The organism is Pseudoalteromonas sp. EB27, from assembly GCF_001974875.1.
In the GTDB taxonomy this organism is placed as follows: Bacteria; Pseudomonadota; Gammaproteobacteria; order Enterobacterales; family Alteromonadaceae; genus Pseudoalteromonas.
The window spans coordinates 173,015-214,210 of record NZ_MTQD01000009.1 but is presented as its reverse complement, the minus strand read 5'-3'; the positions used below and the strand labels follow the sequence as shown (position 1 = coordinate 214,210).

Sequence of the window (41,196 nt, the reverse complement as noted above, 5' to 3'; positions counted from 1 at the left end):
CGCCAGCGTTCAATCTGAGCCATGATCAAACTCTTCAATTAAAAAGTTTTATGTCTTTCGACAGCTCAATGAATTCTGAATTTATTTTAATATCTTTCGATATTGAATTGACTGTGCCGAATAATTACCGAAATAACTATTCTGTTGGTCACTCAGTTTTCAATTGAGACTCTAATTTGTTTGCCTCGCTACCTAAGTAGGTTGGCTGTTAGAACTCAATCTGTACGAGTGCCCACACAGATGATTGCTTTATATTGTTAAAGAACGTTTTGAGTCGCTTTAGCGTCTCAAGGGATGCGAATAATACACCCTTTATTTTTCGAGTCAACACTTTGTTTTAAATTTTCTTTTGGAAGATTTAAAACCGAAGTTTTATTTAACTCTCTGAGGTAGTTCGTGCCTCGCTATGCGTTGGCGTTTCCCGTCTCAGTGGGGTCGCATTATAGGGAGATTCGAGCGGGGGTCAATGTTTTATTTCAGCTTTTTGACAATTAAATGAATTTAGTATGAAAGCTATACAAATAAAGGGCTGCGACGCTTTTTCTGCCTATTAAATAATCTATGTATGAGCGGCAAAACTATATGCATACATAAAATTATACTATTTAGCTCTGTTAGGTTAAGCCAACTAAAGTTAGTCAGTTGGCTTTCGATAAAATATTGCGTATGTCATTAATTAAAAGCTGTAATTAAAGCCTGCGTAATAGCGCCTACCCGAATAGCTCGAGTTAAGTAATCGTGCATCTGTATCATCACCTAAACGCGTTACCGATTCCGACTTAGTTAAATTAATAACAGCAGCTGTTAAGCTTAGCCCTTCATACAAATTAACCGATGCATTAACGTCAACTTGCTCGTACGGATCTTGATATACATTTAACCCACTATTAAGGCCTAATACTGTCTCCCCTCGTTTGTTATATGAAGCGCGTATATTAAAAGCGTCACCTTCATAATAAACAGAGGTATTGTACTGATACTTTGCACTACCTATTAATGCCGACTGACCAAACTCTTCACCATTTACTGTTACATCTGCTTTGTTGGTTTTGTTATAGGTGTAGTTTGCAAAAAAACCAAAACCATTATCAAACGCATGCTGAATAAATATCTCCGCGCCTTTAGATACTGCATCGGTACCATTTCCCACCGTACTATACGGAGCTATATTAATGGTTCCTGCATCTACTATATTATTTTTACCGGCAAAGCTTTGCTCTGCATCTATTACCAGTGGCACAACAAAATTGTCTACTTTTTTATGGAAAAGCGCCAATCCAACCGCAGAACCCTCGCTGTAATAATACTCAATAGATAAATCAGCTTGTACTGATTCAAATGGTTTCAAATTTTTATTACCGCCACTGCCGCTAAAGCCTGGCTGTTCATTAAATGCAGCTCTATCATCTGCCCATTCATCCGATACAAATGTAATACGCTGCTGCGCACCTAAATCGCTGTAATCAGGACGAGACATTACTTTTGCTATTGCTCCACGAATAACTAAATTGTCGGTTGCATCCCACGCTATATTAAAGCTTGGTAATATTTGAGTGTCTTTGTTTTTTTGAGTGACTAATTGATAGTCTTCTACAAAGCGTGCGTCACCCGTTACTAGCTCGCCTGTTTCGTCATTTGTGTGATCTAATTGGTAGGTATATAAGTCAGTAGATGAAGTAAGTGTTTTTGTTTGCACAACACGCACGCCCAAATTACCTCTTACTTCACTAAACTCAAAATCGCCTTGAATATAAAAAGCAGATATTTTTTCTTCTATATCGTAAACAAAGTTATCTTCAATACGTGTATAAGGTACATAATTAGCAGTGACCATATCGCGATATTTGTTCCAATCGATACTTGGCATTTGGTTTATATCAAACCCGCCTACTATATTGCTCTCACTTGTAAATACATTTTGAGCTAACGGCATACCGCCATTCCACTGGTAACTATCAAAACGCGTAATACCTTGCTCGCTTGCTTCGCCTGCAGCTATGTTGAAATTGGGATCTAAAAAGAAAGTATTACCAGTTTCACGATGAAGACTTGAGTTACGGTATTTAACACCGGTTCTAATTGTTTTTAAAAAGCCCCAATCAACATAAAAATCCACATCAGCTTGGTAATAATCTTCCTCAAGCTCACTGCGTACAAAACTTGAGTTTGAAGAGCCCGCATCACGACCGCCTCCAATTCCATTTTGTAAGTTAGTTAATGTCTTAGGGTCAATATTAAGTGACACATTGTTTTGGTTGAGTGACCAGCCTGCCGTTTGAGCTGCATTTTGAATAGTGGCTGCGTTTTCGCCCGCGTTTGAGCTTTTATATGCGGCTTCCCAGCTTTCTTCCGGCCCCCCTTCTGATTTTGTATTACCGACAACAAAACGCGCTTTAAAATTATCGCCTTCATAGGTTAAATTAAAATCAAAAGTATCTGAGGTAGATTCTTCACGTACGTAGCTACCACGCATCCACGGAAACTGCATATCACTTTCAGTTCCGCTTGCCATTGCATCGTATTGCATACCAGTAACAGTAGTTCCCGATTCATCAAGATTTACATCAGTTAAAAAATCAGAATTTAAAGACCACTCAGGTATATCAATCACAGATTCTGTTCTGTCTTGACCGAGTGTAAAGCCAAAGTAATTAAATCCAAGCTCTAAACGATTTGTTGGTCGCCATTGCGTACTAAATTGAATTCCTTCGCGCTCACGTTGTTCGTTAAGAACTGAACCTCGCACAACTTGCGGAAACCAAACACCATCGTAACTATTACCGCCTGCATCATTAATAACATCCCAACCATTATTGTTATCAACTGCGTTACCGTTTATATCTGTAGGTTGCCCAGTGCCAGTATAGCGCCACACATTGGCATCAGTACCGCCCGAAAGCGTTCTGTTTGTTCGCTTCTGATATGTATAACCAACTAATATACCAAAATTTTCGTCGTCATTTTTCCATGAATATAAACCCGTAAACTGCGGTTCGTACTCTTTTGTAACATCAGCGTAAGTACTCTCTACATTAAATACACCTGAGTTTGCATCCATACTCAGAGGTTTTCGGCTATGCATTAATACAGTACCACCAACCCCACCTTCATCTAAGCGTGCTTCTGGCGATTTATAAACCTCTACGCTTTCAATCATTGAAGACGGTAACAAAGCATAATCAAACGAACGCGAAGGCTCCCCCGGGGAAGACGCAATAAAATTACCATTAAGCTGTGTAAAGGTAAGTTCTGACGATAAACCACGAATACTAACTGATGAACCTTCCCCGCCGTCACGCTCAATTACCACCCCGGGTACACGCTGAAGCGAGTCTGCAACGTTTTTATCAGGGAATTTTCCAATATCTTCAGCGGTAATTGCATCAACAACAGAGCCAGACATACGTTTTACATCTAAGTTTTCGGCCATACTTGAACGGATACCACGTACTTCTATTACTTCCATATCTTTTGCGTGCTGCGAGTTTTCTTGCGCTGCAAAAGCACACGTAGAACTCAAAGCAGAAAATATTGATATATAAAGTGATGACTTACAAAACGTTGAAAAAGGAAAAGGGTATATACTTGCTACTATCATGTGAGGAGCTGTTCCATTTAAATCTGCTTATATAAAACTAAAGCGAGAAGTTAATCCTTTTACGTAAATTATTTACGAAATGGCAAAAATTTTTCCAAATTCTACACAGCCAAACTTAACCGTTTGTTAATAAAAAATATTAAATTAAATCAACCTCTCATATAACTGTATTAATACCTATTAAATGAAAGTTAAAATCCAGCCCACACATTAAAGCAGCTCTCAATTAAAAAACTAAGAGCGGCTTTGTGGTATTTAATAGCTTAATGAAATAACTACAGCGCACAAATCATCATTAAGTGTATACAAAAACGAAGGGGGTAATTTGATGTGGTAGTCGGCAGTTTATACTTTAAAAAGAAAAACTGCCGGATGATATTTGAAAAGTAACAATGCTAAATAGCGTTGGATTTATTAAGCGAAGCAATAACCTCTGAAAGTTCTAAGAGTGTAGGCTTTCCTCCTAGATAATTGGTATCTATATGGTAACTATTGCCCACCCAAAAAGGTGCTTTAGTTGAGTTATGTCCATGTATTGTAAAGTCGACTCCATGACTTTTAACTACCTTATTTTGTTTAACTACTTCACGATCCCACAATAGAGATTGCACAATCACCGACTTATCATCAGGGTAGTTTTCCCAATCCCACGATTGTGCAAATGTATGAGACAACCCAATTTTATAGCCGCGATATTCAAGTACTATTGAAAGCGGTTTAGTTAGTAACTCATCGCACATAACACTGAGCTTTTCTCTCGATACCGACTTGTGCCAATTGCCACCATTGTCAGTCCATAATTTAAAAGCCGCTTTATCATTACTTAATAATGATTCCAACATTAAATGCTCATGATTACCTAATATCATACATGCCCTAATGGCTTGTAAGTATGTAAATAAGTCATATGTTTTATCCCCGCGATCAACAAAATCGCCTAGGCAAAACAAAGTATCTCTTTCAGGGTTAAAATTTACGTTATTAAGTGCGTTTTTTAAGGCAGGTAAATCACCATCAAGATCGCCAATTACAAATACTCGGCACTCATCATTAATAAATATTGTTCGTTTTGAAGATACAGCCTGAATAGCGTTAATACCTATATCCAAAATAGACTCCTATAGAATGCAATCTAAAACTTAGATTTATACTTGAGTTTATAAAGCCTTAAGGTAACACAATATAGTTGATAATTAATGAAGGTAATGAGATTTGATTGAAACTAAAAATGCATGACTGCGGGCTTTAGCTACAAGCTAAATAAGTAATTTAGGTAGTGCTTTTAACCTATAGTAAAAGCGGCTTAGCAAAATACCTGAACAAGTTATAAGTTAGTCAACAGCACAAACTTATCAGCCAGCTCATCTAAACTTTCACGCTTATTAGGATCGGGCTTTATGCAGTCAATTGGACATACACTTACGCATGTAGGTTTATCGTAATGCCCCACACACTCAGTACATTTTTGGGGATCAATTTGGTATATCTTCGCGCCCATATAAATAGCCTCATTAGGGCATTCTGGGTCACACATATCGCAGTTAATGCACTTACTATTTATGAGTAAAGCCACTTTTTAGCCTTTCTAATTAAAGTTCATATAAAACAAAAAATGAAAAAATAGAGCATTTACTGTTTTATTTTAAATAATATTATTAGCAGCTTTAAATTATGCATTTATTGACTTTTTCTTTGTTGATCTTTATCAATAAAACTTCTGGCTTCTCTAATGAAATTTTAAAGCGTCGCTGTTAATATTGCCTACATCCTAAACAATAAAGTAGTTCTGATGGCAGCTAGTTATTCTCTCGATGATTTACGTTACTTTTGCACCATAGTAAAACTAGGTAGCTTTAAAAAAGCATCAGCAAATCTTGATATGTCACTATCAACCTTAAGCCGCAGAATACGTCTATTAGAGCAAGCTCTTCAATTAACGCTACTCAATCGAGATGCCCATCGAGTAACGCTAACGCATACTGGCGAGTTATATTACGACCGCTATCGCAAGTTATTTGACGAAGCAGAGTGTATCGAGCAAGCACTTTGTGATGAAAAAGACCAACCTAAAGGGAAAATTAGGATCTGTGCCCCCATTTACATGGGTAAACATTTTTTAAGTGATATTTTTTGTGATTTTTTACTGCAGTATCCCGATATTCAACTAGATTTACGCTTTTCAAATAACCTTATTGATATTGAAAAAGAAGCGATTGATATAGCATTTAGAGTAAGAAACCCTGCCATTGATAATTGGGTTATTAGAGAGCTTAAACTTACTCATAATGTGCTTTGTGCTCACCCTGACCATGATTATCAATCCATCACTCATCCTAAACAATTAGAGCAGCACCCAAAAATTACGTGCGTTGGGTTGGTTCCGTGGCAATTAAACAATCAGCAAACGAGCGAAGAGTACAGTTTTAATCCAAACACACATGTTCGATTGGAAGTTGATGAAATTCAAATGATGAAACAAGCCGTTGAGTCTGGTGTGGGTATTAGCTACATCCCTGATTATATAGCATTACCACTTATTGAAGCCGGAAAGCTTAAACGTATTCTTCCTGATTGGCAAAGTAAAGGCCAGCCATTTTCTATGCTTTATCGCGACAGAAAACAAATTCCTTATCGAGTGCGATTACTGATAGAGCATACACTGCAACACTTTACTAATGTGTAGCAGTGTAAGTTTTTATCATTGCAATAAGTTAGCTAGTTCGACTGTTAGAAGCTAAGCCTTAGTACAATTACACCTAAAAATGCAGTTGTTAATCCTATAACTTCTTGGCGTGTAAAAGACTCTTTTAGAACGATGCGTGAGTACAACAAAATAATTAAAATATTCATACCTGAAATTGCCGACACCAACCCTGTGTTGCCAATGGTAAAAGCCGATATTATTGCCACCATGCCCGCTACATTCGTTAAACCAATGAGTAACCCGCACGAAAATGTTTTACCTGCAGACCAATATGCTTTGGAGCTGCCTTGCTCTGCTAGCATTTTTTTACGTTTTACTAACCAACTAACAGCAAACAGAAAGCTGCCAAAACCAAACATAGACGTTAGCGTTGCAAATGTATCTGCCTCAAGGAGTGTTGATTGCTTACCCATTAAATCATTAAATGCAAAGGACAGTGCAGCCAGTAATCCCCATTGCGCACCTTGTAGATTACTCAATGAGATATCGCTGGAGTAGCGAATAATATAAAGACCGCCAAAAATGATAAAAAAGCCGATTAATTGAATAACGGTTAAGGTTTCTTGCCATAATAAAAAGGCAAACAAAAGGACAAATAAAGGCGTTAGCCCCGATAGAATACTAATTAAAGACGCCTTTCCGACTGAAAATCCTTTATGCAAAAATCCATTAGCCGCAAAAGATCCAAAGCCTAAAGCAAGCCCAACCGTAATATCTGCCCAGCCGTACCATGTATGTTCAAATATTACAGTACCTAACGCGCTGATTATGAACCCTACAAAAAAAACACCGAATAATAATAGATTACGGTTAATCTTTTTTTGCGACGTCCATTGGTACATTATTCCTCGAGCACCAAAAAAAACAGTTGCGAGTAATGCAAAAATTATCCACATACTAAAATGATTCCTTTAAAAACAACAATAGAGTAACTGTGCTGAGCGCTTTAACAACACGTGTTAAATTTGTCAGGTTAGTATATTTACTTTTTAAATTTTATAAATAAGCATTACTGGCAATATAGGTTTCATGAATGGCATTTACATAAATGCAGGTAGGCAATTTTCGTAAAGCGCGTCATAGGCATAACTGCTCAGCTCCACTCTATAAATTATATAAGGTAATAAAATAGCTTTGAGCAGTTACTGAAGAGGCTAACTAGGTTGTTTAAATGGATTACGCGTATCTTGGTGCTCATCAAGGTTACGCATTAAAATGGCGTGATCTAAGTTAATCCCCTCATCTAGTGCGATTTTTACAATGTGACCAGAACCTTTAGCATCGCTAATAATTTCACCCTTTTTGTTTTCCATATATTCAAGCTTAAAAGTAATGTTACCTTGTGGTGTCATAAGCTCTAAGGAGTGGCCTGTACAAAATTTATTTTTAACGTCAATTTCAACTAAGCCATTTTCGTCGCGCCCAAGTACTTCTCCCACAAATTGCTGTTTAGTTGATACAGAATGACCGTACTCATAGTTTTGATAATCTTGATGGGCATGGCGTTTTAAAAAGCCTTCGGTATAGCCCCGATGTGCTAGATTTTCGAGTGTTTTAAATAAGTTAGTATCAAATGGTTTACCCGAAGCCGCGTCGTCTATTGCTTTACGATAAACTTGTGCTGTGCGCGCTACATAATAAAATGACTTAGTACGCCCTTCTATTTTTAAACTATGTACACCCATTTTTGTTAACTGCTCTACGTATTGCACAGCGCGTAAATCTTTTGAGTTCATAATATACGTGCCGTGTTCATCCTCAAATGCAGGCATATACTCTCCAGGGCGACCTTGTTCCTCTAACATAAATACATCGTTACTCGGCGCACCTTCGCCCAGTGTAGGAATAACCTGTTTGGGATCAATTTTATGTACCATTTCGCCGGTTTCGTTCTCAACACCTGGTTTTACATCGTAATCCCAACGACATGCATTAGTACACGTCCCTTGATTTGGATCGCGCTTATTTATATAACCAGAGAGTAAACAACGCCCCGAATACGCCATACAAAGCGCACCATGTACAAATACCTCAAGCTCGGTGTCTGGGCACAAAGCACGAATTTCAGCTATCTCTTCGAGCGACAGCTCCCGTGACAAAATAACGCGTTCAATCCCCTGCTTTGCCCAAAATTGCACACTCGCGTAATTTACCGCATTTGCTTGCACAGACAAATGAATAGGCATCGTTGGCCATTTTTCACGAACAAGCATAATTAAACCAGGGTCTGACATAATTAGCGCATCGGGCTGCATCGCAATAACCGGTTCTATATCACGTAAATACGATTTAACTTTAGCGTTGTGCGGTGCAATATTAGACACCACATAAAACTTTTTATTTTGCGCATGCGCTTCACTAATTCCTACTTGCAGAGTATCTAGGTCAAACTCGTTATTGCGCACACGCAAACTATAGCGAGGCTGCCCTGCATAAACCGCATCTGCGCCATAAGCAAAAGCGTAGCGCATGTTTTTTAAACTGCCTGCGGGGCATAGTAATTCAGGAATAAAAGGCGTTGAAGAGGTAGTTGGTAACATGTGCGCTCCATACATCGAACTGGGTTTAAGCCAGTTCTATGATTAATTAATTTATAAGCGCGGCAGTATAAGTTCGATTAGCAATTTGCTTTTGATCGAGATCACAAAACTGCAATCAAACTGGTTTTTAATAAAATTAGGATTTTTCACTTAAAACGCGTATAATTCGCGCCCGTTAATATTCACACTTTTACTTAAAATTATTGGAGCATAAAGATGGCTTTAGAACGTACTTTTTCAATCGTAAAACCTGATGCAGTAGCTAAAAACCACATTGGCGCTATCTACAACCGTTTCGAGTCTGCTGGCCTTAAAATCGTTGCAGCTAAAATGGTTCACCTTTCACAAGAGAAAGCTGAAGGTTTCTACGCAGAACATAGCGAACGTCCTTTCTTCGGTGCTTTAGTATCTTTCATGACATCTGGTCCAGTAATGGTTACAGTTCTTGAAGGCGAAAACGCTGTTCTTAAAAACCGTGAAATCATGGGTGCTACTAACCCTGCTGAAGCACTAGCTGGTACTTTACGTGCAGACTACGCTGATAGCATCGACGAAAATGCTGTTCACGGTTCTGACGCTGTTGAATCTGCTGCTCGCGAAATCGCGTACTTCTTCGCTGACGAAGAGCTTTGTTCACGTACTCGTTAATTCGAATTCGTTAACAAAATGAAAAGGGCTTTCGGGCCCTTTTTTAGTCATTACGTAAAGTATTAATTAGTAAACTCATGATGTTTTACTTAATGATTAAAGTGAGTGAATTGTGTACAATTCGTCCTCGTAAATTTTTATCTCCACCGTCACCGATTGAGGTTGTTTCATGACCGAGCAAAAAAAGATTAACTTATTAGATTTAAACCGAGACGCAATGCGCGAGTTATTTGCATCGTTCGGTGAAAAGCCGTTTCGTAGTGACCAGGTGATGAAATGGATTTATCATTTTGGCGTAGATAACTTCGACGAAATGAGTAACGTAAACAAAAAACTTAAAGAAAAGCTTAAAGCCGAGTGCGAAATTGTAGCGCCAGAAATTACAGTTCGCCAACAAGCAAGCGACGGTACTATTAAGTACGCACTTATTTTGGAAGGCGGCCAAGAAGTAGAAGCTGTATGGATCCCTGAAAAAGAGCGCGCTACTTTATGTGTATCATCACAAGTGGGTTGTGCTCTTGAGTGTACTTTTTGTTCTACTGCTCAACAAGGCTTTAACCGTAACTTAAAAGTATCTGAAATTATTGGTCAGGTTTGGCGTGTAGCTAAAGATATAGGTCTTGATGGTCATAGCGAAAAGCGCCCTGTAACTAACGTTGTAATGATGGGTATGGGCGAGCCTTTACTTAATCTTAAAAACGTAGTGCCAGCAATGGAACTAATGATGGACGACTGGGGCTTTGGTTTATCTAAGCGCCGCGTAACATTAAGTACTTCAGGGGTTGTGCCTGCTCTAGATTTATTAAAAGAAAAAATTGACGTAGCACTTGCTATTTCACTTCACGCACCAGACAACGCACTGCGTGACATTTTAGTACCGGTTAATAAAAAGTACCCTATTGAAGAGTTTTTAGCCTCGTGTCGTCGTTACATCGATGGTTCGAAAGCCAATAAAGACGTAACAGTTGAATACGTTATGCTTAATGGCATTAACGACAGCACCGATCAGGCTCATGCACTAGTGCAAACATTAAAAGGCACTCCTTGTAAGGTCAACCTTATTCCGTTTAACCCGTTTCCGGGGAATGAATATACGCGTTCAAGTAATAGTCGCATTGACCGCTTTTCAAAAGTATTACAAGCAGCGGGCGTTACCTGTATTGTTCGTCGTACTCGCGGGGACGACATTGACGCAGCCTGCGGACAGTTAGTAGGTGACGTAGTTGATCGTACTAAACGTTTAGCTAAAAAGAAAATGCGTGACGATAACGCGATTAGCGTTAATATCCACCAAGCATAACCTGTAGCCACCCTACAGGAATTAGTCACGTAGGGTGGTTAAGTTGTTTATTTTTAAATAAATGATGCAAGACTAAAGGTTTTAGGTAAGATAGGCGCCATGGACTAAAAATAAAGAGATAAGGTAATGCGATCTATACTTGCTATAACACTATCCACACTTGCCTTAAGTGGCTGTGTTAGCGAAAGTAGTTATAACGGCAGTAATAAACCCGTCGTCGAAAATAAAATTAACAATACTGGCGCAGCACGAACACGAATTGCTTTAGCCCTACAGTATTTAAAAACGGGTAACAACTCTCAAGCCAAATACAATTTAGAACGTGCAGCTGCATTTGCTCCTGACCTACCTGAAGTACATTACTCTCTTGCTTATTACTATCAACAAGTAGGCGAAAACCCGCTAGCTGATAAAGCCTACCAAAAAGCACTCGAAATAAAGCCTGACGATCCTAATACCCTTAATAACTACGGTGTGTTTTTATGTGGTATCGATGAATACGATCGTGCTACGGATCAATTTTTAAAAGCCATTGAAGTACCAAGCTATATTCGCGTTGCCGAAAGCTACGAAAATTTAGCCTTATGTGCTATTGAATTTGATGATTTTGAAAATGCAGAAAGCTATTTTCAACAAGCACTTAATCACAGTTCTCAACGTACATCTACGTTAATTAGCTTAGCTGCACTGTATTACGCAAAAAGTGACTTATACAAAGCCAGTGAACTTTTAAAACGCTACGACAGTACGGGACGAGTATCTTCTCGTGCATTAATGCTAAGCTACCTTGTAAAAAACCGCATGGGCAGAATAGAAGAGGCTGAAAAAATTTCCAGCACTATTTTACAAACCTATTCTACAAGTGACGAAGCATATGCACTAAAAGAAAAAAGAACGCGTTTTAATGAGTTTGAAATACTGCGAGAAAAATACCGTAAAGCGCAGTTAAAAGAACTAAAAAATGATGAAAGCGGCGCACACGTTAGTTCGAAGCCAAAAATAAAAGTAATTAGAAAAAAACGTTCATCACAAGACGGTTCAACAAGCTTAGTAACAAACAATGAGCAAAAAACAGATAAAAAACTCGCAACAGTAAATAACCAAGATGTAAACCCGGTTATAGCAAGAGAAGAGCAAGTTGAGGCAGCCCAAAATACGGCCACTAAGCAAGTCGACAAAACAGCCATAATAGCAAAACAAGCAACAGCTCAAAAAGTAGAAGTTCCTAAAGTAGTGACTTCTAAAGCCGTTGTGCCAAGTAAACCTACCGATACATCGGCTGTTATGCTTGCACTTACTACTGAACACGACTCTGCTGATTCAATAGGAGCAGTTCCTGAAAAGCCTAAGCCTGCTTACGAACCTCAAAAAGCAGCTGTAGTAGCAAAGCAAGCAACTAAGGCTGATGACGAAGTTACAATAATTTCGTTTGGGGCACCTAAAACAGGCCAGTTTAATTCGCAGCAAACTAGTAACTATAGTAATTCAGCCCCCGCAGTTACTGCACAAAAAAATAGTAGTGACGTGGTATTCTACGAAGCGACTAAAAATACAACAGTATTTGAAAATAGCAGCTATCAAAATGATGCCGATATTGAATTTAAAAGTTACGAGGCAGTACAAAAAACAGAGCTCCCAATGCTTAACCCTAAAGTATCGCCTTTACGCGTGCCATTTCACGTAATTGCTGTTGGCGAAAACCTATTTAGCATTTCGGTGCGATACAATGTTAAACTACAAAAACTCCTCCAATGGAATGGTCTAAAAGAGTCGGATCGGGTAATGAATGGAAGTAAAATATACCTAAACGATCCAAATATTTATTACGAAATTAAAGCTGGTGATTCCCTTTACGATATAGCTACCCAGCGGCATGTATTAATTGATGAATTAATGCGATGGAATAAATTAAGTCCTGATATAGCACTAAAACCAGGACACAAACTTTTACTAGTGGATCCAGACTCATACACATTATGAATGAAGAAAATACGCAAACACAGAGCGAACAGCCAACTGTAGGCCAAATATTAAAAAATCACAGAGAACAAGCAAACGTTAGCATAGCGACTATCGCTGCACCGTTAAAGTTGTCTGAGCTGCAAATTAAACGCCTTGAGAATGATGAATTTACATTACTAGGCCCAATAACTTTTGTTAAAGGCTATATAAAAAACTACTGCCGAGAATTAAAAGTAGATAGCACACCTATATTAGCGATGATGCCAGCACCACCGGAGCCAACAAAGCCCGCTAATATGCAGAGCTTTTCGCGTCGAACAGAAAAAGAAGCTAATGACAGCCGTTTAATGTTTTTCAGCTATTTAATTTTAGCGATTGTTATTGGCTCATCTGCTTTATGGTTTTGGCAAAACGCCACCCCCATTGAAGAGCAAACGAGTAACATAAACGTTGCCAACTCAAAAATGAGCGAGCGCCAAGCCGCTCAACCCAGTATTTCAGAGCAACAGCAACAAGCCGAAATTGACGATGAATCATTATTAGAATCACAAAGTACCTCTAGTGAAACATCAACAAGCCCAGAAGCAGTTACAGAAACGGCCCCTATTGCCTCTAACAACGCAAGCCAAGAAGATGCTAGCAGTACAATTGTTATGAACTTTAACGGCGAAAGCTGGGTTGAAATTTACGACGGCGAAGGCGAAAAAATAGCATTCGGCGTTAAAAAAGCAGGCTACATTATGACCGTAAGCGGAACGCCTCCTTTTTCAGTTGTGCTTGGTAAGCATGACGCTGTAGACATTACTTTAAACGGCGAACCTGTAGATGTTTCTGCATTTCCTAAAAACCGTTTAGCCAAATTTACATTACCACTAGCAGAGTAGTCGCTATGTTTTCAGAATCTCCAATTAAACGCAGAAAATCCACCCGAATCAATGTAGGTAACGTCCCTATTGGTGACGGCGCCCCTATTGCTGTGCAATCAATGACCAACACCGACACCATGGATGTTGATGCAACTGTTGCACAAATACAGGCAATACAAGATGCCGGTGCCGACATTGTCCGTGTATCAGTACCGACTATGGACGCTGCAGAAGCGTTTAAAAGTATTAAAGAACAAGTGACTATTCCGCTAGTAGCCGATATTCACTTTGATTACCGTATAGCCTTAAAAGTGGCAAAATATGGCGTTGACTGCCTGCGTATAAACCCGGGTAATATAGGTAGCGAAGAGCGTATAAGAGCCGTGGTCGATTCTGCTCGCGAGCATAACATTCCTATTCGTATTGGCGTAAATGGCGGTTCACTAGAGCGCGACTTGCAAGAAAAATACGGCGAACCAACACCAGAAGCCTTATTAGAATCAGCTATGCGCCATGTAGATATATTGCGCCGCCTTGATTTTGACCAATTTAAAATATCGGTAAAAGCATCAGACGTATTTTTAGCGGTAGGCGCGTATCGCTTACTCGCTAAAGAAATAGACCAACCACTGCATTTAGGCATTACCGAAGCGGGCGGCATGCGCTCAGGTTCTGTTAAATCAGCAGTAGGTTTAGGTATGCTACTTGCCGAAGGTATTGGCGATACACTGCGAGTGTCGCTTGCAGCTGACCCTGTTCAAGAAATTAAAGTAGGCTTTGATATTTTAAAATCGCTACGCATTCGAGCTCGCGGTATTAACTTTATTGCTTGCCCTAGCTGCTCACGTCAAGAGTTTGATGTAGTAAGCACCATGAACCAACTTGAAGAGCGTTTAGAGGATATTATTGAACCGGTATCGGTTTCGGTAATTGGCTGTGTTGTTAATGGCCCAGGTGAAGCACTGGTTAGTGATATAGGACTTGCCGGTGCAAATCGTCGTTCTGGCTTATATATTAATGGCGAACGCCAAAAAGCGCGTATCGATAACAACAATATTGTTGAACAACTCGAGGGTTATGTACGCGACTTTATAGAGAAAAAGCAGAGCCAAACACCGATTGACATAAAAATAGTCGAATAAATACCGCATAAAGCGCCAAACAGCGGTGTTTGGCGTTTACCTTTATAATCAGAACGCTATAATAGCGGGTCAATTTTTAGCATTCTTGTTGTGTAAGCATTTTTCATTACACAAAAAAAAACAGCATTTAGGATTTATCAGTGGCAAAACAAATTCAGGCAGTTCGCGGTATGAACGATTGTCTGCCGGGCGATACACAAGTTTGGCAGAAAGTAGAAAACATTTTACGCGAGACAGTAGCATCGTTCGGTTATCAAGAAATTCGTTTTCCTATTGTAGAATCAACCGACTTATTTAAACGCTCTATTGGTGAAGTTACCGATATAGTAGAAAAAGAAATGTACACCTTTGCCGATCGCAATGGCGACTTATTAACACTTCGCCCTGAAGGCACCGCAGTATGCGTACGTGCTGGCAACCAAAATGGCTTACTATATAATCAAGAACAACGCCTTTGGTACATGGGTCCAATGTTTCGTCACGAGCGTCCGCAAAAAGGTCGTTACCGTCAGTTTCACCAATTTGGTTTAGAAACATTTGGTATTGCTACAGCAGATATAGACGCAGAAGTTATTTTATTAACAGCGCAACTATGGGAAGCCTTTGGTATTACTGAACACGTTCGTTTGGAGCTAAATTCTTTAGGGTCTAACGAAGCGCGTGCAGATTACCGTGATGCGTTAGTAGTCTACCTTGAGCAACACATTGATGTGCTTGATGAAGACTCAAAACGTCGTATGTATTCAAACCCATTACGCGTACTTGATAGCAAAAACCCAGACGTACAAGCAATTTTAACTGATGCACCTAAATTGTCTGAAAACTTAGATGCTGAATCAAAAGAACATTTTGAAAATTTATGTGAACGTTTAGACGCTGCTGGCGTCTCATATACGGTTAATGAAAAGTTAGTACGTGGTTTAGACTACTACAATCGCACTGTATTTGAATGGGTAACCGACAGCTTAGGCGCACAAGGCACGGTATGTGCTGGCGGACGTTACGATGGCTTAGTTGAACAACTTGGTGGTAAAGCAACGCCAGCAGTTGGTTTTGCAATGGGTCTAGAACGCTTAGTGTTATTGCTACAAGCACTTGAGTGTGTAGGTGACATTCGTCGCAATGCTGATGTATATTTAGCAGCAATGGGCGACAAAGCAAGCATTCAAGCTCCTGCAATTGCAGCGCAACTACGTAAAGACGTACCGGGTTTACGCGTTATGGTACATGCGGGCGGCGGCAACTTTAAAAAACAATTAAAACGTGCTGATAAAAGCGATGCACTTGTTGCAGTGATTATTGGTGAAGATGAATTAGAAAAAGGCGTTGTGACCATCAAGTATTTACGCGAGCGTAAAGAACAAGTCACATTAGAATTAGAACAAGCTAAAGCGCTATTAGCTGAGCTTATTAACGGCTAAGCGAACATTAGAGGTAAGAATGGATATTTATTCAACAGAAGAACAACAAGCAGAAGCCATTAAACGCTTTTTCCGTGAAAACGGCATTTCACTTGCGCTAGGCATACTTGTTGGCTTAGGTGGCTTATATGGCTGGAAAGCATATAACCAAAACCAAATTACTACCGCTGAAAAAGCATCAGATTCATATACAGCGCTTGTTGAAAGCGACGATGTATTATCTTCAGCTGATGCGTTTATTAGCAAAAATAAAGACACAAACTATGCAACACTTGCAGCATTCGTTGCTGCAAAAGATGCAGTAGAAGCGAAAAAATTAGACGTAGCAAGCGAAAAGCTAAGCTGGGTTGTGTCTAATACGCCAAATACAGAATTAAAAGCAATTGCGATTACACGTTTAGCACGTGTTCAAATTGCGCAAACTAAATATGACGATGCATTAACGACATTAAATGCACCATTACCTGAAGCATTCAATGCAAACGTTGCCGAGCTTAAAGGCGACATTTACACTGAGCAAGGTAATAAAGATCAAGCACGTACTGCATACCAAGCAGCAATAGATGCGGGTGGATTAACAAGTAACCCACTATTACAAATTAAGTTAGATGACCTAGCAGTAACTAGCCCAGCGGCATAAGGTTTTAGGCATGAAAAAATTTACAACAGCAGCCCTTGCCCTATGTATGGCAACATTGATGGGTTGTTCATCAAGTGATGATGAAGATGAACTCGTACTTCCTGAAATTGTAAACCAGTTTGAAACAGACGTTGTTTGGCAAGAATCTGTAGGTGATGGCGTAGAGCATTATTTTTCTCGTTTAACACCCGCAGTTTACAAAGATACTGTGTATGTTGCTAGCCGCGAAGGCCAAGTAGAAGCGCTTTCGCTTGATAATGGCGATACAAAATGGGAAACCGATGTACGCCAAGATTTATCGTTTTGGCCTTGGGCTGATAACGGTAATGCAAAATTATCAGGTGGTATTTTGCAAGCCTATGGTAAAATTTATATTGGTTCTGAACACGGCTTTATTATTGCCCTAGATCGCGAAACGGGTGAAGAAGTTTGGCGTAAAAACGTACCAGGCGAATCACTGTCTAAACCAACAGCAGGCGATGGCTTAATATTTGTAAATTTAGGCTCTGGTAAATTGTTAGCCCTTCACCCAGATACAGGCGAAGAGCGTTGGAGCTTTGAACAAGAAGTTCCACCACTAACATTACGCGGACAAAGCTCGCCAACCGTTGCTAACGGTGGTGTATTAGTAGGCCTTGAAACAGGCAAGCTAAGTGTATTAATTTCAGACAGTGGTTACTCAGCATGGAGCGCAGAAATTGCGGTTGCTAAAGGCGCATCAGAATTTGAACGCCTAGTTGACGTAGACACTCAACCACTTATCAGCGGTCCATACGCTTACGCTATAGCTTACAACGGCAACTTAGCTGCTGTAGATATTCGCTCTGGCAATGTTGTATGGAAACGTGAGTACAGCAGCTACCGCGAAATTGCGATGGATGCACAAACAATTTATTTAGTAGATAGCGATGGTGTTATTTACGCATTAGATAAAAATTCAGGTATTGAACGTTGGAGCCAACCCGCTCTACGTGGTTGGTACCTAACAGGCCCTGCAGTTGCAGGTAGCCACTTAGCTTTAGGCGACCAAGAAGGTAACCTACATTGGCTAAATAAAGAAACTGGCGAGCTAGTATCTCGTGAAGACTTTGACAGCTCGGGCTTTTTTGTTGAGCCAGTTGTTGCCGACGATAAGCTAATTTTATACACCCGTGATGGTGAAGTTAGTATGGTAAAAATACCTAACTAACTAGCTAACACTTAAAGGTTTTTTGTAAGGCTTCGCACTGCGAAGCCTTTTGTTGTTTTTTAAAGAGGTAGTTTATGCTTCCCGTGATCGCTCTAGTTGGGCGACCCAATGTGGGCAAGTCCACATTATTTAACCGTTTAACACGTACTCGTGATGCACTCGTAGCCGATTTTCCAGGTTTAACACGAGATAGAAAATATGGCCAAGCTAGTTACGATGGCTATGAATTTATCGTGGTAGACACGGGCGGTATTGATGGCTCAGAAGAAGGCATCGAAATCGAAATGGCAGATCAATCTCTGCTAGCCATTGAAGAAGCCGACATTGTTCTGTTTTTAGTAGATGCTCGTGTAGGTATGACCGTAGCTGACCAAGCCATTGCTAATCACTTGCGCAAGCAAGAGAAAAAGTGTTTTGTTGTTGCCAACAAAACCGATGGTATTGACGCAGATTCAAATTGTGCTGAATTTTACCAATTATCATTAGGTGAAATACATCACATTGCAGCTGCACATGGCCGTGGTATTACATTATTACTTGAGCAAACACTTCAGCCGCTTATTGCTGAACTAGCCGCGCAAGATGAAGAAGTAACAGGTGATGACGAAGAACTAATCGACCTTTACGAAGAAGGCGAAGGAGATGATACCGATCATCAAGCATTTGCAGATAAACCTGTAAAGCTTGCTATTATTGGTCGCCCTAACGTTGGTAAGTCAACACTTACAAACCGCATATTGGGTGAAGATCGTGTAATTGTATATGATATGCCAGGTACAACACGCGATTCTATTTACATTCCAATGACGCGTAACGACAAAGAGTATGTGTTAATTGACACCGCAGGTGTTCGTAAACGTAAAAAAGTCAGTGACGTAGTTGAAAAGTTCTCAGTAATTAAAACACTACAAGCAATCGAAGATTGTAACGTGGTTTTACTTGTTGTAGATGCGCGTGATGGTATTTCTGATCAAGATTTAAGCTTACTTGGTTTTGCGCTTAACTCTGGTCGTTCATTGGTTATCGCCGTGAACAAATGGGATGGCCTAGACGACTACGTTAAAGACCGTATTAAAACAGAACTCGATCGCCGTTTAGGTTTTATAGACTTTGCACGCCTACACTTTATATCTGCATTACACGGTACAGGTGTTGGTCATTTATTCGAATCTGTTGACGAAGCTTACGAGTCGGCAACTAAACGTATAAGTACAGCAATGCTGCGCCGAATTATGGACATGGCTCAAGCCGATCACCAACCGCCACTTGTTCGTGGTCGCCGTGTTAAGCTTAAATATGCGCATGCCGGTGGTTATAACCCACCACGTATTGTAATTCACGGTAACCAAGTTCATGATTTACCAGATAGTTATAAACGCTACCTGATGAACTACTACCGTAAAGCGCTTAAAATTATGGGCACCCCAATCAAAATTGAATTTAGAGAAGGTGAAAACCCATTTGCTGGTCGTGTTAATAAAGTAACACTGTCGCAAAAGCGTAAAATACGTGCATTTGCTAAAGAAAACCGTAATAAATAAATTTTAAAAAATTAGTTTATTACAAAAAACGGCGTACTTATTAGTACGCCGTTTTTTATTACTCAAAATTAAGTAATGCCAATTGCACCAGCCGTTCAACTGTGGTGCCTTGAAAATTTGTAGGCGCTTTAGGATAATACTTTGATTTTGGCGGCCTAATAGTTATAAAACCATGATTGGTTGCCATTTCGTGGGCTAACAGCTTACGCTCTCGGGGTGTTAAATGGTTTTCGTGTATTTTTGCCAGCTCGCCACTATCAAGCCATATTCCTGCACAACCTGGGCATTCGTCTATTTCGACGGCCTTTACTGGCGAAAAATACCTGCGCATCATCACAATGTTTTTGCACTTTGGGCAATTAACTCGTAGCGATACATCGTATTCAGTCTCACTATAATTACTCAAATGTTTTAGCAATACTTGGCTATGCTTTAGCTCTGGAGAGCTAAATTTAAATATTTGGCTGTTATCAAAAAACACGCCACCTTGCGCTGAGGTGTAAACAGTGATCCCGCCAACAAGTAAAGGTTCAAGTGGCGTATCGCTACGAGGACAATACATTTAAAATTCCTTTTTATTTTATATTTTTATTATTTATTCAAGTGCTTTGTGAATTAGCCCAACAAGCGGCGCCGGTAATGTAATATTACCTGTAAGTACAAACTCATGCGCGTCATCAGACATTTTTTGCCATGTACGGCGAATAATACCAATCCATTTTTCTTCATTATAATCTGGTTTTGCATTGGCAAACCCAAGCATGTAATGCTCAATAAACACCAAACTTGCTACATCTTCTACTAATTGGCTGTCTAGATTGCGCTTAATATCTTTTTTAGCAACAGCGTTATAAACACGGTTTTGGTCTGTATCGCTAAACCCAGCTTGTTTCATTAATTCAACGACTAGTGACGCATGAAAAATATAAAGGGCACTGCGCCATTGATGATAACCCTGTTTGTTCATTTCAAAATCGCTACGTGGCGACTTCCAACGCTGAATATGCTGTGCACGCACTGCAATTTGCATGAGTTCATCGGCATCAGGTTTAAAGCGAGTTAGCATTTCGCTCATACGCTGTGAGTATAAATACTCTTTTGGAAAACTTTCTCCATTGTGCTGCTCAGTATTCGGGTCTTGGTTATTCGCTTCATCAATCAGCGTTATTACTTTATTAAACATGACGGTCATTTTTTATAATTAGTTTTAATCATTCTAAACGCTGGTAAAACAATAAACTAGTGCCCCACTCACTTCAGCGGTGAAATTTGTTCAATCAAAAAGTAAAACCAATTGATACAGATTATAAAATTAAGCGCATTAATAAAGTTAACTTGGTACTATATTAAGTACAAATTAAAAACAAAAAAGCGCGACAAATAACAATTAACTCGCCAATAACGGATGACTATGTTTAAAAAAAGTATTTTAGCTATTTGTTTAGCTGTTGCACCACTACCAAGCCTAGCCGACAGTAACACTGATTTAAAAACGATTATTGATAACCATTGGCAAAATGCAAAAGCCGAAAAAATATTCTTTCGTACCGATCCAGACGGCTGGAAACCCAGTGGTACATTGCCACATTGGACCGAGCAAGCCATTGCTAAGCGCCAAGCTTACAACAACAGTGTGTTAAAAAACTTAGCTAGTATTGACCCTAAAACGCTCAATAGCGAGCAGCTAATGAACTATCGTTTATTTAAATATGAGCGAGAAACAGAGCAGCAAAGCTACCTTTTTCAAGATAAGTATTTTCAAGTTAACTTTTTAAGTGGCTGGCATACTTACTTTGCCGAAGCACCGGCTAATATGGCGTTTTTAACGCCTGATGATTACAACGCATTTTTAGTAAGCCTTGCCGACTACCCTCGCTTTAATCAAGAAAACATTAACTTGATGAAAGAAGGTATTGAAAAGGGTTACACGCACTACTGCAAAACATTTGAAAATTACAGCCAGAGTATTAACGCTCATATTGTTAAGCAACCTGAAAACAGCGCCTTATACGAGCCCTTTACACGCATACCAAATACATTTACAGCAGAGCAAAAGGCAACGTACCAAAACAAAGCAAAAGCCTTAATTAGCTCAAAAGTAGTTCCGGCTTATCAACACTTTTACGACTTTTTTGAAAACGATTACATGCCTAACTGTAGAGCAGAGCCGGGTATTTCAAGCGTTAAAGGCGGGCTTGAGTATTACAAATATGCAGTTAATTACTACACCACAACCAATGCCACACCAAAGCAAATACACGAGCTTGGCTTAAAAGAAGTGGCACGTATAAAAACACAAATGCAAAACATCATTGATAAAGTAGGCTTTGATGGCTCTTACAGCGATTTTTTAGAATTTTTAGCAACCGACGAGCAATTTTACGCAACAGACGCGCAAGACTTGCTTGAAAAAACAGCCTTTATTACGCAAAAAATGTATGGCAAGTTACCAACCTATTTTAATCATTTACCACGTAATACCTTTACTATAAAAGGCTCAGCGAGTCGCGGCGCGTTTTATATGCCACCTGCTGATAACCGCTCCCCTGGCACTTACTTTTTAGCCTCAACACCTAAATTGCAACCTTTGTATAATTTAGAAGCGCTAAGCCTGCACGAGGCAATACCAGGGCACCATTTACAAAACGCTATTGCAATGGAGTTAGATGTACCCGAATTTAGACGCACACTTAGCCACTCAGCATTTGGCGAAGGCTGGGCACTTTACACCGAACGTTTAGGTAAAGAAGCCGGCTTTTATCAAAACCCATACAGCGACTTTGGTCGTTTAGGTTACGAGATGTGGCGTGCCGTGAGACTCGTTGTTGATACCGGTATTCATGCATTTGGCTGGAGCCGCCAAAAGGCAATTGACTACTTGGCAGATCACACTGCTTTGCCACAAAGCGCGGTCGAGGATCAAATAGATCGTTATATTTCATGGCCAGGCCAAGCGCTCTCTTACAAAATGGGCGAAATAAAAATACGCGAACTGCGTGCAAAAGCCGAAAAAGAGCTAGGTGCTAAGTTTGATATACGCAGCTTTCACGACACCGTAATCGGCCAAGGGTCACTCCCTATGGAAGTGCTAGAAGATGTAATAAACGATTGGATAGCAGAGCAAAAATCAGCTATTTAAATTTTAATAGAGGCGGCTTACTTAGCCGTCTCTATTAGTTAAGTAAACTGCCGAGCTAATTAAAATACCTAACCATTAATCCTCACCCGCTTTTGCTTCGTACCACTTTAGAGTTTAAAACCTGAGCAAACCTATGAGCAAACGTATTTTATATTGGCTACAAAACGATTTACGAATAGACGACAACCCTATTTTAAGAGAACTTGCTACTGAGCAATGTGCGCTCGATATTGTATTTGTAATAAACCCACACTGGTTTAAAAATAATAACTATCAACAAAAGCCATATGGCGTGCACAAACAGCAGTTTTTAATGCAAAGCTTATTTGAGATGCAACAAGCGCTTATTGAACGCGGGCAAACTCTTCACGTACTTGAGGGCGAAACTTTTAGTGTTTTAAAGCAGCGCATAGCTGAGCAACATATTGACGAAGTAGTGTGCAGTGAACATGTTGGAACCTATGAGCAGCGCCAACTTGCGCGACTAAAAGCACATTGCCCACATGTCATATTTAAAACAACTCAACAAGACACTCTATTTCAACAAAGCGACCTCCCTTTTGATTTAAACGAGCTGCCTAAAAGCTTTACCCCATTTAGAAAAAAAGTAGAGGCGGTAAACATACCTATAACAACCTCAACTCTGCCTAAAGGTTTACTCCCTCAACCTATAACATTATGTGCGGCCAAACCAATTGAGCTTACTGAATATAGTGATGACAACAACGCGATAATGCACGGCGGATTTAGAAGTGCGCAAGCTCATTTAGCGCAGTACTTTTCAGGCTTACTGCCAAGTACCTATAAAACAACTCGAAACGAGCTTGATGGCTTTAATAACACCACAAAATTTAGTACCTGGCTTGCCTTTGGTTGTGTAAGTGCGCGGCAAGTTTATAAAGCCGTTGAACAGTACGAACATAACCAAATAACAAACGAGTCTACCTACTGGATTAAATTTGAATTGCTATGGCGAGAGTATTTTAAATGGCATGCACTTAAAGCAGGCAACAGCCTATTTAGTTTTAAAGGTCAAAAGCAAACAAAACCCCTTACTACGTTTATACCAAACCGCTTTGCTGCTTGGTGTAATGGCTCAACACCCTACCCATTAGTCAATGCCATTATGAATGAGCTTAATACGACCGGTTATATATCAAATAGATCAAGGCAAATTGCCGCAAGCTGCTTAGTTAACGAGCTTGGCCTTGATTGGCGCTATGGCGCGGCTTATTTTGAACAACAATTGATTGATTACGATGTAGCCGCTAACTGGGGTAATTGGCAATATATAGCGGGTGTAGGGGTCGACCCGCGTGGTGGTAGGCACTTTAATATTGAAAAACAAACCGCGCAGTTTGATCCGCACGCTGCTTACACTAATAAGTGGCAAGGCAATGAAAATACCAGCACGCAGCTAAATACCTTAAACGAAGTTGATTGGCCAATTTAAGCCGCCAATCAACTTTTACCAAGTAACCTTTAAAACAACTCAGCAATGCCTATATTAATAGCGTAACCACCCAATGTTAAAAACAAAAATAAACACAGCGCCAGTAACAGCGGTTTAATACCCGCTTGGCGAATTGCCCCAACATGTGTGCGTAAACCCAAAGCCACCATCGCAATAGTGAGTAATATATTATCAAACCATACAATAGCGCTTGAAACCACTTGAGGAATAATAGAGAGTGAATGCACACCACTTGCCACAATAAATAACACTGCAAACCAAGGGATGGTAATACCCGCTTTTTGCTCGCCGCCATGCACGTTATTGTTTGTTTTTGCATGCTTTTTACTTTGCCAAAACGATAATCCCACTAAAAATGGCGCGAGCATCATCACGCGTAGCATTTTTTCTATAACGGCGGTATCAGCAGCATTGGCGCTTACAGCTGTGCCCGCTGCAACCACTTGTGCTACTTCATGAATGGTTGAGCCAACAAAAATACCGTACGCATGCTCGCTCAGCCCCATGCAATCAAACATAATTGGGTAGGCAAACATGCTTAGCGTGCCAAACACCACCACCGTTGCCACAGCTACTGATACTTTGTGCGCTTGCGCTTTTATTACAGGCTCGGTTGCCATTACAGCTGCTGCGCCACAAATAGAGCTACCCGCACCTATTAATATTACTGTTTGCTCATCAAGCTTAAATACACGTTTACCAAGCTGTATTGCTAATATAAACGTACCGCTGAGCATAACAATATCGGTTAGTAACCCACTCCAACCAACGCCAGCCACCTGTGCAAAGGTAATTCTAAAACCAAATAAAATAATACCCGCTTTGAGTAAAATACTTTTAGCGTAATCAACACCTACATCGGTACGCGTAGCTATACGCGAAAACACACTGTTGCCCACAATAATACCAACTACAATACCAATAGTGAGTGAGCTAAATTGCGCAGCTTGCATTATTGGTAATTTACTCAGCGCAATAGCAACACCCGCAAGTACAATAACCAGTAACATGCCAATCCACCAGCGCGTATCGCCGTATTGCTTAGTATTAATACCTAAAGGCTGAAAACTATTTTTAATAGCGCTAAGCATAATATTCCCTCACTTAAACCATGTTGATGTGTTGACTTAATTGTAAAAAAGCGCAAAATATAACTCCAATATATTAAAATCATGATTTGATAACTTAAAGTTATGTGATTTGAGAGACACAATGAACTTGCATGCACTTAGGGTATTTTATACAGTGGCTAAATTGGGTAGTTTTTCAGGCGCAGCCGAAGCGCTTTTTATAAGCCAGCCCGCTGTTTCTAAGGCACTAAAAGAGCTAGAGCATCAGTTAAACATTCTACTTATTGAACGTGCATCTAAGGGTAAAAAGCTCACCTTAAGTGAAGGTGGACAAGCACTTTTTGAACATGCCCGCAGTATTTTTGCTATTGAAAAAGCCGCCATTGAAGATATTAAATCGCGCACAGGGCTTAAGCGCGGTACATTAGTTATAGGAATCAGCACCACCATTGCCAGTTATTGGCTACCGCCTTATTTAGCCAAATTTTGCGCCCAGTACCCGCATATAAAAGTAGAAGTACAAGTTGCTAATACCGCGCAAATTGAGCATGCCTTACTTGAATGCACTATAGATTTAGCACTGGTTGAAGGCACACCTACCGAGCCGCATATAATAAGTAAGCACTGGCAAAACGATTTAATGAGTGTCGTTATACCCAGTAACTTTAAGCCCACGAAAGACTTAAAAGCATGGTTAAACGAGCAGTTTTGGCTACTGCGCGAGCCGGGCTCTGGCACTTTAGAAATGTCGGTAAAGTTATTAGCAGAGCATGGCGTACAAACAGAGCAAAGTATGCAATTAGGCAGCAACGAAGCCATAGCAAGGGCCGTCGCTCAAGGTATGGGGGTCGCTTTATTGCCAAATGTAGTTACTGAGGATTTGGTGCAGCTTGGTAAATTAACACGCCTGAGTCAAAAAAATAACGAGCAACTCTCTCGGCCACTTTATCAACTGCATTATAAAGACAGACCGTCTTCACACGCTGCACAAGCGTTCGAAAAAAGCCTGTTTAGTGAATAATGCTCACAATCTGTAAGTAGTAAGGCACCAGTAGCAAATTTAGATAAAGTTTAATATATGAAGTCAAAATTTGAGCCCTTTAGTCTTTCTGATGCCTATTAGCTAAGTTAAAACTCACTTGTGTTACGTGATACACCTTTCATGCTTCACTATTAAATTAAAATAATTTTTAAACATGTGTTCAGAACTGATATCCCTTAAATCCACATCAAAATAGTAGCCGCTTTCTAAAAGTTCCAAACTTTCTAAATCATTGCAAATGCGTTCAAGAATTAAATATTTATACTTTGGAGTTATGCTTTTAATGTCATCCGGAATAAGCCCTTCGGCATCAAAATTCAAAACAACTCTTAAACTGGTACCTGAATAGCCATAGTTTACAAAACTAATTCGGCTATCAATAGATGAAAAAAAAGCGCTGTAGTGATTTTTATCTTCTTCGTATTCCCATTGAGAAGCATCCCCCCAAATCAAGACAAAAATAACGCCAAAAGCAGCTGCAGCTACAAACAATTTGTTGGCATTTATCAAAAACCACAATTGAACTTTTTCAGATCGCATTAACTTCATAAGTCACATAACTTTTAAGTAAAAGACTAAATCAGTCGGATAAAATAAAAGACTAATAATCAAAACTAAAGTCTTGCTCATTCACATGTGTGGATAATATAACTAAGGTTAAGAAAAATACCTTGATGCTACACCAATGCCGATAAGTAAAATAATTAATAAAACCCAATATCTTTTTGAACCATCTAAATTTTCACCGCACACTGGGCAAGATGATGACGCGATTGGAGTCCCGTTAAGATTTGTCGTTTTAACTATTGGGGAGGTAATTCCTGATTTACACTTTTTGCACTTCATAAATATCCATATTAATTATAAATAAAATCGCGGGATGATGCTCACAAAACGCTTACCTAATTGACGTTAAATGACAGGCTATAATTAGCAACAAATCAAAGAATGCCAAGCTTTATACATCCTTTTAATTGAATTGCCATAGCATAAGAATAGACCTTACAAACCCTTAGTTAAATCTTGCGCTAACGTGCCCGTTGGCTTTTCAATTACGCGTACTAACTCTTTACCATTTTGCTTAACAATAAACGTTGGGGTGTATTGCAAGTCGTTAGCCTGTGCAATACCTGCATCGTCTTGCTTGTTGTAACCTACGGCCACATATTCAATGCTTGCAAGTTGTACTTTTGATTCATCTAGTAACTTAACTAAACGCGGTACTTCGCGCTCACTGTCGTGGCACCATGTACCAAATAGTACAATTAGCTCTTTACCTTCTAGCTTTTGCATTAACGCAATGTCTTGTGTTGTAGGCGTAAAAGCCTTGTATTGTTCGCTAAACTTGTCGTAGTCGCTTAGCAGTACATCAGTGGTAATTGCGCCCGAAAATGGTGCGTCAGCAGCACAGCTTAATAACGGCATGCTTAAAGCACACAATAAAATTAATTGTTTAAACATAAGGTTGCTCTTAATTAGGTATTAAAGTTAGGTATTAAATAAAGCATTTAACGACTATACCCAATATTGAGTGTGGAGTGAACAACTCAAGACCGTTACTTTTTCTCCATAAAAAAGTTAACTTGCGATAAGTTAGTTAAATACTCGCGTCTTACGTCTTTATTCTCGGCTAACTTATCTAAGTCACCAATTAAAGTGACTAACTTATTGTGAGAATGGCTGCTTGTTTTTTTAAATTCGTCTTGCTTTTCATCACTCTCAACACGCTCTTTTTTATTCATGTTGTAGCTGTTTTCGTTTTCTTCAAGCCAAATATCGTCAATTAAACGAATGTCGCTTTTACTAACGGTTTGCTCTTGCATCGCCATTTGCAGTTCGTATTGGTTAGTTTGCGGATTAAACGCATACATTTTTGTATCAACATCAACCTCGTGAGACTGATCAAGCCCCACAAGCTCTTTATTTTTAACCGCAGTACCTACGTTATAACTTTCTTCTTTGTTGTAATAATCAGGGCGACTGTATTGATAATCAAAGTGGCTACTTACATTTTTACTTTGCGTTACACCGCTAAGATCCCCTAATGGGGTTTGATCAGTCGCTTGGCTTAGCTCAATTGTACTTTTAGGCTGATAGTCGCCGTTATCCAGCGCATACGAAAAGGTAGCATCAAAATCAGCGAGCTTAGAAATACCCGCTCCCAATGTATTTGGCGCTTTATTGCCTAGCCCTTGGTAACGGCTATCGTTTGTAATCATGTTATCAACTAAATCGGCTACCATGGCGCGCCCGTCATTAAAGTGCTGTTCTGCAAGTGACTCCAAATTACTATAGCGCTCAGCCGCCGACGACATACTTGTAAACGCGCCTTTAAACAATGCAAAGCCCTGCTGCATTGCTTCGTCGCCTTTTCGCCCAAATGCCGACTCTTTATCGTCTTTGGTACTGTTTACTCGGCTATCTTCTAAGCTTTGATCGAGCGACGCTAAATACTGCTGCATTTGCTGCGTGTCTTTAGCGCCAATGGTTGACATATCAAGTGCAAAATCAATGTCGTTTTGCCCACCTGCGGCTTTAAACACAAGTGCTTGCTGGTTTGATGCTTCATCAATGGAGTAACTTAAATCAAGCGTGTTCTCTTTCGAATCAAGATCTTTATTTTGCGTTGTTGAAAACGACACATCAAAGCCTGTTAGCTGCTCACTATTAAACCCTGCTAAAAAATCTAAACTCATGTCTGTTTGGTTTGGCACTATAAGAGGATTAAATGAGTTTTCACTCACTTTAAAAAATTCATCGGCCATTTCGCCAACACCACTGAGCACCTGCGTAAGTGCTTTATGCTCAGCCTCAGATAAATCGCCATTTACCTCGTAACTTAAACTAAAGCCATCAACGGCTTCGCCTGTGTTTTCATCGTACCCTTGCGATGAGTTAAAGGTAATGTTTATAACATCACCTTCTTTAGTTTTTACCGAGAGCTCAAACAGGTAGTTATCGTCATCCTCGTATTTTGCGCGATTGAGGCTTTCCATGTAGGGATTAAGTGAGCGCTCAACACGTTGCTGACTTGAGGCTAAAAACGTTTTTTGCTCATGCCCAAGCTGACCTAAACTCGATAAAATATCGCTGGTATTAGCATAAGCACCCTGAATATTTTTAACCGACGTATTTAATCGCTCAATTAATTGGGTACTGTTTTCGTTTTTTAATAACCCCTCATGCTGAGAGCTTATTACGGTGCGCAGGGCGAGTTCTTCATCGGAGAGTTTATAGTTAAGCGTGCTAGGCGTACTTGAAATAGTAAATAGCGAGGTAAGTTGCTGTTGTAAAATATCCCCTACTTTTTGATTGCTAACTAGTGCTTCGTCAATAGCTTCGTTATTTAGCTGGCTTAATAATTCATCGGATATTTTGGGGGCGTTAGTTTGTAAATCATTAATAGCTTGAAGGTCGCTACCGGTTAGCAGCGAAGGACTCACAGAGGTTTGGTTAGCGTTATTAACTGATTGGGCAAGTAAAGTGCTTAAATTAGACTGGCTGCCAAGTGCATTATTAACCATGATTATCCTTAATCTCTAAACCCTATTAAGTAATGTATCGGGCGCTTAGTTAAAAGCTTTAGCTTAAGGAGATATTTTTTACCTATTATTTATACAAACAATAGGCCTAACTCTTAAGGCCTATTTTATTCGCTTACTACCTTCATCTGTTTCTTTTATTCTTTTTACTAAAAAGTCGACCGCCGCTTTCACCTTTGGTACTAAATAACGCTGTTTTTGATATAACAAATAAACCGCCATAGTCGCATTTTGGCTTATCGCTAATTCATGCTCAAACTTAAGCTCTTGCAACTGGCCAGACTCAAGGTATGAGTCGAGCGCCCATCGAGTTGACATTAAAATGCCCTCACCATTACATGCTTTTTTAGCCAGCCACGATCCGTTATTTGAAATAGCGACCGCAGGCCCAGAAACGTCGTGCCATTGCTCATCCACTTTACATAACCAAGGCGTTGGCCCCGCTGGCGTTTTAAAATAAAGGCCACTGTGATCCTTTAATTCCATAACATTAGTAGGCACGCCGTATTTTTGTAAATAGCAGGGTGACGCGACAGGAATAAAGCCATTATCCATTAGTTTTATTGCTAGCACGCGTTCATTTGGCGCATAACCACCACGAATAGCAATATCTACATCGTCACGCCCAAGTGTCGATAACTCATCACTTAAGCTAACATCTAATATAATTTCGGGGTATAGCGCGCTAAATTCATCAAGCAGAGGCAGTAATATTTTATCACCAAAACTCACCATTGAGCTTATACATAATCGCCCCATTGGTGTTGTTTGATAACTGCGCACTGTTTCGTGGCTTTGCTCTAGCTGATTTAATATTTGCTGAACATCGTTATAGTAAATTTGCCCAACTTCGGTCAATTTAACGATACGGGTCGAACGCTTTAAAAGCGTCGCCCCTAGGCTTTTTTCTAAATCAGCAACTCGCCGTGACAACGACGAGGGCGGCACATCAAATGCTTTTGCGGCTTTGGTAAAACTGCCCGTTTCAACCACCTTAATAAAATACCGTATGGCTTTTAGTTGATCCAAGTTGCCTCTCCATTAAATAAAATGCTTTATTGTCTTAAAGACAAAAGTGATTCGCATTTTCCCCTATATATAAGCAAATTAAAACAAGTAATAATGTACTCAACCTAAAGACAGGGACTTAAATTGCATTTTTTGGCAATGAGTATCTTCACGTTAATGATGGAAAGCTGACTTATGATTACTTTGCACGGTTTTGCTGCTAGCAACTATTACAACCTAGTTAAACATGTACTTTTACACAAACAACTGCCATTTAAAGAACACCTTGTTTACGGCGGTAGTGAAGAGTTACTAGCAATCAGCCCTGCAGGCAAAGTGCCTGCAATCACAACAGCTAACGGGCTTAATATTTCAGAGTCGAGTGTTATTTGCGACTTTATAGAAGAGTCGTACCCACAAACCCCGCTATATTCTGAAGATGCAGGTGAGCGCGCAGTTGTACGTCAAATTATGAAAATGGCAGAGCTTTATTTTGAACTGCCAAGCAGACGGTTCATCCCTTATGTATTTTCAGGCGCTGAAGTACCTGAAACAACTAAAGCCGAAGTACGCCAAGTATTAACGCGTGGCGTAACCGCTTTAAGTAGCGTGTGTAAGTTTTCGCCGTGGATTGCAGGCGAGCAATTTACAATGGCAGACATTTACGTTTATTACGTAAACACCATAGTTAGCGCCTTTGGCTCAAGCCAGCTTGATTGGGATGTATTAGCACAAGTTCCCGGCATGAAAAAGTGGAACGAATCAATGAGCCAATTAGCCATTGCCCAAAGCATAGAGGCCGATCGCCAAGCGAATATGGCTGAATTTATGCAAAAAGTGAAAGCGCAAATTCAAGCAGCAAACGCTAAATAACGCGTAGCTATAAAAGCAATCTACTCTAAATTTTAATTACTAACACCGTATCGCCAATACAATAATGTGATTGGCTTAACAAATTTAATTCTTTGCAGGAGACACTTATGACAGATAAAAATATCCAACTTACTTCAACTATCAGCGAAGACAATAAACTTACACTTGCCTTAAAAAACATCGAGATGCCAGAGCCAAATGCCGATGAAGTGGTTATTCGCATTGAAGCTGCACCATTAAACCCATCAGACTTAGGCGTTTTATTCAGCGCAGCTGATATGTCTACTGCAAAGCAATCGGGTACTGATGAAGACCCAGTAATTACTGCAGATGTTCCAGCTCAATTTATGCCATCACTTAAAACCCGTGTAGGTAAAGCAACACCCGTAGGTAATGAAGGCGCGGGCACCGTAGTGGCAGCAGGCTCATCGCCAGCCGCACAAGCATTAATGGGCAAAACAGTGGCTGTTATTGGTGGCGGTACGTATCGTCAATTTATATGTGCCAATGTACAAAGTTGCCTAGAGTTAAAAGAAGGGACTACCGCTAAAGAAGGTGCATCATCTTTTGTTAACCCACTTACCGCACTAGCAATGGTGGAAACCATGCGCGCTGAAGGCCATAAAGCTATTATTCATGCCGCAGCGGCCTCTAACCTTGGCCAAATGCTAAACCGTATTTGTATTGCCGATGGCATTGATTTAATTAATATAGTTCGCAAACCAGAACAAGAAAAGTTACTGCGCGATATGGGTGCAAAATATATTGTTAACTCAAGCAACGATACTTTTCTTGCTGACCTAACAGCTGCAATAATCGAAACCGGTGCAACTATCGCGTTTGATCCTATTGGTGGCGGCAAGCTAACAAGTGACATACTTAACTGCATGGAAGTTGCAGCTGCGCGCGATATGAAAGAGCACACGATTTATGGCTCTGATACATTTAAACAAGTGTATATTTATGGCGCGCTAGATCGAGGCCCTATTACACTTAATCGTAACTTTGGCTTTGCTTGGGCTGTAAACGGGTTCTTGTTATTTAATGCTTTAGGTAAATTAGGCACAGATACAGTAATGAAAATGCGCAAACGCGTTGCTAATGAAATCACCACTACTTTTGCGAGCAACTACACGCACGAAGTGTCATTAGCTGAGGTATTACATTTACAATCAATTGCCGCTTATTCTAAACAAGCTACAGGCGAGAAGTACTTAATTAAACCTCAAGCTTAATTAAATATTCTTCGTTAAAAATTAAAAAGCAGATGCTAATTAGGTATCTGCTTTTTTACGTTTAAATACACGCACGCTATTATTGTGAACCTTGCAGTTAACGCGTCCTTAAAGCTCGTCACAAAACCATCATAAAAATGTAATTTACTGAATTTTTACACATTGTTTGCACCTTTTATTCTTATAGTTTATCCACTTTAATAAAATAATAAGCGTGCATACATGAATATAAAACCTTTTATATTTTATTCAGTTATTGCCTCTACTACATTTTTGTATGGCTGTGGCGGTACTGAGCAAACTACCGACACCAGCACAGAGCAAAGTACTGACTCATCAACAGCAATCACGTCAACTGGCCTAGTTATTAACGAAATTGTCGCAAGCCCAAGCGATACAACCTACGATTGGATTGAGCTATACGCCACTGAAGATATTGCCGACTTATCGGTATTTTCACTTGTTGATGATAACGCCGACAGAGAGCCTCAAGCTTTACCCGCAGTAGCGCTTTCGCAAGGTGAGTTTATTGTTATTCAAGCCATTGATGAAACCGATACACCGCCCGATAACGGTTATTACGTCACCTTTAAACTAGGGAGCGACGATGCGGTTACGTTATACGAGGACGGCACTGCTATCTCTGTACTTGATTGGGAAGAAGGCGAAGCCGCTGAAGGTTTTAGTTACGGCTTATACACCGATGGCACCGGCACCGCGCAAACATTAACACCCACAGAGGGCGCAGCTAATCAAACAGCAGATACCTCTTCACTTGTTACAACCTTAATTGCTGAAGATGCACCACTTCGTATAAACGAAGTATTAGCAAAAGATAGTAGCGGCGGCGAGGACTGGATAGAGCTTTATGTAACAAGCAGTAGCGATGTTTATTTAGCAGACTACACACTAAGTGATGACAATAACGAGCAATTTGCTCTACCCGATATTACGTTATCGCCGGGTGAGTTTTACCGTATTTACGCAAGCACCGATGATTTAGGCGATCTGCCAAGCGTAGCGTTTAAATTAGGCTCAAGCGATACCGTAAGCCTTTACAGTAACAATGTAATTATAGAGCAGTTATCGTGGAATAAAGGCCAAGCGCTGAGTGGTTACAGCTATGGTCGCTACCCAGATGGCAGCGATGCAACTGCGGTACTCACTCCAACAGAGCTTAGCTCAAACAGCCAAGCAACCCACGGACCACTCGTTATTAACGAAATAGTGGCAAGCGCCGCAGACGATGGCAACGACTGGTTTGAGCTATACAATAACAGCGCAAATACTATTAACTTAGCTAACTACCAAGTTATTGATGAAAGCGACGATATAGACCCCGTAACCCTGCCCAACATAGATTTATACGCGGGTGAATACATAACTATTTATGCCACCGATGAAGACCCAGGTACTTACTACGTCCCCTTTAAACTAGGCAAAGAAGACGAGCTAAGCTTAATACTCAACGATGAAGTAATTGACTACATTGACTGGGATGAAAGCGATGTAGCCACAGGCTTTAGTTACGGCCTAAGTAGTAGTACCAACTTTACTCATGCATTTTTAACACCTACCCCAAGTAGTGATAATACAGCAGCAACCGCATTTACACCCACGGCTGTTAATACACTTTCTATTACAATTACTGACGAAAACTGGCAAGACATCCTAGATAACCCTCTTGAGGAGGAATACCACGAAACCGCTATTACCTTTAATGGTGTAACACTTGATAGCGTTGCTATTCGCACTAAAGGCGGCTCAAGCTTAAGCAGTGTTGCCAACTCTAGCAGCGACCGCTACAGCTTTAAGTTCGATATTAACGAGTATGTGTCGGGTCAAAAGTTTTTTGGGCTAAAAAAATTCACATTACAAAACTCGTTTAACGACCCGTCGTACATGCGTGAAGTAATCGCCTACGAGCTAATGGATGAAATGGGCGTGCCAACGCCTGAGCATGCTTACGTTAACTTTTATGTAAATGGCGAGCTATTTGGTTTGTACTTAATGGTAGAAGCAATAGATGGCGAGTTTGTAGAAAAACACTTTGCCAACAGTAACGGCGATTTATACAAGCCAGATGGCACAGGCAGCGATTTATTATGGCTAGGTGACGATATACAAAGCTACACCGATATAAACCTACAAACCAACGAAGACACCACCGATAACGGCGCATTTATCAACTTTGTAGAATCGCTCGATAAAGGCGAAACCAGCGCCATAGAAGTAGACACACTTTTACGTTATATGTCGGTAAGTACTTCACTGTCTAATTTAGATAGCTACCACGGCCCGCTTGCACATAACTATTATATTTACGACGACGATGGCGTATTTAGCATTTTGCCATGGGACTTTAACGAATCATTTGGCACCTTTAACATGAATTGTAATAGCGTAGATGTAAGAGAGCTCTACATTGATGAGCCAGTAAGCGGCGCATTAAGCGAGCGCCCATTAATTGCTAATGTATTTTCCGAGCAAAGCAACCTTGATGTGTACCACAGTTACTTAACGCAACTTATTAATGGCTCACTTTCAAGCGACACATTTAACGCACGCGTAAATGAAATAGCCGACCTAATTCGTGAGCACGTAGAAAACGACCCAACTAGCTTTTATGGCTCAACCTACTTTGAGCAAAACCTTACCTCTACAACGGGGCAGTTTTACGGCTTAACGTCGTTTATGCAGTATCGCGTAGCAAATATGGCCGCGCAACTTGATGGCACATTGCCCTCAGCGGGCGATGGCAGCGGCTTTTGCGCTAGATAAACAACCCATCCTTGATGCGGTGTCAGCACGCTGGCACTGCACTCTATTACTTTGCAATTTAATAATCTGAGAAAATTATGACAATTCAAGCACGTTTTAAGGATGAACTTTTTGAAAAGGATACTTCAATTGCACCTGTAGCATTGGCTGCAATAAACACTAAAAATAAGCAGGCCCAACCTGAAAAGCCAAATGCTGAAGGCTCATTATCAACATTAATTAACGAGTTACTCACCCCATTTGAAGGCTACGGATTAAACGATCTTAATAACGCTAATTTAATGAACCGTGTAGATAGCAAATTTATGCTGCCACTGTCTTTTTTACCTGAGTTACTAACTCACTTACAAGGGCAGTACCGCGTACTTGATATACAAGGTAAGCGTTTGTTTTCTTATTATAATCAGTACTTTGATACGCCCGAGCTTGATTTATATAAAGCCCACCATAACGGTAAGCTTAATCGCTACAAAGTGCGCCAAAGGCGCTACGTTGATACCGCCACCGAATACCTAGAAGTAAAACTAAAAAACAACCAAAGCCGCACTGTTAAAACACGCATCAAGCTCGAAAAAAACAACGAGCAAGCCCATTGTACTGCGTTTATGAAAGAACAAATGAAAAACAGCTTTGCACATTTAAACGTAACCCAGCAAAGCGGCTATAACCGCATAGCCCTAGCCAACGAAGAAAAAGCCGAGCGCTTAACGCTTGATTTTAACCTGTGGTACAACACCCCAAAAGGCGATAACAAAATAACACTACCGGGCTTTTTTATTGCCGAGCTTAAGCAAAGTAAAAAAACAAAACACTCGCCATTTTATAAGCTTATGAGCAAACACCACGTATTCCCTGCCTCGTTTAGTAAATACTGCATTGGCTGTGCTTTGCTCTACCCCGAGCGCTTAAAAGTAAACCGCTTTAAACCTGTTTTAGCCCGCTTAAAACACCTTAACCGCACTAACCCACTATTACCTTTAGAGAATAATTAAAATGACCAAATTAGATCTTATTTTTCTTTCCCGCTTTTTAGTTAACATTCTATCGCTGGCTGTACTTTGCTATGGCTGTTACTTTCGCATAAGTAAAAATGCAGTGGTGGCAGGCTCGTTTATTTTATTTGGCGTAGGCGTTTTTATTATTACCTTTTTGCTGCACGGCGTTGATATGTCAATGGAGTTTGCATTTGGCCTATTTGCCGTATTTACCATGCTCAGGTACCGCACTGAGTCTATTTCGATTAAAGAAATGACTTACTTATTTCTCGTTACTGCCATTGCTTTACTCACCTCTGTAGGGCAAATGAGCTTAATTGAGCTAAGTATTCTTAATGGCATTATTTGCTTAATTGCCTTTTTGATTGACTCAAGCATATTTGTAAAACGCTACGAAGTACAAAGCGTTTGCTACGAGCGCATAGAAAACATAACCCCACAAAACCAAGCCACACTTATCCATGATTTAAAACAGCGCACAGGGCTAAACGTAGTTGCCGTAGATATAGAACACATCGACTTTTTAAGAGACGTAGCGCAACTAAAAGTAAGTTACTTAGCCGAAAAACAAACAAAGGCAGCCTAACATGACCTCTAAACAAACGATTACTTATGCGGCACTTTCAGCACTTTGCTTTGTAAGTAACGCAAGCTTTGCCAAAATTAACGACGATATAGACCTAAGCGGCTATATTATGCTCGACTACAACAAGTTTGATACCTCATTATTAGAGGGGCAATACGAAAGCAACGATTCAGAAAGTACCTCTGAAATACGCCGCGCACGTCTAAGTTTTAAATCAGACATCAGCAAAGATTGGAAAAGTAAATTTCAACTTGGCTTTGCCGATGGCGAAACCGAAATAAAAGACGCCTACTTAGAATACTCTGGCTGGAAATATGCCGATTTAACCATAGGCCAACAAAAAGAAGGCTTTGGCCTAGAAAAACTAACCAGCTCTCGTAATTTATTAATGCTCGAACGAAGCATGATAAGCGAAGCGTTTTCGCCAGGGCGTAGTTTAGGTATTAGCCTATCGGGAGACATAGCCTCAGTAAATTGGCAACTAGGTTATTACAAGCCCGATGAAGACGAAGCAACGTCTGCTATTACAGGGCGCGTAGCTTGGGTGCCATGGCAGCAAGATACCAACCTATTACACCTAGGCCTTGCATTTAGTGAGAGGCAGTACGACGGCAACGAATTTAGAGTAAATGAACCTCTTGAAGTTTATACCGCCGACTCATTAATAGAAGGCGATAAAATTAATGCCGATAGCCTCTCGCAGCAAGGTATAGAGCTGTTATGGCTTAAAGACAGATTGACCATGATGGCCGAGTGGCAACAAGCACAAGTAACTAGTATTGAAGAGTCATCTAACGATTACGAAGGCGGCTATTTGCAATTTGGTTATCAGCTATCGGGCGGGTATCGTAAGTATAAAAACGCAAAACTAGGCGCAAGCTCAGAGCCAGGCTGGGAGCTCACTGGTCGCTATAGCCTACTTAAACTCAAGCAAGAAAACCAAGACGCAAAAACCTACGCTCTTGGCGTTAACTACACCGTAAACAAAAACATAAAGTTTATGGCCGACTACATTAAAGCCGATTACTTTGAAGCGGGCGGCACTATCACATCGGGCAACGCAATCTCATTAAGGCTGCAATACTCGTTTTAATGCGCTTTGCGTGTTTAGTCGGTTAGCCTAAAATTATAAAGCCCCTGTGTTAAACGTTACGTTTAACACAGGGGCTTTATAATTGAGCTGTTATAAACTCTCTAAAGGTAACTTATTAGGCTGGTACTTATCCCACTAGCTTACAAAATACTAATTGCAGTAAGGCAATTTAAGCTTGTGAGCTTGCCACACTCCTCGTTCATTAATGATGGCTGTTCAATAAAAATGAATGGCCAAAATTAGTGAACAAATAATGGACCACGGGATAATACAGGCAGCTATTGAAAAACTAAACTTGCAAACGAGTTTAGGCGCAGAGTATAAAACTTTTAAAAAAGAGTGTACTGAGGGCGAACTCGCTTTGCCTAATGTTACAAGCAATTTAATTATTAAATGCAAAAAGCACCTAAATACAACCACCTTACAAAAGTATATTGCTGAATTAAAAATAAAAAATCAGATAACCAATGCCCTATTAATTACTGAGTACATCAACCCTAATCAAGCAACTCTATTAAAGGAGCAAAATACATCCTTTATAGACCGAGTTGGTAACACGTATATTAATTGCCCCCCAATTTATATTGATATTCAGGGAAATAAGCCCGAAAAAGCCCACAATGAAATAGCCTTAGTCAAACAATTAGGTAAGGCATTTCAACCCAAGGGTATGAAAGTAGTATTTATGTTTTTAGTGCAACCGGAGCTGGTAAATAAACCCATGCGCACAATTGCAAAGGTGGCCGAGGTTGCACTGGGAACGGTTAAACAAGTAATTGACGATTTAATATATCAAGAGTTTATAGTTCAAAAAGACCAACACACTAAAACAATCAACAATTCAAAAGCTTTACTAGAGAAGTGGTTAGACGCTTATCCTGTAACTGTTGAAGCTAAATTAAAACAAGAAATCTTCACTACTGATAACACGGAGCTACTACAAAAACTTGAACTAAATAATGTAAATGCCATATGGGGAGGCGAATATGCTGCTCAACAATATGATGATTATTTAAATGCAAAAAATTATCTAATTTACGTAAGCCCTGAACATAAAAAAGTCATTTTAAAAACTGCACGATTACGAAAAGTAAAAGCAGAAGATAATATAAACGATGCAGTAACAAAAGTAATTTTAGTGGAGCCATTTTTAGCTATAGAAAAACTTATTGGGTCAAAGACTCATTTAGTACACCCGTATTTAATTTATGCCAATTTATTAGCTAGTAGAGACGCAAGAAACATAGATGCTGCAACGAGGTTTTATGAAAAGCACATCGCTTAATGTCGTTGGTAAATTACCACGAGGGTTAGTTGGCCTTTATCAAAAAATAAACGCCCATACTGAAGCATTAGGGATCCCTTACCTAGTCATAGGTGCTCCCGCCAGAGACATTATACTCCACCATGGCTACGGTGCTGCAATTGAGCGAGGTACAAGAGATATTGATTTTGGTATACAAGTCCAAAACTGGGATCAGTTTGAACAGTTAAAGGAGCATCTGCTAAAAAATGGTTTTACACCAGATCAAACAAAAGTACACCAGCTAGTAACTACCGTTCCTAACGGTGAGAGCTGGGAGATTGATATTATTCCATTTGGAAATATTGCTGTTGATGGTAACTCTATTACTTGGCCGCCATAGCATGATATTGGAATGTCAGTAATAGGCTTTAACGAAGCATTTAAACATGCCCTAGACGTAAAAATTGCCAATAACCCCAATCTTAATATTAAAGTTGCATCGCCTGCTGGGATGCTATTGTTGAAGTTAATTTCATGGCTAGAAAGGGAGCATAGCGTTAGACGTAAAGACGCAATGGATATTTTTTATCTCACTAGGGCGTGTTGACCTTTCGTGGGTGAATTTGCAGCAGTATGTTTGGTTTTTAGGCAAGGCAGAGCCTATGTAGTGTGGTTATTCCCCACGAATAGGCGATAACGCCGCATAAATACCAAACATGCGCTGCCCTTTGGGTTCTTTCTAGGGACGATCAACTCTTTGTTGCTCGGTTTTTACTTAGCCCACTAGGTTACAAACCTCGCGCCGCGATTTAATCGTCCCTAGATTGAACAAATTTCAATCCACAAAGATCAACACGACCTAGGCATTACTCAAAAATACCTGATATCGCAGACTCACTTTATGAGGATGACTTTATGGACGCGCAAAACTATGATGAACATAAAGCGAGCACAATGAAACTAGCCACTGATGCTTGCAGCATCGCTAACGTAGAAGTTCTTTCATTCATTAATGAAAAATTGTTCAATGTTGAGTCCAAAGTAGACAATTTAGTACTAGATATAAGCAGAGCAGTTCAAATTGAATATAGTGATGCTGAAGAGCTTTTAAGTATTATTTCTGAGCAACTAAATACTGCTTAACTGTTTCAATAGCTCCTTTGTTTTATATATAAAGTAATCGCTATTGAAACCGCCAGATGCAATTCTCTTATTCCTCATAAGTTACTAAAACAGCTTTGCTTATAGCGATCTTTTTTGATCAAAATACAGCGATTATCCGATTAAGTGCAATTTGTCATAAAACTGCAATCAAAATAGATGATAATTTAAACTCGAACTGTATTTTTTATAATCTAGAAGTTGAAGTAAATGAGCACACCAATGACGCAACTCACATTTGCGTTACAATCGTTTGAAGATCCTCTCTCTGCGGCTATGGGCCACACAATGGAATACGAGCAGTTAACCTTGCAAGCCAGTGCTATGCATGAAATAACGCTGCAATGCGTATTGCCTGACGACGCCCACGAAAACGATATTATTTCGCTGAGCGCAACGT

Annotated in this window: 35 protein-coding genes (1 of these 35 running past the window's edge); 23 read left to right on the top strand and 12 right to left on the bottom strand. The window is 40.0% G+C overall.

Annotation, left to right across the window (positions count from 1 at the left end):
- Positions 1-676: 676 nt before the first annotated feature.
- From BW142_RS12015 to BW142_RS12005, 3 genes are all read right to left on the bottom strand, one after another.
- Complete coding sequence (locus BW142_RS12015) at positions 677-3,598, bottom strand: TonB-dependent receptor (protein WP_076924997.1); 2,922 nt, start codon at positions 3,596-3,598, stop codon at positions 677-679.
- A gap of 395 nt (positions 3,599-3,993) precedes the next feature.
- Positions 3,994-4,707, bottom strand: coding sequence for a metallophosphoesterase (locus BW142_RS12010; protein WP_076924996.1), 714 nt, complete (start codon positions 4,705-4,707; stop codon positions 3,994-3,996).
- Between the two features lie 215 nt (positions 4,708-4,922).
- Positions 4,923-5,171: a YfhL family 4Fe-4S dicluster ferredoxin gene (locus tag BW142_RS12005; protein WP_076924995.1), complete on the bottom strand. Its 249-nt coding sequence runs from the start codon at positions 5,169-5,171 to the stop codon at positions 4,923-4,925.
- 216 nt (positions 5,172-5,387) lie between these two features.
- Here BW142_RS12005 and BW142_RS12000 point away from each other — a divergent pair, with 216 nt between their 5' ends.
- Positions 5,388-6,281: a LysR family transcriptional regulator gene (locus BW142_RS12000; RefSeq protein WP_076924994.1), complete on the top strand. Its 894-nt coding sequence runs from the start codon at positions 5,388-5,390 to the stop codon at positions 6,279-6,281.
- Between the two features lie 44 nt (positions 6,282-6,325).
- Here the strand turns inward: BW142_RS12000 and BW142_RS11995 are convergent, their stop codons facing one another.
- On the bottom strand, positions 6,326-7,198 hold the full coding sequence (locus BW142_RS11995) for a DMT family transporter (protein ID WP_076924993.1): 873 nt from the start codon (positions 7,196-7,198) through the stop codon (positions 6,326-6,328).
- Between the two features lie 258 nt (positions 7,199-7,456).
- Positions 7,457-8,842: a tRNA 5-hydroxyuridine modification protein YegQ gene (gene yegQ, locus BW142_RS11990; RefSeq protein WP_076924992.1), complete on the bottom strand. Its 1,386-nt coding sequence runs from the start codon at positions 8,840-8,842 to the stop codon at positions 7,457-7,459.
- Between the two features lie 216 nt (positions 8,843-9,058).
- Between yegQ and ndk the strand changes: the two genes are divergently transcribed.
- From ndk to der, 9 genes are all read left to right on the top strand, one after another.
- On the top strand, positions 9,059-9,490 hold the full coding sequence (ndk, locus tag BW142_RS11985) for a nucleoside-diphosphate kinase (protein WP_007377442.1): 432 nt from the start codon (positions 9,059-9,061) through the stop codon (positions 9,488-9,490).
- A 169-nt stretch (positions 9,491-9,659) separates the two neighbouring features.
- Positions 9,660-10,790 carry a bifunctional tRNA (adenosine(37)-C2)-methyltransferase TrmG/ribosomal RNA large subunit methyltransferase RlmN gene (locus tag BW142_RS11980; protein WP_024597874.1) on the top strand — a complete coding sequence of 377 codons (1,131 nt, stop codon included), beginning with the start codon at positions 9,660-9,662 and terminating at the stop codon, positions 10,788-10,790.
- A gap of 126 nt (positions 10,791-10,916) precedes the next feature.
- Complete coding sequence (pilW, locus tag BW142_RS11975) at positions 10,917-12,770, top strand: type IV pilus biogenesis/stability protein PilW (RefSeq protein WP_076924991.1); 1,854 nt, start codon at positions 10,917-10,919, stop codon at positions 12,768-12,770.
- On the top strand, positions 12,767-13,636 hold the full coding sequence (locus BW142_RS11970) for a RodZ domain-containing protein (protein WP_076924990.1): 870 nt from the start codon (positions 12,767-12,769) through the stop codon (positions 13,634-13,636). Before pilW ends, BW142_RS11970 begins: the two co-directional genes overlap by 4 nt.
- 5 nt (positions 13,637-13,641) lie before the next feature.
- Positions 13,642-14,760 carry a flavodoxin-dependent (E)-4-hydroxy-3-methylbut-2-enyl-diphosphate synthase gene (gene ispG / locus BW142_RS11965; RefSeq protein WP_024604283.1) on the top strand — a complete coding sequence of 373 codons (1,119 nt, stop codon included), beginning with the start codon at positions 13,642-13,644 and terminating at the stop codon, positions 14,758-14,760.
- A gap of 140 nt (positions 14,761-14,900) precedes the next feature.
- Positions 14,901-16,181 carry a histidine--tRNA ligase gene (hisS, locus tag BW142_RS11960; RefSeq protein ID WP_076924989.1) on the top strand — a complete coding sequence of 427 codons (1,281 nt, stop codon included), beginning with the start codon at positions 14,901-14,903 and terminating at the stop codon, positions 16,179-16,181.
- 19 nt (positions 16,182-16,200) lie between these two features.
- A complete protein-coding gene (locus BW142_RS11955) occupies positions 16,201-16,821 on the top strand; it encodes a tetratricopeptide repeat protein (RefSeq protein WP_076924988.1) in 621 nt (206 codons plus the stop codon).
- Positions 16,822-16,831: 10 nt separating this feature from the next.
- Positions 16,832-18,010: an outer membrane protein assembly factor BamB gene (bamB, locus tag BW142_RS11950; protein ID WP_007583433.1), complete on the top strand. Its 1,179-nt coding sequence runs from the start codon at positions 16,832-16,834 to the stop codon at positions 18,008-18,010.
- Positions 18,011-18,084: 74 nt separating this feature from the next.
- Positions 18,085-19,551, top strand: a complete 1,467-nt coding sequence (gene der / locus BW142_RS11945; protein ID WP_076924987.1) for a ribosome biogenesis GTPase Der — start codon at positions 18,085-18,087, stop codon at positions 19,549-19,551.
- 58 nt (positions 19,552-19,609) lie between these two features.
- Here the strand turns inward: der and BW142_RS11940 are convergent, their stop codons facing one another.
- Both BW142_RS11940 and BW142_RS11935 read right to left on the bottom strand, forming a co-directional pair.
- Positions 19,610-20,113, bottom strand: a complete 504-nt coding sequence (locus BW142_RS11940; RefSeq protein ID WP_076924986.1) for a zf-TFIIB domain-containing protein — start codon at positions 20,111-20,113, stop codon at positions 19,610-19,612.
- Positions 20,114-20,146: 33 nt separating this feature from the next.
- The gene (locus tag BW142_RS11935) at positions 20,147-20,734 is read right to left on the bottom strand and encodes a DUF4202 domain-containing protein (RefSeq protein WP_083707582.1); all 588 of its coding nucleotides are present in this window, start codon (positions 20,732-20,734) and stop codon (positions 20,147-20,149) included.
- A 228-nt stretch (positions 20,735-20,962) separates the two neighbouring features.
- On the opposite strand from BW142_RS11935, the gene BW142_RS11930 reads away from it, so the two are divergent.
- Complete coding sequence (locus BW142_RS11930; protein ID WP_076924984.1) at positions 20,963-22,690, top strand: DUF885 domain-containing protein; 1,728 nt, start codon at positions 20,963-20,965, stop codon at positions 22,688-22,690.
- Positions 22,691-22,823: 133 nt separating this feature from the next.
- Positions 22,824-24,143 (top strand): DASH family cryptochrome, encoded by a 1,320-nt coding sequence (locus BW142_RS11925; RefSeq protein WP_076924983.1) that lies wholly within the window; start codon positions 22,824-22,826, stop codon positions 24,141-24,143.
- 29 nt (positions 24,144-24,172) lie between these two features.
- On the opposite strand, the gene BW142_RS11920 is transcribed toward BW142_RS11925, so the two are convergent.
- Positions 24,173-25,255: a YeiH family protein gene (locus tag BW142_RS11920; RefSeq protein WP_076924982.1), complete on the bottom strand. Its 1,083-nt coding sequence runs from the start codon at positions 25,253-25,255 to the stop codon at positions 24,173-24,175.
- Between the two features lie 121 nt (positions 25,256-25,376).
- On the opposite strand from BW142_RS11920, the gene BW142_RS11915 reads away from it, so the two are divergent.
- Positions 25,377-26,255 carry a LysR substrate-binding domain-containing protein gene (locus BW142_RS11915; protein WP_076924981.1) on the top strand — a complete coding sequence of 293 codons (879 nt, stop codon included), beginning with the start codon at positions 25,377-25,379 and terminating at the stop codon, positions 26,253-26,255.
- 123 nt (positions 26,256-26,378) lie between these two features.
- Here BW142_RS11915 and BW142_RS11910 read toward each other — a convergent pair whose 3' ends face one another.
- The 4 genes from BW142_RS11910 to BW142_RS11890 form a co-directional block, all read right to left on the bottom strand.
- Positions 26,379-26,816, bottom strand: coding sequence for a hypothetical protein (locus tag BW142_RS11910; protein ID WP_076925004.1), 438 nt, complete (start codon positions 26,814-26,816; stop codon positions 26,379-26,381).
- Positions 26,817-27,278: 462 nt separating this feature from the next.
- Positions 27,279-27,737 (bottom strand): thioredoxin family protein, encoded by a 459-nt coding sequence (locus BW142_RS11900; RefSeq protein WP_076924979.1) that lies wholly within the window; start codon positions 27,735-27,737, stop codon positions 27,279-27,281.
- A 95-nt stretch (positions 27,738-27,832) separates the two neighbouring features.
- Entirely contained in the window at positions 27,833-29,800 is a 1,968-nt protein-coding gene (locus tag BW142_RS11895) for a hypothetical protein (RefSeq protein WP_076924978.1), read from the bottom strand.
- A gap of 120 nt (positions 29,801-29,920) precedes the next feature.
- A complete protein-coding gene (locus BW142_RS11890) occupies positions 29,921-30,847 on the bottom strand; it encodes a LysR family transcriptional regulator (RefSeq protein WP_076924977.1) in 927 nt (308 codons plus the stop codon).
- Between the two features lie 174 nt (positions 30,848-31,021).
- On the opposite strand from BW142_RS11890, the gene BW142_RS11885 reads away from it, so the two are divergent.
- From BW142_RS11885 to BW142_RS11835, 10 genes are all read left to right on the top strand, one after another.
- Complete coding sequence (locus tag BW142_RS11885; protein ID WP_076924976.1) at positions 31,022-31,699, top strand: glutathione S-transferase family protein; 678 nt, start codon at positions 31,022-31,024, stop codon at positions 31,697-31,699.
- A 107-nt stretch (positions 31,700-31,806) separates the two neighbouring features.
- Positions 31,807-32,934, top strand: coding sequence for a zinc-binding dehydrogenase (locus BW142_RS11880; protein ID WP_076924975.1), 1,128 nt, complete (start codon positions 31,807-31,809; stop codon positions 32,932-32,934).
- A gap of 222 nt (positions 32,935-33,156) precedes the next feature.
- A complete protein-coding gene (locus tag BW142_RS11875) occupies positions 33,157-35,715 on the top strand; it encodes a CotH kinase family protein (RefSeq protein ID WP_076924974.1) in 2,559 nt (852 codons plus the stop codon).
- A 77-nt stretch (positions 35,716-35,792) separates the two neighbouring features.
- A complete protein-coding gene (locus BW142_RS11870) occupies positions 35,793-36,707 on the top strand; it encodes a polyphosphate polymerase domain-containing protein (protein ID WP_076924973.1) in 915 nt (304 codons plus the stop codon).
- Position 36,708: 1 nt separating this feature from the next.
- A complete protein-coding gene (locus BW142_RS11865) occupies positions 36,709-37,296 on the top strand; it encodes a DUF4956 domain-containing protein (RefSeq protein ID WP_076924972.1) in 588 nt (195 codons plus the stop codon).
- A gap of 1 nt (position 37,297) precedes the next feature.
- Positions 37,298-38,389: a porin gene (locus BW142_RS11860; RefSeq protein ID WP_076924971.1), complete on the top strand. Its 1,092-nt coding sequence runs from the start codon at positions 37,298-37,300 to the stop codon at positions 38,387-38,389.
- Between the two features lie 229 nt (positions 38,390-38,618).
- The gene (locus BW142_RS11855; RefSeq protein WP_076924970.1) at positions 38,619-39,674 is read left to right on the top strand and encodes a type IV toxin-antitoxin system AbiEi family antitoxin; all 1,056 of its coding nucleotides are present in this window, start codon (positions 38,619-38,621) and stop codon (positions 39,672-39,674) included.
- A complete protein-coding gene (locus tag BW142_RS11850; protein ID WP_076924969.1) occupies positions 39,655-40,035 on the top strand; it encodes a hypothetical protein in 381 nt (126 codons plus the stop codon). Before BW142_RS11855 ends, BW142_RS11850 begins: the two co-directional genes overlap by 20 nt.
- Before the next feature lie 515 nt (positions 40,036-40,550).
- On the top strand, positions 40,551-40,778 hold the full coding sequence (locus BW142_RS11840) for a hypothetical protein (protein ID WP_076924967.1): 228 nt from the start codon (positions 40,551-40,553) through the stop codon (positions 40,776-40,778).
- A 228-nt stretch (positions 40,779-41,006) separates the two neighbouring features.
- Positions 41,007-41,196 carry the 5' end (the start) of a hypothetical protein gene (locus BW142_RS11835; RefSeq protein ID WP_076924966.1) on the top strand. 296 nt of this gene lie beyond the right edge of the window, so 190 of the gene's 486 nt are visible here — the first part of the coding sequence; its start codon is at positions 41,007-41,009; its stop codon lies beyond the right edge, outside the window.

Bases quoted from the DNA above. Each gene is read 5' to 3' on its own strand.
- BW142_RS12015 (WP_076924997.1), bottom strand. From the start codon at position 3,598: ATGATAGTAGCAAGTATATACCCTTTTCCTTTTTCAACGTTTTGTAAG.
- BW142_RS12000 (WP_076924994.1), top strand. From the start codon at position 5,388: ATGGCAGCTAGTTATTCTCTCGATGATTTACGTTACTTTTGCACCATA.
- BW142_RS11995 (WP_076924993.1), bottom strand. From the start codon at position 7,198: ATGTGGATAATTTTTGCATTACTCGCAACTGTTTTTTTTGGTGCTCGA.
- yegQ (WP_076924992.1), bottom strand. From the start codon at position 8,842: ATGTTACCAACTACCTCTTCAACGCCTTTTATTCCTGAATTACTATGC.
- ndk (WP_007377442.1), top strand. From the start codon at position 9,059: ATGGCTTTAGAACGTACTTTTTCAATCGTAAAACCTGATGCAGTAGCT.
- BW142_RS11980 (WP_024597874.1), top strand. From the start codon at position 9,660: ATGACCGAGCAAAAAAAGATTAACTTATTAGATTTAAACCGAGACGCA.
- pilW (WP_076924991.1), top strand. From the start codon at position 10,917: ATGCGATCTATACTTGCTATAACACTATCCACACTTGCCTTAAGTGGC.
- BW142_RS11970 (WP_076924990.1), top strand. From the start codon at position 12,767: ATGAATGAAGAAAATACGCAAACACAGAGCGAACAGCCAACTGTAGGC.
- ispG (WP_024604283.1), top strand. From the start codon at position 13,642: ATGTTTTCAGAATCTCCAATTAAACGCAGAAAATCCACCCGAATCAAT.
- BW142_RS11955 (WP_076924988.1), top strand. From the start codon at position 16,201: ATGGATATTTATTCAACAGAAGAACAACAAGCAGAAGCCATTAAACGC.
- bamB (WP_007583433.1), top strand. From the start codon at position 16,832: ATGAAAAAATTTACAACAGCAGCCCTTGCCCTATGTATGGCAACATTG.
- der (WP_076924987.1), top strand. From the start codon at position 18,085: ATGCTTCCCGTGATCGCTCTAGTTGGGCGACCCAATGTGGGCAAGTCC.
- BW142_RS11940 (WP_076924986.1), bottom strand. From the start codon at position 20,113: ATGTATTGTCCTCGTAGCGATACGCCACTTGAACCTTTACTTGTTGGC.
- BW142_RS11935 (WP_083707582.1), bottom strand. From the start codon at position 20,734: ATGTTTAATAAAGTAATAACGCTGATTGATGAAGCGAATAACCAAGAC.
- BW142_RS11930 (WP_076924984.1), top strand. From the start codon at position 20,963: ATGTTTAAAAAAAGTATTTTAGCTATTTGTTTAGCTGTTGCACCACTA.
- BW142_RS11925 (WP_076924983.1), top strand. From the start codon at position 22,824: ATGAGCAAACGTATTTTATATTGGCTACAAAACGATTTACGAATAGAC.
- BW142_RS11920 (WP_076924982.1), bottom strand. From the start codon at position 25,255: ATGCTTAGCGCTATTAAAAATAGTTTTCAGCCTTTAGGTATTAATACT.
- BW142_RS11915 (WP_076924981.1), top strand. From the start codon at position 25,377: ATGAACTTGCATGCACTTAGGGTATTTTATACAGTGGCTAAATTGGGT.
- BW142_RS11910 (WP_076925004.1), bottom strand. From the start codon at position 26,816: ATGCGATCTGAAAAAGTTCAATTGTGGTTTTTGATAAATGCCAACAAA.
- BW142_RS11900 (WP_076924979.1), bottom strand. From the start codon at position 27,737: ATGTTTAAACAATTAATTTTATTGTGTGCTTTAAGCATGCCGTTATTA.
- BW142_RS11895 (WP_076924978.1), bottom strand. From the start codon at position 29,800: ATGGTTAATAATGCACTTGGCAGCCAGTCTAATTTAAGCACTTTACTT.
- BW142_RS11885 (WP_076924976.1), top strand. From the start codon at position 31,022: ATGATTACTTTGCACGGTTTTGCTGCTAGCAACTATTACAACCTAGTT.
- BW142_RS11880 (WP_076924975.1), top strand. From the start codon at position 31,807: ATGACAGATAAAAATATCCAACTTACTTCAACTATCAGCGAAGACAAT.
- BW142_RS11875 (WP_076924974.1), top strand. From the start codon at position 33,157: ATGAATATAAAACCTTTTATATTTTATTCAGTTATTGCCTCTACTACA.
- BW142_RS11870 (WP_076924973.1), top strand. From the start codon at position 35,793: ATGACAATTCAAGCACGTTTTAAGGATGAACTTTTTGAAAAGGATACT.
- BW142_RS11865 (WP_076924972.1), top strand. From the start codon at position 36,709: ATGACCAAATTAGATCTTATTTTTCTTTCCCGCTTTTTAGTTAACATT.
- BW142_RS11860 (WP_076924971.1), top strand. From the start codon at position 37,298: ATGACCTCTAAACAAACGATTACTTATGCGGCACTTTCAGCACTTTGC.
- BW142_RS11855 (WP_076924970.1), top strand. From the start codon at position 38,619: ATGGCCAAAATTAGTGAACAAATAATGGACCACGGGATAATACAGGCA.
- BW142_RS11850 (WP_076924969.1), top strand. From the start codon at position 39,655: ATGAAAAGCACATCGCTTAATGTCGTTGGTAAATTACCACGAGGGTTA.
- BW142_RS11840 (WP_076924967.1), top strand. From the start codon at position 40,551: ATGGACGCGCAAAACTATGATGAACATAAAGCGAGCACAATGAAACTA.